This window comes from Saccharopolyspora sp. CA-218241, assembly GCF_050954615.1.
In the GTDB taxonomy this organism is placed as follows: Bacteria; Actinomycetota; Actinomycetes; order Mycobacteriales; family Pseudonocardiaceae; genus Saccharopolyspora; species Saccharopolyspora cebuensis.
The window spans coordinates 1,078,644-1,134,467 of the sequence record NZ_CP191860.1 but is presented as its reverse complement, the minus strand read 5'-3'; the positions used below and the strand labels follow the sequence as shown (position 1 = coordinate 1,134,467).

The following is a 55,824-nucleotide window of genomic DNA, read 5'->3' as shown; positions in this document are numbered from 1 at the left end:
GCCGCCGCGGCGACCCGGATGGTCTCGGCCGCCAACGGGCGCCGGATGATCGAGATGGGCTCGCGGCGCACCCAGGAGGAAGCGGCCGTGGCCTCGGCCCGGATCGCCTACCTGGCGGGTTTCGCCGCGACCTCGAACCTGGAGGCCGGGCGCCGCTACGGCATCCCGACCGGCGGCACCTCGGCGCACTCCTTCACCTTGCTGCACGACGACGAGCGGGCCGCCTTCCAGGCGCAGGTCGAGGCGCTGGGCACCGGCACCACGCTGCTGGTGGACACCTACGACATCACCCGGGGCATCGAGCTCGCCTTCGAGGTCGCCGGTACCGAGCTCGGCGCGGTGCGGATCGACTCCGGCGACGTCGGCGTGCTGGCCAGGCAGGCCCGGGAGCAGCTCGACTCGCTGGGCGCCACCGGCACCAAGATCGTGGTGTCCGGTGATCTCGACGAGTACGCGATCGCCGCGCTGCGGGCCGAACCGGTCGACGGCTACGGGGTGGGCACCGCGCTGGTCACCGGCTCCGGCGCGCCGACCGCCGAGATGGTCTACAAGCTCGTCGAGGTCGACGGCAAGCCGGTCGCCAAGCGCAGCTCGCACAAGGAGTCGCGCGGTGGCCGCAAGTCGGCGATCCGCAGGCACAAGGACACCGGGACCGCGGTCGAGGAGGTCGTCTACACGGTGTCCCCGGGGGCGTCCGAGCCGGTGCCCGGCCCGCACGACCGCTTCGTGCCGGTGCCGCTGGTGCGCGGCGGGACCCGGGTGCCGGGGTTGCCGACGCTGGCCGACAGCCGGGAGCGGTTGCGGCACGCGCTGGTGACGCTGCCGTGGGAGGGGCTGAAGCTGTCCCGGGGCGAACCGGCCATCCCGACGACTTTCCACCGGGCGTGATCAGGTCCACACTGGCCACCGGCGGCGGAACGCGGCACGGGGGGATGCGGGCATGGCCAAGGCGCTGATCATCGTCGACGTGCAGAACGACTTCTGCGAAGGCGGTGCGCTGGCGGTGACCGGTGGCGCCGGGATCGCCGCGACGCTGAGCCGGGAGCTGCCCGGCTACGACCACGACGTCGTGGTGGCCACCCGCGACCACCACGTCGACCCGGGCGACCACTTCAGCGAGACGCCGGACTTCGTCCGCTCCTGGCCGGTGCACTGCGTGGCGGGCACCCCGGGCGCCGAATTCCACCCCGACCTGGACGTCTCGCGGGTCGACGAGGTCTTCCGCAAGGGCCAGTACAGCTCCGGCTACTCGGGGTTCGAGGGCGTCGACGAGCGGGGGCTGGGGCTGGCGGACTGGCTGACCGGGCGCGGCGTCGACCACGTCGACGTGGTCGGGGTGGCCACGGACCACTGCGTGCGCGCCACCGCGCTGGACGCGGCCGACGCCGGGTTCACCACCACCGTGCTGCTGGACCGCACCGCCGGGGTGAGCCGCGAGACCGTCGCCACCGCGCTGGCCGACCTGCGCGCCGCCGGGGTCCGCCTGGTCGGCGAACCCCTCGTCGCGGGCTGAGCACCCCGTTCCACCCGAACCGCGCTCCGGCACGTCCACCAATAGAAACGATTGCGTAGCTACGTTTCCGTATCTATATTTCTCCGCACGGGATCCGCACACCTCGCGCGCCGCGCGGCCGGGTCCCGCCCGGAGGGGTGACCATGACCTACGCCGCACCACCACCCGACGTCGCCGTCCACGTCGACTGGGAGCAGGCGACCGCGACCTCGCGCACCGAGCTGACCACCTACCTGTGGGCGGCCCCGGTGCTGCGCCGCGGCGAGCCCGCGCACGATCGGGCCTTCGCCGCGCTGCGCGCCCTCGACGTCGACCACGCCCGCTTCCTGGCCTGGTGGTCGCACCCCAGGCTGTCGGTGCCCGCGCTGGAACCGCCGACCGCCGAGGCGACCTCCTGGGACTTCAGCGGCCTCGACCCGTTCGTCGACGACTTCCTCGACGCCACCGCCGGACGGCCCGTGATCGCCGACCTCGCGACCATCCCCGCCTGGATGTTCACCGGCGAGCAGCCCGCGGTCGCCGACGACCCGGCCGCCGCGCACTGGGACTACGAGCGCGGCCAGGAGTTCCGCGACCCGTCCCTGGCGGAGGTCGCCGACTACTTCGAGCGGCTCGCCCGGTGGTACGTCGCGGGCGGGTTCACCGACGAACTGGGCCGGTGGCACGAATCCGGACGGCGGCACCGCTTCGCGTACTGGGAGGTGCTGTGCGAACCGGACTTCGGCCACCAGCTCTCCCCCGCGACCTACACCCGGCTCTACGACGAGGTCGTGAAGCGGCTGCGTCCGCTGGACCCGGAGATGCGCTTCACCGGCCTCTCGCTCAGCCTCGTCACCCAGGACCCGGAGTACTTCTGGCACTTCCTCGACCCGGCCAACCACGAACCCGGCATCCCGCTGGACGCCTTCTCCTACCACTTCTACGCCTGCCCGGACGTGGTCAACCCGGTCGGCGCGGAGGGCAACGCGCCGTTCGACCAGTGGCCCGGGATCTTCTTCGCGCAGGCCGACGGCTTCGTCGCGCAGGCCGGGCTGATCGACTCCATCAAGCGCAGGCTCTCGCCGGGGACCAGGACGCACGTCAACGAGGTCGGCACCTTCACCCCGGACATGCTCAACCCGGACCCGGACGTCCCGCCGGACTACTGGGCCCTCAGCGGTGCGGTCGTGGCGTACCTGTGGTCGCACCTCGTCGAACTCGGCATCGAACTGGTCGGCGTCGCGGAGTTCGCCGGCTACCCGGGGATGGTGCCGGGCGTGACCCTGGTCGACTGGGAGACCGGCAGGCCCAACGCCCGGTACTGGTCGGCGAAGCTGCTGGCCGACCACTTCGGACCGGGCGACCGGCTGGTCACCACCACCGCGGGCGTCCCCGGGATGCCCGACGCGCGGGTGCACGCGCGCGGCTTCCTGGCCCCGGACGGCCGGAAGCTGCTGCTGGTCAACAAGGGTGCCGAACCGCTTCGGGTGGACCTCGGCGAGCAGACCGGGGCGGTGCGGGTGACGTCGGTGGACACCACGACCGCGGCCGAGCCGGTCCCGTCGGCGGCGCGCCGGTGGGTGGAGCTCGGACCGTTCGCCACCGCGGTCGCCGAGTGGTCCTAGACTCACCCGGTGCCCGCCACGCCGAGCGGTCCCCGGAACCGCCGCACCGAGTCCGAGCTGCTGCGCGACATCAGGACCGCGGTGCTCGACGAACTCGGTGCGGTCGGCTTCGGGCGGCTGACGATGGAGGGCATCGCCAAGCGCTCGGGGACGGCGAAGACCTCGCTGTACCGCAGGTGGGGCTCGCCGGCCGAGGTCGTGCTCGACGCGCTCGGGCACGACTACCCCGAGGAGGTCGTCTCGCCGGAGCTCGACGACCTGCGCGGCGACCTGCTCGGCGCGCTGCGGGCGATGACCGGGTGGTTGTCCCGGCCGACCGCGCGGGCCATCGCCTCGGTCCTCGGCGAGCGCACCCGGCACCCGGAGCTCGCCCGGGCCGTCTACGAGCGGATCTTCGACGCCCACGGCGGCCGGTTCACCCGCACCGTGCTGCTCCGCTACGCCGAGCGCGGCGAGATCGACCCCGCCCTGGTCACCCCGGTGGTCACGGACGTGGGCGAGGCCATGGTGCTCAAGCACGCGCTGGACAGCGAGTCGCTGCCCGGTGAGGACGTGCTCGCCGCCATCGTCGACCAGGTGATCCTGCCCGCCGTCGGGCGGGGCCCCGCGGGCGGAGCGATCGCCGAGGGGCGGGACCGCATCGGGTGAGGTGGGCGCCACCGGCCCCGGACGGGGGTGCGCGGTAGCGTCTCCTGCCGTGCCGACCTCCGTTCCGCGCTGGTCCGACCCGACCGGCTTCGACCTCGACGAGTCCGACGAGCTGCCGCCGGAGCTCGCGGCCGAGCTGGGGACCGGGGTGTTCGGCCAGGGCAAGCCACCGCACGAGGTGCCCGCGCTGCCGGAGCTGCTGCGGATCGCGGTGGGCTCGGTGGGCGGCGAACCACGCGAGGGCCAGGCCCGGATGGCCGACGCGGTGGCGCACTCGATCGACAGCGGCGAGCACCTGGCCGTGCAGGCCGGGACCGGCACCGGCAAGTCGCTGGCCTACCTGGTCCCGGCGATCCGGCACGCCGTCACCCGCGGCACCACGGTGGTCGTGTCGACCGCGACGATCGCGCTGCAACGCCAGCTCGTCGACCGCGACCTGCCCCGGCTGGCCGGCGCGCTGACCGAGGCGATCGGCAGGCGCCCGACGTTCGCGATCCTCAAGGGCAGGCGCAACTACCTGTGCCTGAACCGCCTCCAGGGCGGCACGCCCGAGGAACCCGACGAGGACGCGCTGTTCGACGCCTTCGCCGCCTCCGCGCTGGAACGCCAGGTGAACCGGCTGCGGGACTGGGCGGGCGACACCGAGACCGGCGACCGCGACGAGCTGGTCCCCGGGGTGAGCGACCAGGCGTGGCGGCAGGTGTCGGTCACCGCCAAGGAATGCCTCGGGGTGCACCGCTGCCCGGTCGGCACCGACTGCTTCGCCGAACGTGCCCGCGCCACCGCCGGGCGGGCCGACGTGGTGGTCACCAACCACGCCCTGCTGGCCATCGACGCCCTGGACGACCGCCCGGTGCTGCCCGAGCACGACGTGGTGCTGGTCGACGAGGCGCACGACCTGGTCGACCGGGTCACCTCGGCGGCCACCGGCGAGCTCGCCGCCGGAGCGGTGCGGCTGGCCGCCCGCCGCTGCGGCCGGGTCGTCCCCGAGGACGTCGCCGACCGGCTGGTCGAAGCCGCCGAAGGCCTGGAAGTCCTGCTCCGCGACGCACCGCCGGGCCGCCTCGACGAGCTCCCCGAAGCGGTGGGCGCGGCGGTCCGCGCCGTCCGGGACGCCGCGCGGGCCTGCGTGGACGCGCTGGGACCGGAGCGCAAGGAGGACGCCGACGGCAACGCCGCCCGGAAGATGGCCGCGGCGCTGACCCAGGAGGTGCACGACACCGCCGACCGGCTGCTGGACGCCTTCGACGAGGACGCCGGGCACGACGTGGTGTGGGTGGCCGCCGACCCGAACCGGCCGCCCGCGCTGCGGGTCGCCCCGCTGAGCATCGGCGGGCTGCTCCGGGAGCGGCTGTTCGGCCAGCGCACCGCGGTGCTCACCTCGGCGACGCTGGCCCTCGGCGGCTCGTTCGACGCGCTGGCCCGGCAGTGGGGGCTCCCGCCGCAGCAGCAGGCGCGGCCGGTCGCCGGGATGGCCACCGCCAAGGAGGCACCGTCCGATGCGGGCGGCCCGAACTGGACCGGGCTGGACGTCGGGTCGCCGTTCGAGCACGGGCGCAGCGGCATCCTCTACCTCGCCCGGCACCTGCCGCCGCCCGGCCGGGACGGCTTGCCGCCGCAGTACCTCGACGAGCTGACCGAGCTGGTGCGGGCCGCGGGCGGTCGGACGCTGGGGCTGTTCTCCTCGATGCGCGCCGCCCGGCAGGCCGGGGAGGAGCTGCGGGAACGGCTGGACACCCCGGTGCTGTGCCAGGGCGAGGACGCCACCGCCCAGCTCGTCGCCCGGTTCGCGGAGGACCCGGCGACCTCGCTGTTCGGCACCCTCTCGCTGTGGCAGGGGGTGGACGTGCCGGGCGAGTCGTTGCAACTGGTGGTGATGGACCGCATCCCGTTCCCGCGCCCGGACGACCCGCTGGCCTCGGCGCGGCAGAAGGCGATCTCCGAACGCGGCGGCAACGGCTTCATCACGGTGGCGGGCACCCACGCGGCGCTGCTGCTCGCGCAGGGCGCGGGACGGCTGCTCCGCTCCGCCGCCGACCGGGGCGTGATCGCGGTGCTCGACCCCCGGCTGTCCACCGCCCGCTACGGCGGGTTCCTGCGCGCGTCGCTGCCGCCGTTCTGGACCACGAGCGATCCGGAGGTGGTGCGCGGCGCGCTGCGGCGGCTCGACTCGGCGGCCCGCGATTTGTAGGTCGTCCACAACGAGGCGTTGAGCTTTCTGTACCGGCGCGGGGGCCGGGTAGGTTGTGCTCGCCGCCCCCGACCGCAGGGAGAGATCGTGTCCGGATCGCGTCCCACCACCTCCGCCGCCGCGCTGGCCACCACCGTGGTGTTCGCCGCGTTCATCGCGGTGCTGGGCATCTTCCCCGGCTTCTACCTCGGTGGTGCGGCGGTGCCGATCGTGCTGCAGAACATGGGTCCGCTGCTGGCGGGGAGCATTCTCGGCGCCCGGCGGGCGGGCGCGGCGGTGCTGCTGTTCCTGGCGCTGACCGCGCTCGGGCTGCCGCTGCTGTCCGGCGGGCGGGGCGGCATCGGACCGTTCCTCGGACCCAGCGGCGGGTTCCTGCTCGGCTGGCTGCTCGCTGCCGTGGTGGTCGGTCTGATCGTCCGGCGCAGCACCCGCCCGGGACTGCTCGTCCTGTTGATCGCCAACATCGCCGGAGTGCTCGCGGACTACCTGATCGGCATCCCGTACTGGGGTCTGATGATCGGCGACCTCGGTGCCGCGGCGGTGCAGTCGCTGGTGTTCGTGCCCGGTGACGCGGTCAAGCTCGCCGCCGTCTCGCTGGTGGCCGCCGCGGTCCACCGCGCGGTGCCCGCGCTGACCGGCCACCGCGCCGCGACGCAGGGATGACCGGCGTGCTGCCCGTCCTCGGCGGCCCGCTCACCGGGCGGGTGACCCACGGCCGCACCGCGCTGACCGCCGCGGAGCTGCTGCCCCTCGTGCACGGCGCCGCCGCCGCGCTGCCCACCGGCCGGGTCGCCCTGGACGGGGGCGGCGCGCTGGCCCGGCTCGTCTGGTTCCTGGCCGCCGACCTGCGCGGCTGTCCCGCGCTGCTGGTCGAGGAGTCCTGGACGCCGCGCGAGCGGGACGCGGTGCTCGCCGATGCGGCGGCCACCCCGGTCGACGCGAGCGCCGCGCCCACCGGTCCGGTGGGGGACCGCAGCACCGGCGGCGCCGACGAGCCGTTCTACCTGCCGACGACCTCGGGCAGCACCGGGCGCCCGCGCGTGCTGCAGCGGTCGCGGCGGTCCTGGCAGCGCAGCTTCGCGCTGTTCGACGTCCCGCTGGAACCCGCCGACGAGGTGCTGGTCCCCGGACCGCTGAGCTCCTCGCTGTTCCTGTTCGGCGCCCTGCACGGGTTGCGCGCGGGCGCCGGAGTGCGGCTGCTGGACCGCTGGTCGGCGGTGGCCGCCGCGCGGGAGGCCCGGACCGCGACGGTGGTGCACCTGGTGCCCGCGATGCTGGCCGCGCTGCTCGCGGTCCTGGAGCGCGACCCGGTGCTGCGCGCCGGCTGCGCGCTGCGCGCGGTGATCTGCGGCGGCGCCCGGGTCGACCCGGCGCTGGCCGACCGGCTGGCCGAGGTGCTGCCCGGCTGCGAGCTGGTCGAGTACTACGGCTCGGCGGAGCAGTCGCTGATCGCGCTCCGCCGGGGCGGCGGGGCGCTGCGCCCCGTGGTGCCGGTGGCGGTGGAACCGGCGGACGGCGAACCGGTGGCGGGCGCCGGGGAGCTGCACGTCCGCTCCGAGCTGGCCTTCGACGGCCACCTGGAGGACGGCGTCCTGGTCGAGGCGCGTCCCGGGTGGATGCCGGTCGGCGACCGGGCGATCCAGCACCCGGACGGTTCGCTGGAGGTGCTCGGCCGCGCCGCCACGACCATCAGCAGCGGCGCCCGGCTCGTCTCCGCCGAGGAGGTCGAGGCGGTGCTGCGCACCGGCGGCGGGGTGGCCGACGTGCTCGTCGCCCCGACCCCGCACCCCCGCTTCGGCGCCCTGGTCACCGCGCTCGTCGAGGTGGACCCGGGGCGCCCACCCGCGCTGGGCGAGCTGCGCGCCCTGGCCCGCCGCGAGCTCGCGCCGGGCAAGCGGCCGCGCCGCTGGCTGCTCACCACCGCGCTGCCGCGCACCCCGGCGGGCAAACCAGCCCGCGCGCTGGTCGCCGAGCGGTTGCGGGCGGGCACCCTCGACGCCTGGGAGCCGGCGTGACGGGCCCGGTGGTGATCGCGGCCCGCCGCAGCCCGATCGGCACCGCCGGGGGCGCGCTGCGGGACGTCCCGGTGGACCGGCTGGCGGCTCCGGTGCTGCGCGCCGCGGTCGACGACGCCGGGATCGACGCGGTCGACGACGTGCTGCTGGGCAACGTGCTCGGGCCGGGCGGCAATCCGGCGCGCAGCGCCGCCCTGCGGGCCGGGCTGGACGCCGCGGTGCCCGGGATGACGGTGGACCGCCAGTGCGCCAGCGGGCTCAGCGCCATCACCACCGCGGCGGCGCTGCTCGGCGCGGGCGGCGGGACGCACCTGCTGGCCGGTGGCGCGGAGAGCCCGTCCACCGCGCCGTGGCGGGCGTGGCGACCGCGCTCGGCGACCGAACCGCCGCGCTTCTACGACCGCGCCCCGTTCGCACCGCCCGAGATCGGCGACCCGGACATGGGTCCGGCGGCGGACCTGGTCGCCGCCGAAGCCGGGATCGGCCGCGAGCGGCAGGACGCGTTCGCCGCGCGCAGCCACGCCCGCGCGGTCGCCGCGCAGGACGCCGGGCGGTTCGCCGCCGAACTCGTCGAGGTTGTCGGGTGCGGCGCCGACGAGCGCCCCCGGCGCGGGTTCGACGAGCGGCGGCTGGCCCGGTTCCGCCCCGCCTTCACCGCGACCGGCACCGCCACCGCCGCCAACTCCTGCGGCATCAGCGACGGCGCCGCCGCGGTGCTGCTCACCACCGAGCAGCGCCGCCGGGAACTCGGCGTGCCGGGGTTGCGGTTGCTCGGCTGGCGCACCTCGGGCGTCGACCCGAACCGGCTGGGGCTCGGCGCGGTGCCCGCGATGCGGGCGCTGCTGGAGCGGTGGACCCCGGAGGTCGTCGAGTTCACCGAGGCCTTCGCCGGGCAGGCGCTGGCCTGCCTGGACGCCGCCGGGATCGACGAGGAGCGGGTCAGCCCGGACGGCGGCGCGATCGCGCTGGGCCACCCGTGGGGCGCGTCCGGGGCGGTGCTGGTGGTGCGGTTGTTCAGCCGCATGGTGCGGTCGGACGGGCCGCGCCTCGGGATGTCGGCGCTGTCGTCCGGCGGTGGGCTGGGCGTGGCCGCGATGTGGGAGCGAGTGGGTTGATCGAGTTCGAAGCGGTCGGGCACGACTACGGCGGGCACCCGGTGCTCGACCACGTGGACCTGCGGCTCGCCGAGCGGCGGGTGGCCTTCGTCGGGGCCAACGGGTCCGGCAAGTCGACCCTGGCCCGGATGATCAACGGTCTGGTGCACCCGACCCGGGGCCGGGTGCTGGTCGACGGCGTCGACCCGGTCCGCGACGGGCGCACCGTGCGCCGCCGCGTCGGGTTCGTCTTCACCCACCCGGACAGCCAGATCGTGATGCCCACCGCGGGCGAGGACGTGGCGTTCTCGCTGCGCAAGCAGGGCTTGACCAAGCGGGAGCGGCAGCGGCGGGCGGCGGAGGTGCTCGCCCGGCACGGCCTCGACGGCTACGCCGAGCACCCGGCGCACCAGCTCTCCGGCGGCCAGAAGCAGTTGCTGGCGCTGTGCTCGATGCTGGTGCTGGAACCGGACGTGCTGGTCTGCGACGAACCCACCACGCTGCTGGACCTGCGCAACAAGCGGCACTTCGTCGAGGTCCTCGAAGGACTGCCGCAGCAGGTCGTGCTGGTCACCCACGACCTCGACCTGCTGGACCGCTTCGACCGGGTGGTGGTGCTCGACGGCGGGAAGGTGGTCGCCGACGACGCGCCCGCCCCCGCGCTGGCCCACTACCGGGAGCTGATCGGATGAGCCCGCTCGGCCTCTACGAGCCCGGCACGGGTCCGCTGCACCGGCTCCCGGCGGGGCTGAAGTTCCCCGCGCTGCTGGTGCTGGCGATCACCACGTTCGTGCTGGGCAGCCCGGCGGCGCTGGCGGTGCCCGCCGGGCTGGTCGTCCTCGGGTACGCGGTCTCTGGACTGCCGCCGCGGCGGATCTGGCAGGCCGCGCGCCTGCTCGTCCCGCTGCTGGTCGTCGTCTTCCTGCTCCAGTGGTGGATGCTCGGCGCGCACACCGCCGCCGTCGTCGCGCTGCGGCTGTTCACCGCGCTCGCGGCGGCGAACCTGTTCACCCTCACCACCCGGGTCGACGACCTGGTCAGCGCGGTCGAACGAGGTCTGGGCCCCACCCGGCGGCTCGGCGTGCGGCCGGAGCGGATCGGGCTGCTCGTCGGGCTCACCCTCCAGGCGGTCGCGGCCCTGTCCACCCTCGCCGCGCAGACCCGCGAAGCCCAGCGGGCCCGGGGCGCCGAACGCTCGCTGAAGGCTTTCGCGATCCCCTTCCTCGTCCGCACCCTCCGCCACGCCGACCACCTGGGCGAAGCCCTGGCAGCCCGAGGAGCGGCGGACGACTGATCCACCCGCCTCCCGCCGGACGCCCACGTTCACCCGTTGGTTCGGCAGGTGAGGGGCCACCCTTGCCTGGAAGAACACCATCCGAACGGTGGGGCTTGCATCCGCTGGACCACGCACGCGCGATGGCAGCCGACCGGAGCCGCGGCTCAGCGCCACTGACCCAGCACCGTCACCGTTCCCGGCGCCACCTCGGTGAACCCCGCGTCGCGCACCGCCACCACCCCCGCTCCCGCCACGCCCGCTCCGGGTCGCCGGGGCACAGCCGCGCCCACTCCTGCTCGGTCGCCGTCCGCACCGCGCACGGGTATCCGGCCTCGCGCCACCGGGCCAGCTCCGCGTCGCGACCCGCCCCGTGCACGGCGGCGGCCAGCAGCATGGTGGCGTGGCCCGCCTGGGCCGCCGTCTTGCCCGCGCTCATCTCGGCGTCGGGGCTGAGCCGCAGCAGCGGTCGGTCCGCCGGCGGCTCGCCGGGGGTGTCGGGTTCCAGCTCGCTGCCGGAGATCTGCAACCGGGACAGCTCGCGGGGCATCTCGGCCACCCGCATCGGCAGCATCGCCCGGACCTCGGCGCCGCCGACCTCGACGGTCCGGCCGGGCAGTTCCTGCACCGCCGACCAGTGCGCGCCCCGCGCCCGGCGGGCCACCTTCCGGATGCGACCGGAGATCCAGCGGTGCATCGACTCGTGCCACTCGCCGCCGGGGGCGCAGCGGTCGTCGAGGCAGACCGCGAGCGCCGCCGCGGCGGCGGCTTCGAGCAGCGCGGTGCGCGCCGGCGGGTCGCGGCGTTCGATCCGCAGCACCATCGGCATGAGCACCACCTGGTCCGGGTCCTCGTCGGACACGTCGGCGGTGGCCGCGCCGGGCATCGCGAGCCAGGACGTGTAGCGCGCGATCAGGGGGTCGAGGACGGAGGCGACGTCGAGCACGGTGCTCATTGTCGCCCCGCCCCCGGCTCAGTCCTCCAGCGGTACCCGCCGCAGCACGCCGTCCTCGGCGTCGGCGGCCTCGATCTCGGCGCGGGTGACGCCGAGCACGAACAGCACCGTGTCCAGGAACGGGTACGACAGCGCGGTGTCGGCGACCTCGCGCAGCGCCGGCTTGGCGTTGAAGGCCACGCCGAGCCCGGCGGCGGCGAGCATATCGATGTCGTTGGCGCCGTCGCCCACCGCGACGCACTGGGCGCGCGGCACCCCGAAGGACTCGGCGAACCGCTGCAACGCCTTGGCCTTGCCGGGCCGGTCGACGATCTCCCCGAGCACCCGGCCGGTGAGCTTGCCGTCGACGACCTCCAGCTCGTTGGCGGCGCTGAAGTCCAGCCCCAGCTCGTCCACCAGCCGGTCGATGATCTGGGTGAAGCCGCCGGAGACGACCCCGGTGTGGAAGCCGAGCCGGCGCAGGGTGCGGATGGTGGTGCGGGCGCCGGGGGTGAGTTCGAGCTCGGCGGCGACCTCGTCGAGGACGGTGGCGGGCAGCCCGGCCAGCACCGCGCACCGCTGCCGCAGCGACTCGGCGAAGTCGAGCTCGCCGCGCATGGCGCGCTCGGTGACCTCCCGGACCTGGTCCTCGCAGCCCGCCCGGGCCGCCAGCATCTCGATCACCTCGCCCTGGATGAGCGTGGAGTCGACGTCGAAGACGACCAGCCGCTTGGCGCGGCGGAACAGCCCGGCGCGCTCCACCGCCACGTCGACGCCCGCCTCAGCGGTGACGTCGGCCATCGCGGTGGTGAGCCGGGCGTCGGTCTCGTCGCCGACCTCGGCGGCGCTGACCTCCAGCTCCAGGCCCGTGACGGGGTAGTCGGCGACCCGGCGGATGGAGTCGATGTTCACGTCGATCTCGGCGAGGCGGCGCGAGATGACCCCGAAGGCGCGGGCGGTGACCGGCTGACCGAGCACCACGACGACGTGCGTGGAGGCCAGCTCGGCGCTGGCGTCCTCGGCGCCGATCTCGACCTCCACCGCCATCCCGACGGTGGCCATCGCCTGCTCCACCGCTTCCTGGAGGTGCTCCGGGTCGCGGTCGGTGGCGACGAGCACGCCGAGCACCAGCCGGTGGCGGATCACCACCTGTTCGACGTCGACGATGTCCACGCCGTGCCGGGTGAGGGCGGCGAACAGCACGGAGGTGACGCCCGGCTTGTCCTCGCCGGTGACGGTGATCAGCACGGTGGTCGCGTTCGGCGTGCTCACGACAGGCTTGGTCCTTTCTGGCCGCGAATGACCACGAGCCCCGGCGAGGGATGCCCGCCGGGGCTCGTCGAGCTAGTCACACCCTGGCACAGCCGTGCCGGGTCGAACTAGAACGCAGGTCACTTCTCCGGTTCGGATTCCCCCTTGCCCTCGACGGGCGCGGCGTGCTTGTGGGTGAGGGTCTTGCCGGTGAAGGACAGGTGCCCCTCCAGCCGCATCTGCTCGGAGACGTGCGGGTAGTGCAGCTCGAACGCCGGGCGCTCGGAGCGGATCCGGGGCAGCTCGGTGAAGTTGTGCCGCGGCGGCGGGCACGAGGTCGCCCACTCCAGCGAGTTGCCGTAGCCCCACGGGTCGTCCACCGAGACGACCTCGCCGTAGCGGTAGCTCTTGAACACGTTGTAGAGGAACGGCAGCATCGACGCGCCGAGCAGGAACGCACCCGCCGTGGAGATCGTGTTCAGCAGGGTGAACCCGTCGGACTCCAGGTAGTCGGCGTAGCGCCGCGGCATCCCCTCGTTGCCCAGCCAGTGCTGCACCAGGAACGTGGCGTGGAAGCCGAAGAAGGTCAGCCAGAAGTGCAGCTTGCCGAGCCGCTCGTCCATCATCCGGCCGGTCATCTTCGGGAACCAGAAGTAGATCCCGGCGAAGGTCGCGAACACGATCGTGCCGTAGAGCACGTAGTGGAAGTGCGCCACCACGAAGTAGGTGTCCGACACGTGGAAGTCCACCGGCGGCATCGCCAGCAGCACGCCGGTCAGACCGCCGAAGAGGAAGGTGACCAGGAAGCCGATGCTGAAGATCATCGGCGTCTCGAAGGTCAGCTGGCCCTTCCACATGGTGCCGATCCAGTTGAAGAACTTCACACCGGTCGGGATCGCGATGAGGAACGTGGTGAACGCGAAGAACGGCAGCAGCACCGCGCCGGTCGCGTACATGTGGTGCGCCCAGACGACCACGGACAGGGCCGCGATGCCCAGCGTCGCGTAGACCAGACCGGTGTAGCCGAACAGCGGCTTGCGGCTGAACACCGGGAAGATCTCCGAGACGATGCCGAAGAACGGCAGCGCCACGATGTAGACCTCGGGGTGGCCGAAGAACCAGAACAGGTGCTGCCAGAGGATCACGCCGCCGTTGGCCGGGTCGAAGACGTGGGCACCGAGGTGGCGGTCGGCCAGCAGGCCGAGCAGCGCGGCGGTCAGGATCGGGAACGCCATCAGCACCAGGACGCTGGTGACCAGGATGTTCCAGGTGAAGATCGGCATCCGGAACATCGTCATGCCGGGAGCGCGCAGGCAGACCACGGTGGTCAGCATGTTGACGCCGCCGAGGATGGTGCCGAGACCGGAGACGACCAGACCGCTGATCCACATGTCGGCGCCGTGGCCGGGCGAGTGCAGCGCATCGGACAGCGGGGTGTAGGCGAACCAGCCGAAGTCGGCGGCACCACCGGGCAGCAGGAACCCGCTGACCACCATCAGCCCGCCGAACAGGTACAGCCAGTACGAGAAGGCGTTGAGCCGCGGGAACGCGACGTCCGGCGACCCGATCTGCAGCGGCAGGATGTAGTTCGCGAAGCCGAACAGGATCGGCGTCGCGTACAGCAGCAGCATGATCGTGCCGTGCATCGTGAAGAGCTGGTTGTACTGCTCCTGGGACAGGAACTGCATCCCGGGCACGGCCAGCTCGCCCCGGATCAGCATCGCCATCAAGCCGCCGACCAGGAAGAAGGCCATCGACGTGACGAGGTAGAGGATGCCGATTTGCTTGTGATCCGTGGTGCGGAGCATCCGCGCCAGGAAAGATCCCTTGACCGTTTTGCGCACCGGATAGGGGCGCGTGGCGATCGGCTGTGGCGCGACGGCCGTCACGGTGCCTCCTGCACTGATCCCTCGAGAATGCCTGCCGGGTCCGGCCAGCGAACCCGCCCGGCCCGGGTGGACCGGATGCCCGCCCGACCGGCGGTCCGCAGCGGAGCTGCAGAGCCGACCGGCCGCGTTGCGTGCCGTCTGCGGATACTAGACCGACCTCGCGACCGACCTTCCGGCGGGCCGTAGCCACCCTATTCATCACCGGCGGCGAGGTCACCAGGGGTGAGATCAACGCGACAGGGCGTGCGGCGGGCGTACTTCCGCCGCGTGGTTCGCCCGGACCTGTCCGATGTCGCTCGCAGGTTCCGGCGGCCGGGCGGTTAGCCTACTGGGCAAGAGGTCCGGCAGTTCTGCGATCAGCCCGATCCCGGGACCGCTCTGGGACGACGACCACCAGTGGAGGGGAAGCGCGTGCGGAGGAGCACGATCATCGGCGCGGTGCTGGCAGGCGGTCTCGCACTCGCGGGCTGCTCACCGAACGAGGTTGACAGCGAGATGCCCCCGGCCCCCGGGACTCCGCCGCCGTCGGCGGCCCAGCAGCTCCCGATCCCGGTCGAGTCGCCGGAGGAGTTCACCGCGACCGACCGCGAGTTCGCCCAGGACCTCCGCAACGTCCAGCAGCAGATGGTCGAGCTGTCGCTGCTGGCCGAGCGGAACGCCCAGAGCGCGGAGCTCAAGCAGGTCGCGGGCCGGACGCACCAGGCCGCGGGATCCCGCGTCTCCGCGCTCAACGCCTGGCTCACCACGGTCGCCAGCCAGCAGTCCGGCAGCGCCCCCGAGGAAGAGGGCACGCCGCCCGCCGGCACCGAGGGCGTGCTGCCGGAGCAGCAGGTCCAGCAGCTCCAGAGCACCAACGGCGCCGCCTTCGACCAGCAGTGGAAGCAGGCGATGCTGACCCTGCAGACGAACTCCTTCCAGCTCGCGCAGGCGGAGCTCGACGAAGGCACCTCCGACCAGATGCGCACCTTGGCGCAGGAGCTGGTGGGCCAGCAGCAAGGAACAATCGCAGACCTCAACGCTTTGCCTTGAGTTTTGTGTCCGCGCTCGCTCTGCGTAGCGGTGCGGGTGGCGGAACCTCAGCGGCCTTCTCGCTCCGGGCGCCCTTCTTGATGTATTCCGATACACGGCATCAGGGCGTCCTCGCGAGAAGGCCGCTGAGAACCCGCGGCGGTGCAAGTTGCGAGCGTGGGGTAAGGCGGAAGCGGCTGGCGCCGCTTGCCTGGCGGTGGCTGGGTTTAGCGCGTGCGCGTGGCACTTCGCCTTTGCTTTCGGGTGAGGTGCTTGCGCTGCTGCTTTGTGGTTGTGGTCAGGGTTTGCGGCCCACTCCTGCGTAGACCCCGGAGCGTTCCGCTTCCTCGTTCTGGGAGGGGTCCTCGTCCGGGCGCCACTGCGCGGTGAAGACCACGCCGGGGTCGAGGAGGTCGTACCCGGCGAAGAAGCGGGCGCACTCCGCCCGGTCGCGGACGATGAACCGGTTGGACACCCCGCGCGCGTAGTGCCGCACCAGCGCGGCGATGTCCGGCCGGTTGTCCAGGGTGCCGTGCGAAACGGCCAGGTAGGAACCGGGCGCGGTGGCGTCCCGGTAGCGCGCGACCAGCCCGTACGGGTCGTCCTCGTCGGGGACGAGGTGCAGCGCGGCGCAGAACAGCACGGCGATCGGCTCGTCGAAGTCCAGCACCGAGCGCACCTCGGGATGGCCGAGCACCTCGTCCGGGCGGGTGAAGTCGGCGCGCACCGCGACGACCCCGTCGACGTCGCCGACCAGCATCCGGGAGTGCTCCACCGCGACCGGCTCGTTGTCCACGTAGGCGACGCGGGCGCGCGGCGCGGTGCGGCGGGCGATCTCGTGCACGTGGCCCGCGGTGGGGATGCCGGAGCCGAGGTCGAGGAACTGCTCGCAGCCGAGCCCGGCCAGCTCCCGCACGGCGCGTTGCAGGAAGGCCCGGTTGCGCCGGGCCAGCTCCCGGGTCGCCGGGAACATCGCGATCGCCTTCTCCGCGAACCGCCGGTCGACCTGGAAGTTGTGCGCCCCGCCCAGGTAGTAGTCGTAGACCCGGGCGACGTTCGGGGTGTCCAGGTCGATACCGCTGCCGCAAGCCCAACCGCTCATGTTCCTGATCATCACCCATCCCGGTTCCCCGCGGAGATCGTTCCGGGAACTCTTCCGCAACGGCCCGGCACAACCTACTATCAGTAGCCTACTGCCGAGTAGGAACTGCCGAGGGAGTGCTCATGCCGAAGCTGGCCGGCAAGGTCGTCCTGATCACCGGAGCCGCGCGCGGGATCGGCGCGCAGACCGCCCGGGTGCTGGCCCGGCGCGGCGCCAAGCTCGCCCTGGTCGGCCTCGAACCGGCCGACCTGGCGGCGGTGGCCGCCGAACTCGGTGACGAGCACTTCTGGGCCGAGGCCGACGTCACCGACCCCGAGTCGATCCAGGCCGCGGTGGACCGCGCCGTCGAGCACTTCGGGCGGCTCGACGTGCTCATCGCCAACGCGGGGGTGGCGCCGCTGGGCACCGTGCGCAGCACCGATCCGCGCGCCTTCGTCAAGACCGTCGACGTCAACGTCAACGGCGTCTTCCACACCGCGCGCGCCGCGCTGCCGCACCTGATCGAGCGCCGGGGCTACGTCCTGGTGGTGTCGTCGCTGTCGGCCTTCGCCCCGATCGGCGGCATGGCCGCCTACACCGCGAGCAAGGCGGGGGCCGAAGCGCTGGCCAGCGCGCTGCACTCGGAGGTGATGCACCTCGGCGTCGCGGTCGGCAGCGCGCACCCGTCGTGGATCGACACGGACATGGTCCGCGACGTCGAGGCCGACCTGGGCAGCTTCGCCGCGATGCGCGAGCGGCTGCCGTGGCCGATGCGGGCCACCACCAGCGTCGGCGAGTGCGCCACCGCCTTCGCCGACGCCGTCGAACGGCGGTCCCGCCGGGTCTACGTGCCCAAGCCGATCGTCCTGATGCACTGGCTGCGCAACCTGCCCGCCTCGCGGCTGGTGGAGCGGCTGATGCTGCCGACGACCCGGCGGCTCGTCCCGCGGATGGAGCAGGAGGCCGCCGCGCTCGGGCGGTCGTTCAGCGAGCGCAACCAGAAGCTCCAGGGCTGAGCGGCCACGCTCAGGGTCGGTGCGCGGCGGCGGCGCGCTCCCGCTCCACCCGCTCGATCACCGCCCACGCGGTGTGCCGGTCGTCGCGCCGGGACGCCCCGTGGGCGGCGACCGCGGGCACCCGCCAGGGCGGGCGGACCAGGAGACCGCCGAGCGCGGCGCCCGCGGTGTTGAGCACCACGTCGTCCACCGAGGCCACCCGCCCGCTCACCGCGAGGAATTGCACGAGCTCGATCCCGCACGCGGCGACCAGTCCGCCGAAGGCGACCGAGGCGGCGCGGTCCGGCCAGCCCAGCCGCATCGGGACGAGCATTCCCAACGGCATCAGCAGCACGAGGTTGCCCGCCAATTGCAACCACGGCAGGGAATCACCCGATGGCGCCGCCAACGCCACCGAGAAGTCGGTACCGATCTCCGGCCGGAAACGTTCCGCGGACGGACGCTGCGGGGTGAACACGAGAAATCCGACAGCGAGGGCGGAAAAGCACAGGAGCGCGTCCAGCACCGCTTCCCGGGCCGCGGCCACCGACCCGGACCAGCGCCGCACCACCTGCGAGAACGCCCCGACCAGCAGAGCCACCACCAGCGGGACCACGATGGCCGGGACGAGGCCGTCGAAGGACGCGAAGATCTGCTCCATGTTCGCCGCACTTCCCCCGGCCGGCAGGCCGGCGTCGAGCGAACACCGGAAATGACACTCCGCTGTGGATTCCCGATGCGGTCACATCCGAACGTAACGAGTCACGCCGTCGAATCCCCCGCGCTGGCGGGAAAACGCCATTCGCACTCGAACGGTCTCACGAATTGCGAAGTTCCACGCAAAATCGCGATGAACGCGGATGAATTCCCCGCGAACGCCCACCGCCCACAGTGGACTTCCCGGGCGGGCGGAGCGGAGGCGGCGCGTCCGGCTCCGGCAGGGCGATGGCGCCCGTCATGCCCGCGTTCACCTCCGGTCGACCATCGGGGGATTCCGCCCCACGAGTACCCGCCCCCACGCCACCACCGACTATGACGATGATCACCGAGAACAACGATCCGGTCGCGCCGCCCCGCGGCACTGAACACCCGGCCCGGCCACCGCCAGGTCAGCGGCGAAGCCGCTTCCGCCCGGGCACGCACCACCAGCGACCACCGTCAGGCAAGCGGCGGGAGCCGCTTCCGCACTACCCCACCTAAGCCACCCGCACCGCCACGCAAAGCGACCCTCACCGGCGGAACAGCCAGCGCAGCGGGTCGTAGCGGCGGTCCGCCACCCGCTCCTTGAGCGGGATCAGGGCGTTGTCGGTGATCTGGATGTGCTCGGGGCAGACCTCGGTGCAGCACCGGGTGATGTTGCACTGGCCGAGGCCGTGGTCGCCGCGCGCCTGCTCGGGGCGGTCCTCGGCGGTGTCGAGCGGGTGCATCTCCAGTTCGGCGACGCGCATCAGGAAGCGGGGGCCGGAGAAGGACTCCTTGTTCGCCTCGTGGTCCCGGATGACGTGGCAGGTGTCCTGGCACAGGAAGCACTCGATGCACTTGCGGAACTCCTGCGAGCGCGCCACGTCGACCTGCTGCATCCGGTACTCGCCCGGGCCGAGGTCGGCGGGCGGCTGGAAGGCGGGCACCTCGCGGGCCTTGACGTAGTTGTAGGAGACGTCGCAGACCAGGTCCTTGAGCACCGGGAAGGTGCGCATCGGGGTGACGGTGATGGTCTCGTCCTCGGCGAAGGTGGACATCCGCGTCATGCACAGCAGCTTCGGCCGCCCGTTGACCTCGGCGGAGCACGACCCGCACTTGCCCGCCTTGCAGTTCCACCGCACCGCCAGGTCGGGGCACTGGGTGGCCTGGAGGCGGTGCAGGATGTCGAGCACCACCTCGCCCTCGTTGACCTCCGCGGTGAAGTCGCGCAGCTCGCCGCCCTCGGCCGAACCGCGCCACACCCGGAAGCGCGCCTGGTATCCCATCGGTCCTCCTGCGGTTTCAGCTCGCGGGCAGCTCGTCCTCGGCGAGGTACTTGCGGAGTTCCTCCAGCTCGAACAGCGCCAGCAGGTCGGCGCGGATCGGCTGCTGCTCCCGCTCGGTGACCTCGACGCCGCTCCCGGTGTCCCGGCACACCAGCAGGGAGCGGCGCCAGCGCGGTTCCATCGACGGGTGGTCGTCGCGGGTGTGCCCGCCCCGGCTCTCGGTGCGCAGCAGCGCCGCGCGGGCCACGCACTCGCTGACCAGCAGCATGTTGCGCAGGTCCAGGGCGAGGTGCCAGCCCGGGTTGAACTGGCGGTTGCCCTCCACCGACAGCCGTTCGGCGCGCCGCCCGAGGTCGCCGAGCCGGTCCAGCGCGTCGTCCATCTCGTCGGCCTTGCGGATGATGCCGACCAGGTCGTTCATCACCTGCTGGAGCTCGGCGTGCAGGCCGTAGGGGTTGGCGCCGCCCTCGATGCCGAACGGCGCCTCGGCGCGGCGCGCGGCGGCGGTCACCTCGGCGTCGTCGACCTCCGGCCGGGCGGCCAGCCCGCCGAGGTAGTCGGCCGCGCCGAGCCCGGCCCGGCGGCCGAAGACCAGCAGGTCCGACAGGGAGTTGCCGCCGAGCCGGTTGGACCCGTGCATCCCGCCCGCGACCTCCCCGGCGGCGAACAGGCCGGGCACCGAGGCCGCGGCGGTGTCCGGGTCGACCTCCACCCCGCCCATCACGTAGTGGCAGGTCGGCCCGACCTCCATCGGTTCGGCGGTGATGTCGACGTCGGCCAGCTCGCGGAACTGGTGGTGCATCGAGGGCAGCCGCCGGGTGATCTCGTCCGCGGAGAGCCGGCTCGACACGTCGAGGAACACCCCGCCGTGCTCACCGCCGCGGCCTTCCTTGACCTCGTTGTTGATCGCGCGGGCGACCTCGTCGCGGGGCAGCAGCTCCGGCGGTCTGCGGTTGGCGTCCGGGTCGGCGTACCAGCGGTCGGCCTCGGCCTCGTCGTCGGCGTAGTTGTCCTTGAACACCTCGGGGATGTAGTCGAACATGAACCGGCTGCCCTCGGCGTTGCGCAGCACCCCGCCGTCGCCGCGCACCGACTCGGTGACCAGGATGCCCTTCACGCTCGGCGGCCAGACCATCCCGGTCGGGTGGAACTGGACGAACTCCATGTTGATCAGCGACGCCCCGGCCCGCAGCGCCAGCGCGTGCCCGTCCCCGGTGTACTCCCAGGAGTTCGAGGTGACCTTGAACGACTTGCCGATGCCGCCGGTGGCCAGCACCACCACCGGGGCGCGGAACAGCACGAACCGCCCGCTCTCCCGCCAGTAGCCGAACGCCCCGGAGATGGCCCCGTCGCTGGTCATCAGCTCGGTGACGGTGCACTCCTGGAACACCCGCAGCCCGGACTCGGGGTCGCCGGTGCGCGCCTGGTCGTCCTGCTGGAGGGCGACCACCTGCTGCTGGAGGGTGCGGATGAGCTCCAGCCCGGTGCGGTCGCCGACGTGCGCGAGCCTCGGGTACTCGTGGCCGCCGAAGTTGCGCTGGCTGATCCGCCCGTCGGGGGTCCGGTCGAACAGCGCCCCGTAGGTCTCCAGCTCCCACACCCGCAGCGGCGCCTCCTTGGCGTGCAGCTCGGCCATCCGCCAGTTGTTCAGGAACTTCCCGCCGCGCATGGTGTCCCGGAAGTGGACCTGCCAGTCGTCCCGCGAGTTCACGTTGCCCATCGAGGCCGCGATGCCGCCCTCGGCCATCACCGTGTGCGCCTTGCCGAACAGCGATTTGCACACCACGGCGGTGCGCAGCCCGCGCGACCGGGTCTCGATGGCGGCGCGCAGCCCCGCGCCGCCGGCTCCGATCACCACGACGTCGTAGTCGTGCCGCTCGATGTCCACGCTCACTCCTCGCTAGCGGTCTTGCGGGTGGCCGCGCCGCTCAATTGATCAGCCTCGGGTCCGGGAAGGCTCCGCTGGCCACCAGCAACACGTAGAGGTCCACCAGGGCCACCGAGATCAGCGACGCCCAGGCCAGCTGGGCGTGCCTGCCGTTGAGCCAGGTCGCCTTCGTCCACAGCCAGTACCGCACCGGGTGCCGGGAGAAGTGGTTGATCCGGCCGCCGACGAGGTGGCGGCACGAGTGGCAGGACAGCGTGTAGGCCCACAGCAGCGCGGCGTTGACGACCAGCAGCACCGTGCCCAGCCCGATGCCGAACCCGCCGTCGGCGCCGCGGAACGCGATCACCGCGTCGTAGGTGAGCACCGCGGCGACCGGCAGCGCCGCGTAGAAGAAGTAGCGGTGGGAGTTCTGCAGCAGCAGCGGGAAGCGCGTCTCGCCGGTGTAGCGGCGGCGCGGCTCGGGCACCGCGCAGGCCGGCGGCGACGCCCAGAACGACCGGTAGTAGGCCTTCCGGTAGTAGTAGCAGGTCAGCCGGAAGCCCAGCACGAACGGCAGCACGAACGTCGGCGGCGGGATCCACGGACCGAGGTCCGGGAACGGCTGGCCCCAGTGGCTCGATCCCGGCACGCAGGCCGCGCTCAGGCACGGCGAGAAGAACGGGGCGAGGTAGTGGTGCTCGGGCACCCAGTACCACTGGTTGAGGAAGACGCGGACCACGCCGTAGACGACGAACGCGGTCAGCGCGAGGAAGGTGGCCAGCGGCGGCAGCCACCAGCGATCGGTGCGCAAGGTGCGCGCGACGACGCGCGCTCGGCCGGCGGGAGGTGCGGACATTCAAGACCTCGATGTCGTGCGGTGTCCTGTTCACCTGCGCTGCCCATTGTGGAACGGCGGCACGGCCCGCAGGTAGCCCACCAACCGGGTCAAACCCGCCGCGCCGTTGCGCCGAACGAGTTGCCGAGTTCCCCGGAACGCGCTATTGCCTCCGGCCGCCGATGCCTTCGTCGTCGGCGTCGCGCCACAGCTCCGGGTCGTACGGGGTGTCGGGCACGAGCACGACGTCCTCGGCGGCGGCCTCGGCGCTGCGCCGGGGCACCGGCATCGCGGCGGACAGGTCGGCGAGGTCGATGTCGAACCGGTCCAGGTCGTTGCTGAGCCGCCGCACGCCGGGGACGTCGCCGTAGCGGGTCCGCAGCGCGCCGACGCCGCTGCGGAGCTGGTTCAGGGTCCGGCGCAGTTCGGCCAGGTCCTGCGTCGAAGGCATGGGCACCACCTCTCACCCGGGACGCGAGCCGGTTCCGCCCGCCCCCTCGACTGTGCCGCCCGCACCGCGATGTGACAAGGGTCACTGGAACGATCGTGAGCGCGATTCGCCCGTTCGGCGGTCGCCGCCCGGCGGCACCGGACCCACCCGAGCAGCGGCGTCCGGCCGCGGCGACGTGCTCGCGCGCGCACCACCGGACGGTCCACAGTGGTCCCGTCGCGTCCCGGTCGGCGCGTTCTCCGCGCCGTGCCGCGGATCGCCCCGCTGCCGGGCCGAGAAGCGTTGCACCCGGCGAGTCCGCTGCCCTAGTCTCCGCTCCGGGAAGCCGCGCGACCGCCTTCCCCGACGGCGCCCGCCTCCGACGCGAGGGCAGCGTCCGGGACGTCCACCGCGCACCGGCCGGTCGGCCGCACCGAGGAGGAAAATGGTGTCGCTGCGAGAAGTCCTGACATCCGGCGAGCCGACCATCGGGGGCTGGTGCTCGCTGCCGAGCGCGTTCAGCGCCGAGCTGATGGGCCGGTCCGGCTTCGACTGGGTCTGCGTCGACACCCAGCACGGGTTGATCGGCTACGACCAGCTCGTGCCGATGCTCCAGGCCCTCGCCGCCACCGGCACGCCCGCGCTGGTCCGGGTGCCGTGGAACCAGCCGGACCACATCATGAAGGCCCTCGACGCGGGCGCCCAGGGCATCATCGTGCCGATGGTCAACGACGCCGAGGACGCCCGGCGGGCCGTGCGCGCGGCGAAGTACCCGCCGCTGGGCACCCGGAGCTGGGGCCCGATCCGCGCCGCCCTCGACGTGCCGGACTACAGCCCCGCCCGCGGCGACGAGCGCACCGTGCTGGCCGCCATGATCGAGACCCCGGACGGCGTGGCCAACCGCGACGCCATCCTGGCCACCCCCGGGATCGACGCCTGCTACGTCGGACCGTCGGACCTGGCGCTGGGGCACGGGATGACCCCGACCCTGGACGTGGTCGACGGCGCGCACGCCGAGCTCGTCGGCGCGATCCTGGAGAGCTGCCGCGAGCACGGCGTGCTCCCGGGCATCCACTGCGACGGCGTCGAGGGCGCGCGGCGCTGGCGGGAGGCGGGGTTCCGGATGACCACGCTGGCCTCGGACGCCGCGCTGGTGCGGCGGACGGCGACCGAGTGGGTCGACCGGTTGCGCGGCGGCCGGGAGGAGGCGGTGGGCCCGGACTCCTACGCCTGACGGACCGGACGGATCCGCCGGTGGCCGCGAGGACCCGGCCACCTTTACTCGGCCGCGCTTCCCGCGTAAGAACTAGATCGAGGGAAGCCGATCAATCGCCCACCGATACTGCGTTGACTGCGAGGAAGCATTGAGCATTCTCGGCACACGGGTCGAACGACGCGAAGACCCGCGCCTTCTCACCGTCGGCGGCATCTACGGTGACGACCTGCGGGAACCGGCGCTGGACGGCGCCCTGCACGTCACCTTCGTCCGCAGCCCGATGGCCCACGCCCGGATCACCGCCATCGACACCGAGCAGGCCGCCGCGGCACCGGGCGTGGTCGCCGTCGTCACCGGTGCCGACGTGGACCTGCCGCCGTTCGCCCCGGACGCCGGGATCAGCGGGATGCCCCCGGCCGCGATGGGCCGTCCGCACCTGGCCACCGACGTGGTCCGCTACGTCGGCGAGGCGGTCGCCGCGGTGCTGACCGAGACCCCCGCCCAGGGCGAGGACGCGGCCGAACTGGTCGAGGTGGACTACGACCCGCTGGACGCGGTGGTCGACGTGGGCGAGGCGCTGCGCGACGAGAACCTGGTCTTCCCCGACGCGGGCACCAACCTGGTCGGCGCCACCGAGGAAGCGGGCGACGCGCTGTTCGAGGGCTGCGAGGTCGTGGTCCGCCGCGAGATCGAGAACCAGCGGGTCGCCCCGGTGCCGCTGGAAGGCCGCGCCGCCGCCTGCGCCTGGGACGGCGACAAGGCGACCTTCTGGCTGTCCAACCAGAACGCGCAGGCCTGCCGGGACGCCCTGATGGCGAACATGGGCCTGTCCCAGGAGCAGGTCCGGGTGATCACGCCCGACGTCGGTGGCGGGTTCGGCGCCAAGATCGGCGTGGAGTCCGAGGCGGCGCTGCTGGCGTGGCTGGCCAAGCGGGTCGGCCGTCCGACGCGCTGGTCGGAGAACCGCGGCGAGAACCTGATCGGCATGACCCACGGCCGCGCCCAGCGGCAGGTCGTCACCATCGGCGGCGGGCGGGACGGCACCATCCAGGCGTACCGGCTGGAGATCGTCCAGGACGTCGGCGCCTACCCGAGGATGGGCGCGTTCCTGCCCTTCTTCACCAAGATGATGGCCAGCGGCGTCTACGACATCCCGGCGGTGGAGTGCAGCGCGAAGGCCGTGGTCACCAACACCACGCCGATCGGCGCCTACCGGGGCGCGGGACGACCGGAGGCCACCGCGGCGATCGAGCGCGCCGTGGACCTGTTCGCCGCCGAGATCGGCGCCGACCCGGCCGAGGTCCGCCGCGCGAACCTGATCAAGCCGGAGCAGTTCCCGTACCGCACGCCGGGCGGGCTGGTCTACGACACCGGCGAGTACATCGCGGCGCTGGACGCGGTGCTGGACTCCGCCGACTACCGCGCGCTGCGCGCCGAGCAGGCCGCCCGCCGGGAATCCGGCGCGGTCAAGCAGCTCGGGCTCGGGCTGGCCTGCTACGTCGAGATCACCGCGCCGAACAACACCGAGGGCGAGACCGGGCACGTCGAGATCCGGCCGGACGGCAGCGCGCTGGTGCTCACCGGCAGCTCCCCGCACGGCCAGGGGCACTGGACCTCCTACGCGATGCTGGTGTCCGAGCGGCTCGGCATCGACCTGGACCGCATCGAGGTGGTGCACGGCGACACCGACCGCATCCCGGACGGCGTCGGCACGATGGGGTCGCGCTCGTTGCAGCTCGGCGGGTCGGCGGTGCACCGCGCCGCGCAGGACGTGTGGGAGAAGGGCCGCAAGCTGGCCGCCGAGATGATCGAGATCGACGAGGCCGACCTGGAGATCAGCGACGGCCGTTGGGCGGTGCGCGGCACCCCGGGCGTGTCGGTGTCCTGGGCGGAGCTGGCCGAGCGCGCCGGCGCCGAGGGGCTGGCCGCCGACGTCCACTTCACCGAGGACAGCCCGTCGTTCCCGTTCGGCACCCACCTCGCGGTGGTGGAGGTCGACGTCGAGACCGGCAAGGTCGACTACCTGCGGCACATCACCGTCGACGACGCCGGGCGCATCCTCAACCCGGTGCTCACCGAGGGGCAGCGGCACGGCGGCATCGCGCAGGGCGCCGCGCAGGCCCTGCTGGAGGAAGCGGGCTACGACGCCGACGGCAACCCGCTCAACGCCAACCTCGCCGACTACGCGATCATCACCGCGGCGGAGCTGCCGTCCTTCGAGCTGCTCACCATGGAAACACCCACCGACCTCAACCCCTTGGGCGCCAAGGGGATCGGCGAGGCGGGCACGATCGGGTCGACGCCCGCGGTGCAGAACGCGGTCGTGGACGCGCTGTCCCACCTCGGAATCCGGCACGTCGACATGCCCACCACGCCCCAGCGGGTGTGGGCCGCGATCAACCAGGCTTGAGGAGCGTTGCAGTGCACGTCAAGATCAACGTCAACGGCGAGCAGCAGAGCCACGAGGTCGAGGACCGCACCCTGCTCGTGCACTACGTCCGGGAGAACTGCGGCCTCACCGGCACCAACGTCGGCTGCGACACCACCTCGTGCGGCGCCTGCACGGTGCTGCTCGACGGCGAGTCGGTGAAGTCCTGCACGGTGCTGGCCGCGCAGGCCGACGGCCGCTCGGTCACCACCATCGAGGGCCTGGCCGACGGCGAGGAGCTGCACCCGATGCAGCGCGCCTTCCAGCAGCACCACGGCCTGCAGTGCGGGTTCTGCACGCCGGGCATGGTGCTGGCCTCGGTGTCGCTGGTGGCGGAGAACCCCACCCCGACCGAGGCCGAGATCCGGTCCGGCCTGGAGGGCAACCTCTGCCGCTGCACCGGTTACCACAACATCGTCGAAGCCGTGCGCGCCGCGGCCGAGGAGAAGTCCGGAGCCGTCGAATGATCCCCGCCGCGTTCACCTACCGCAAGGCCGCGACCGTCGAGGAGGCGCTCGGCCTGCTCGCCGAGCACGGCGACGACGCCAAGCTGCTGGCGGGCGGGCATTCCCTGCTGCCGCTGATGAAGCTGCGGCTGGCCGTGCCCGAGGTGCTCGTCGACGTCGGCGGCATCACCGCGCTGTCGCACATCACCGACGACGGCGAGCGGGTCCGGATCGGGGCGCTGGCCCGGCACCACGACGTGGCGACCTCCGAGCTGCTGACCGCCGAGATCCCGCTGCTCGCGCACGCCGCGGGCACCATCGGCGACCCGCAGATCCGGCACCGGGGCACCGTCGGCGGTTCGGTCGCGCACGGCGACCCGGCCTCGGACCTGCCCGCCGTGCTGCTCGCCCTGGACGCGGTGTTCGTCCTGCAGGGCCCCTCGGGCACCCGCGAGGTGGCGGCGACGGAGTTCTTCACCGACTTCTTCGAGACCGCGCTCGGCGAGGACGAGCTGCTGATCGAGATCGCGGTGACCAAGACCCGGGGCCAGGGCTGGGACTTCCAGAAGTTCACCCGGCGGGCGATCGACTGGGCGATGGTCGGCGTGGCGGTCGCGGGCGACCGGGTGGCGCTGATCAACATGGCGTCGACACCGGTGCGGGCGCGCGGCGTCGAGGAGGCCCTGGCCGGTGGCGCGTCCGCCGCCGAGGCCGCCGAGCGCGCCGCCGACGGCACCTCCCCGCCGGACGAGCCGGGCGCCAGCGCCGAGTACCGCCGCCACCTGGCGAAGGTCCTCACCCGCCGGGCCCTGGAAGCGGCCACCACCCGAGCCACCTGACCCGTCCGGCGCCCTACCCGTCCGGGTGATCGGCACCCAGGTGAGGGGCACCCTTGTCCCAGTTACTCGGTCAAGGGTGCCCCTCACTCACCGGGGACGGAGGGCGCGGGCCACTGCGAGGTGGAGGAGGCCGCCGAGGAGCCAGATCGGGCCCCACAGCCAGACGTAGTGGACGTGGTTCGGCCCGGCCTCGACGCCCGGGAGCGCGCCCGCCACCACCAAGGCGTTGCCGACCGTCTCGTAGAGCCCGTACAGGGTGAGCACGACCCCGACGCCGAGGGCGATGCCGCGCGCGGCCGGGCGCGGGCCGGGAACGCGCCGCACCGCGACGAGCGCGACCACGCCGAGCACCACCTTGATCGCGGCGGCGGCGAGGTTCACCGGACCGATGCCCATCGCGTCCTCCACCGGGTGCAACCCGGTCCGGCCGCCGAGGGCCCAGAACACGTTCAGCCCGGCGAACCCGAACGCCCACACCGCCGTCGCCCAGCCCGGCCACCTCCGCACCACGTTCCGCTCCCTCCGCCGCTCCCGACCGATGGTGCCAGCGCGGCGCCGGATCAGCCCTGCACCGGATCAGCTCAGCACCGGATCAGGCCTGCGCCGGATCAGGCCAGGGCGGCGGTGAGCAGCTCCTCGCCCAGCTCCGGGGTGGCCGCGACGACGCCGGACCACCGCCGGTGCAGGTCCGGGTCGATCTCCAGCGCCCGGCCGTGCAGGTCCAGCACCACCCCGCCCGAGGCGGGCAGCATGACCAGCGCGGCGGCGAGGTCCACGATCCGGTGGGTGTCGGAACCGGCGTCGAGGAACGCGTCGGTGGAGCCCTCCGCGACCAGCGCCGCCTCCAGGCAGCTCGTGGACAGGATGCGGATCCGGCCCGCCCGGCGGCTGATCCGCCACCACGGCTCGGCGTTGCGCTCGTGCGGGCGCAGCAGGCTCACCGCCGCGCCGTCGAGCTCGCGGCGCCCGGTGGTGCGGTAGCCGGTCGGCCGACCCGCCACCGCGTGCCAGCAGCGCCCGGTGTCCAGCCAGCAGGTCAGGGCTTCGACCGGGACGCCGTCGACGGCCAGCGTCCCGGCGAAGGCCGACAGCGGCACCCCGGCGGCGGCGTTGGCGGTGCCGTCCACCGGATCGGCCACCAGCGTCGTGGCCGAACCCCGGTCGACGAAGCCGATCTCCTCGCTGAGCAGGTTCACCCGGTGCTCCTCGGCGACCTCCGCGATGGCGGCCTCGACCAGCAGGTCCAGCCGCATCGAGGCGGTGCCGTCGGCGCCGGTGCGCCCGGTCTCGGCGAGCCGGGCGCGGGTGAACTCCGCGCGCGCCCGCCGGAACGCCGCCGAGGCGGCCTTCGCCGCCCCGGCCAGCACCGGGTGCGCCTCGCTCGGCACCACCGGGTCGGGGGTGGGCCAGCCGATCAGGCTCATCGGTTCCCCCCGTTCAGCACGGAGCGCACCACCGGCCAGTCCGGACCCGGCTCGACCAGGGCGAGGTCGGCGCGCAGCCCCTCGGCCAGGCGACCCCGGTCGGTGAGCCCGGCGACCTCGGCGGGTCCGGTGGTGACCAGGCCCAGCGCCGCGGGCAGCCCGACGTCCCCGGCCAGCGCGAACGCGGCGGCCAGCAGCCCGGAGGGCAGGTAGTCCGAGGCCAGCGCGGTGACCAGGCCGCGGGCGACCAGCTCGCGGGCCGAGACGTTGCCGGAGTGCGAGCTGCCGCGCAGCGCGTTCGGCGCCCCGGCCACCACCGGCAGCCCGTGCTCCCGCGCGGCCTCGGCGGCGGCGACCGTGGTCGGGAACTCCGCGACCGCACCGCCCCGGGTGCACAGCGCCGCGACCTCCTCGGCCGACTCCGGGTCGTGCCCGAGCAACCGGATCCGCCCGGCGCGGGCCAGCCCGCCGAGCCAGCCGAGGTTGGCCTCCCGCACGTCGAGGCGGCTCGCCCGCTCGGCGGTGAGGTCGGTGACGTGCTGCCGGGCCTGCTCCGGCGACATGCCGTCGGCGCCGATCAGGTACTCCGCCATCTTCTCCGGGTCGGCGTACTGGCCGATGCCCGGCGTGTGGTCCTCGTGCGAGACCAGCGCGACGCCGTCGGCCCCGTCGAGCTCGGCGGCCAGCGCCTCCGCCCCCGCGTCGGACCGGACGTCCAGCCGGTACAGCACCCGGTGGTCCACGACGGAGCCGTCCCGCTGCCCCACCGCCGCGCACAGGTCGTGGGCGTTGCGCACCGACCGGTCACCGACGCCGCGGGCGTTGCCGTTCTGGAACGACGCGCCGTGGAAGGTGGTGGTGACCGCCGCCGCCCGCAGCTTGCCCTCCAGCGACAGCAGCGCGAAGTCCCACGGCAGCTCCGCCGACGGGCGCGGGGCGCGTTCCCGCTCCAGCGCGTCGCTGTGCACGTCGACCAGCCCGGGCAGGCAGAGCAGGCCGCCACCGTCCACATCGCACCCGGTGGCCGCCGGGTGCGGGCCGATCTCTGCGATCCGCCCGCCGCGCACCACGATCCGCGCGTCGTCGAGCAGCCGGTCGGGCAGCACCGCCCGGACGTGCCCGAGCACGTAGTCCCGCGGCGTGGCGGCCAGCGACCAGCCGGTGACCTGTTCCGTCGCGCTGCTCATGCCGCCGCCCCCAGCACCTCGGCGGGCGATCCCGCCCGCACGATCCGTCCCCCGGACATCTCGACGACCCGGGTCGCCAGCCGCCGCATGGCGTCGAGGTCGTGGAACACCGCCAGCACCGCGACGCCCTGCCCGCGCAGCGAGCCGATCAGCTCCAGGGCGCGTTCCCGGTTGGCCGGGTCCAGCGCCGAGACCGGTTCGTCGAGCAGCAGCAGGCGCGGCGGCCGGACGGTGCCCGCGGCGAGGTTCACCCGCTGCCGCTCCCCGCCGGAGAGCACGCCGCAGTCCACGTCCCACAGCGCCTCGTCGAGCCCGAGGCGGTGCAGCGCGTCGCCGGCGGCCTCGCGGGCCTCGGCGCGGTCCAGCCCGCGGCGGCGGGCCGCGGTGGCCACCACCTCCAGCGGACCGGTGCGCGGCGGGGCGGCGAGGAACTGCGAGACGTAGCCGAGCGCCCGCCCGCGCAGCCGGGCCAGCGCCCGGTCCGGCAGCGCGGTGAGCTCCACCGGGCCGCCGTCGGCGTGCAGCACCACGCTGCCCGCGTCCGGCAGGTAGCTGCGCTGGACGCAGCGCAGCAGGCTGGACTTGCCCGCCCCGCTGGGGCCGGCGACGGCGACGTGCTCGCCCGCCGCCACGTCGAGGTCCACGCCGTGCAGCGAGACCGAGGTCCGGCCGTCGATGGTGTGCAGCGTGAAGGACTTGCGCAGACCGCGCACGGTCAGCACCGGGTCGTCGGGGATCACCGGGTTCACCTCCGGGCCGCGGCCACGAGCCGCTGGGTGTAGGGGTGGTGCGGGTCGGCGAAGAGCTGGTCGGTCAGCCCCTGCTCGACGACCCGGCCGAGCTGCATGACGAGGCTGCGGTCGGTCAGCGCCTCGATCACCGCGAAATCGTGGCTGACCACCACCGCGGCGATGTCGCGTTCGGCGAGCAGCCCGCGCAGCAGGTCCAGCACCCCGGCGGCGACGGAGGCGTCGAGGCCGGTGGTGGGCTCGTCGAGCAGCAGCACCGGCGGTTCGGTGGCCAGCGCCTTGGCGATCTGCACCCGCTGGCGCATCCCGCCGGAGAAGGTGGCGACCGGATCGTCCATCCTGGACAGCGGGACCTCGACCCGGTCGAGCAGTTCGGCGGCGCGCTCCCGGATCGCCCGGAACCCGCGCCAGCCCGCGGCGGTGAGCCGCTCGGCGACGTTGCCGCCCGCGGTGACCCGCAGGTCCAGCCCGGCCGAGGGGTCCTGGTAGACGACCGACATGGTGTCCACCCGCAGCTTGCGCCGCCGCGCCCGGTCCAGGCCGAGCACGTCGGTGCCCCCGCCGTCGACCGCCGCCAGCCGGACCGCGCCGCCGGTCGGGGCGTCGTCGCCGATGACGCAGCGCAGCACCGTGGACTTGCCGGAACCGGACTCGCCGATCAGGCCGAGGGCCTCCCCGGGCGCGACGTCGAAGGACACGTCCCAGGCGGCGACCACCGCGCCGGTGCCGGGACTGACCGCGGTGCCGTGCTCGGGTCCGGTGCCGGGCACCGCCGCCGCTCCGCCGGGCCCGTGCACCTTGCCGATGCCGTCCACCCGCAGCGTCCACTCCGGACCGTCCGGGTCGTGCGGCGGCGGGGCGGTGACCGGTCGCTCCCGCACCGCCACCGGGCCGGGGCGCGGGGCGCGGGCCGCGTGCGCCTCGACGTCGGCGTCCCCGGCGGTCACCCGGGTGCACCAGTCGGAGTCGCTGCACACATAGCCGCCGTCGCCGCCCTCGACCAGGAAGCTGTGCTCGCCGCCGCAGTAGGAGCACCGGGCGCCCGGCACCCGCTCCACCTCGAACGGCACGTCGTCGAAGGTCAGCGGCACCACGTCGGTGTGCGGCGGGATCGCGTAGAGGCGCTTCTCCCGGCCCGCGCCGTAGAGGTTGAGGTGCGCGCACCGGTCCAGCTTCGGCACGTCCCAGCGCGGCACCGGGCTGGTCGCCACCACGTAGCGCCCGTCGACCAGCACCGGGTAGCCGGTGGACTTGGTGATGACGCCGTTGCGGACCAGGTCCTCGTAGAGGCTCACCCACATCGCCGAGTAGTCGCCCTCGGCGTGCATCCGGTCGCACTCGGCGACCGACTTCTGCACGCCGCGCAGCGGTTCGGGCACCGGTACCTGGTAGACCAGCACCTGCCCGGGTCCGAGCGGTTCCTCCGGGATGCGGTGGCGGGTCTGGATCACGGTGGCGTTGCGGGTGTCGGTGTCGGCACCGCAGCCGGTGGTGCCGGCGATCATCCGCCGCAGGTTGACCGCGTTGACGCCGCCGTCGTCGCCCTGGTCGATCACCTTCACCACGTCCTGCTCGCCGATCACCGCGAGGGTGACCTGGAGTCCGCCGGAACCCCAGCCGCGGGCCACCGGCATCTCCCGGGAACCGAACGGCACCTGGTAGCCGGGCACGCAGACGGCGGTCAGCGCGGCGCGCCGGATCTCGCGCTTGGCGCCCTCGTCGAGCAGGCCGCCGTCCAGCGCGGTCTCGCCGGCGAGTTCCCGGACCGCGAGCGCGTCGGATGTCGTGGTCATCGGCATTCCTCTCCGAACGGTTCCGGTGCCCGCTCGGCCGCGTCTGCGGCCTGCCGGGTCGCGGTCTTGCGGTCCACCATCGACCGGAACGTCACGTAGTGCGGCAGCTTGAGGTGTTCGAGGAAGCCACCGGAATCGAGGCCGTCGGTGGTCAGCAGCAGGAGCTGCTCCAGCGCGCTGCCGGACCCGGTGCGCCGCCAGGCGATGTCCAGGTTGGCCATCGCGATGGCCTTGCGCTCGTTGTGCCCGAAGCACAGGCCGTAGCCGACGTCGAACTTGGTGCGGTCCTCGTCGGCGCCGTCGAGGTCCTCGATGCCCTCGGCCTCGGTCACCCGGATCCGCCCGATCTCCACCGGCCGTCCGGTGTGCGGGTGGGTGATGGACAGCCCGATCCGGCCGTGCCGGGTGTCGCCGAGGGTGATCTCGTGGACGTCGCCGTCGGGCCCGAGGATCGACCGGTACCAGAGCCCGACCAGGGCGCCGGTCTCGGCGCGCGCCATGCTGGCCAGGATCGCCGAGCGCGGCGCCGGGGTCCGGGGCGCCCGGCGGGTGATGTCGAACGGCTCCGGGTCGTCCTGCCCCGAACCGTCGGGATCCGGGTGCTGCACGACCAGGTCGAGCTCGGCCAGCAGCCGGTAGAAGCGGCGCGGGTGGCGCTGCTCGTCGGTGCGCGGCTGCGGCTGCCCGGCCTCGGCGGGCACCGGCGCCGGGCGCTCCCGGGGGCGCTCCAGCAGCCGACCGGTGTAGTCGGTGGTGCGGCCGAGCAGCTGCGGACCGCCCGGGGTGCGGTGGGCCGGGACGATCCGGCGCAGCACCACCATCCGGTCCGGGTCGACGGGTTCGGTCACGGCCAGCTTGGGCAGCGTGGAGCGGTGCGCGCGGACCAGGTGCGCGGCCTCCAGCACGTCGCCCTCGGCCTGCCGGAACGCGTCGGCGGCGATGCCTTCGTCGTAGAGCCCGGCCTCGCCCATGATGCGGTCGACGGCGAGCCGGAAGCGCTGCGCGATCTGCTCGGTCCCGGCCCACTCCACCGGCGCGTCGTCGCGGCGGCGGCGGACCAGCCGTTCGGCGGCGAGGATGGCGTCCATCCCGCCTCGGACACCGGAATACCCCATCAGGCACCTCCTTCGATCCGGGTCGAGCGCGGCAATCCGAGCACCGCGCCCGACCGGGTCACCAGCAGCAGGTCGCGTCCGGCCGGGAAGTCGGCCGCCGCGCGCCGCCGCTCGGCGAAGTCCGCGGGCAGCCCGGCGATCCGGACCTCCCGCGACCCGTCGACCCCGGGGCCGCTCAGCCGCAGCGCCGGGCCGTCGTCGAACCCGTCCGCGGCCAGGGCGACCAGCGCCCCCCGCTCCGGCGCGGCGGCGGATCCGACCGGCAACCCGGACAGGTCCGGCTCGTCCAGCGCCGCCAGCGCGGCCCGCTCACGCTCGACCAGCGGGGCCCCGGTGACCGCGCGCACCGGGTCGGCCCACTCCGACCGCGCCACGTGCACCGGGGTCTCCAGGCCGGACAGCGCCAGCACCGGCAGCAGCACCGCCGGGAAGGGCGTCTCGGGCAGCCGGGTCACCTCGCCGGGCCGGGACAGCGCGTCCAGCACGGCGCGGAAGACGAGCTGGTTCTGCCGTGGCGCCAGCGCCACGACCGGGCTCGCGGTCATCACAGCTCCTCGAATTCGACGATCGTGGGGGCCAGTTCGGCCCACTCCGCCTCCTCGGCGGCGCGGTGCCGGTCCGCCACCCGCAGGCACAGCTCCTCGACCTCGGCGGCCAGCGCGGCATCGGCCTCGGCGGCGGCGTCGAGGAGCGCGGCGGCCAGCGTCGCGGGCCGGTCGTCGCCCAGCCGCATCGCCCACCCCCGCGCGCCGCGCAGCTCGACCTCGGCGCGGCAGGCGAGCACGTCGCCGAGCAGGAACCGCTCCCGCACCACCGGCTCCCTGACCTGCACCGACACGCAGCCGACCTCGGGGGCGCGCAGCACCGAGGGCGGTTCGGCGCCGGCGAGGCACCGGTCCGCGAGGTCGATGACCTCGTCGGGTTCGGCGACTGCGAGCAACGCGGTGCGCTCTTCCCTGTTCACGTGACCTCCGGGGAGAAGTAGGGCCCGTCCATCTCGACGACGATCCGGGCGGAATCGGGACGCGACCAGGAGTGGCTGGACAGCAGCGGGACACCGGAATCGACGTCCCGGCTGAGGCTCTCGACGAGCCACACCGGTCGGCAGGACTCGGTGCCCAGGCCCGCGGCGACCGCCGCGTCGGGCAACGCGTAGCTGACCCGGCACCAGGCGCGCACCGGCCGGACCCCGCTCATCTGGCGCAGGATCGAGTCGACCGACTCCACGGCGTGCACCGCGAGGTCCACGTCGGCGAGCACGTCGGCCGGGATCCACTCGTTGGACCACCCGCTGAGCAGCTCGTCGATGTAGTACTGGCGGACCAGCAGCGTCGCGGGGCTGCCGGGCGGGCGTTCCAGCCGTTCGGCCGCGTCATCGGGCAGCGGGGCCCGCCGCACGTCGCGGACCAGCGACCTCGGCTCGGCGCCCGCCTCGCGCACCGTCTGGTGCCAGGAGGGCGCGCGGCGTTGCGAGATCGCGTAATCGATGCGGCGGTTGACGAAGGTGCCCGCGCCGCGCACCCGCCGCACCAGCAGCCGGCTCTCCAGCTCCTGCACCGCGGCGCGGGCCGCCGCCCGGCCGACGCCGAAGCGCTCGGCGATCTCGTGCTCGCTGGCGATGCGGGTGCCCGCGGGCAGGGCCGCGAGCTCGGTCGCGAGCTCGTCGGCTATCTCCAGGTACCGGCTTCTGACCACGTACGACAGCGTGGCCCGGAGCCTTGTCCGGACAACTTCAGCCGGACCAACGCCCCGGGCCCCGGAGGTGAACAGCGCAGCAGCTTGTCACCGGTTCGACACCCGCACCGCTGCGCCAGGTGAGTCAGGCACCCCCCTCAGCCGCCGGTGCACTGCTCGTCCCTGGTGACCGCGCAGACGTCGCGGACGCTGTTGAAGGTCGCGTCGTCGACGGGCGTGAAGCCCCAGTAGCCGCTGATCTGGCACTCGCCCTCGCAGTAGCCGTGCTGCCGCAGGTAGTCGGCGTTGGCGTCCCGGAACCCGTCGGTGAGGGCCTGCTTCACCGCCGGGTCGAGGTCGTCGGAGATCGCCGCGGGCGAGCCCGGGATCATCTCCGACTTCCACACCACGCGCAGGTCACCGGGCTTGATGGCGCCCTTGGCGGGCAGCAGTTCGTTGATCATGGTGTCGGTGGCGAACCCGGCGTCGCACTGGCCGCTGGCCACCCCGAGCGCGGAGGCGTCGTGCCCACCGGCCATCACGGCCTGCACGTCGCGGTCCGCGTTCACCCCCGCTTCGGCCAGCCCGGCCTTCGGGTAGAGGTAGCCGGAGGTGGAGTTCGGGTCGACGAAGCACACCGTCCCGCCCTTGAGGTCCGCGAGGCTCCGGATCGGCGAGTCCTCGGGCACCACCCCGAAGGACTGGTAGCCCGGTGGCTTGCCCTTGCCCTCGGTCTGGGCGCCGACCGGGGTGATCGACACCCCGTTGTTGCGCGCCACCACGTAGGACAGCGGTCCGTACATCGCGATGTCGATCTTGCCGCTGCGCTGGCCCTCGATGACCGCCGCGTAGTCGGTCGCCTTCTCCATCCGGATCTGCTTGCCGGTCCGGTCCTCCAGCATCCGGATCAGCGGCTCGAAGTCCTGCTCCAGGCTCGTGGACTCCTCGGACGGGATGGAGGCGAACACCAGTTCACCCGAATCGCCCGCGCCACCCTGGGTCGCGGCACTGGGGCCGCACCCGGTCAGCAGCGCCAGCGGCAGCACGGCACCGGCGAGCAGTCGGGCTCGCCGTGGAACGTCGAACATGCCTGGTCCTCCCTTGGGTGTCGGCGCCAGCCTGAACACCGCAGGTGAGAGGGCACCCCGATCGAGGTTGCCGGAGCCCGAACACCGGACGACGGTCCGGCGAAGCTGACCCGACAGGTAGCGACGGCGGGAGAACGGGTACGTGCAGGTTCGTGGAGCACATGCGAATCGGCACCTCGGGCTGGGTCTACGCGCCGTGGCACGGCGACTTCTACCCGCCCGACCTGCGACGCGGCGGCGAGCTGGCGCACCTGTCGGGCCGGATGAACTCGGCCGAGATCAACGCGTCGTTCTACTCGCTGCAACGGCCCCGGCACTTCCGCGCGTGGGCGGCGGCGACCCCGGCGGACTTCGTGTTCGCGGTGAAGGGCAGCCGCTACATCACGCACCTGAAGAAGCTGCGCGGGGTGGAGACGGCGCTGGCGAACTTCCTGGCCTCCGGGGTGCTGGCGCTGGGCCCCAAGCTCGGACCCCTGCTGTGGCAGCTCCCGCCCTCGCTGCGCTTCGACGCCGACCGGATGGCGGAGTTCTTCGCGCTGCTGCCGCGCACCACCGGCCGCGCCGCCGACCTCGCCGCCCGGCACGACGAGCGGGTGACCGAGCACGCGCTGCCCCGGGGCGGCCGGAGCAGACCCGTGCGGCACGCCGTCGAGGTGCGCCACCCCAGCTTCGCCACCCCGGAAGCCGTCGCGCTGTTCCGGGAGCACGGCATCGCGCTGGTGGTGGCCGACACCGCGGGCCACTGGCCGTACCTGGAGGACATCACCGCCGAGCACGTCTACGTCCGGCTGCACGGCGACGAGGAGCTCTACACCAGCGGTTACACCGCCGAAGCGCTGGACAGGTGGGCGTGGCTGATCGACGCGTGGCGACGCGGCGAGAGCCCGCGCACCGAGCGCACCGCCGCCGAGCCCGCACCGCCGTCCGGCCCGCGCGAGGTGTTCGTCTACTTCGACAACACCGCCGCCGGACGCGCCCCGCACGACGCGATGGCGCTGGCGCGGCGGCTTCAGGCGCTCTCGGCGCCGTAGCGGTCGCGGACCTTGGTGGCCAGCTCGTGCTGCCCGTTGTCCTCCAGCACCCGCGCGACCTGGCCGCCCAGCCGGGCCCGCTCCGCGTCTTCCGGCGAGGTGACTTCGATGAACGAGAACACCTGCTGCTCGATGTCACCGCCGCCGTTGGTGCCGGGCTCCACGGACATCTCGTGCTGGAAGGCGCGGAACAGCGTCGGCTGCTGGGCGCCGTCGGCGTCGCGGAGGTCGCCGAGGTGGGCGGGGTTGATGAAACTCCACCGCGCGGCCGGCTCCTCCGGCGGCCGGGTGTCGTGCGCGGCGGCGGTGAGCTTGCGCAGGTCGTCGATGCTGCCGACGACCTCGGGCATCCGGTCCTCGTTGCGCGCCAGCCACCACACCACCGCGCTGCCCGGGTTCTTCAGCACGTCCTCGCCCAGGTAGGCGCGCTTCTTGCGCTCGTAGTCGCGCTCGCGCTCCCACACCTCCTGCTCCTTGCGGACCTCGGCGAGCCGGTGCAGCCGGTCGGCGTCGGCGGTCGGCAGCGACAACCGCACGTCCACCGCCCAGGTCTCCACCCGCCCCGACGGGTCGGCGCGCACCACCCCGAGGGCGGCGGCGAGCCGGTGCCGGGCCAGCTCGGTGTCCCCGGCGACCGCGGTGGCGGCGATCTTGCCCGCCTGCTCCAGCAGCACGTCGGCGGCCAGGCCGGCCGGGTGGGCGTGCGGCAGCCCCGGCGCGTCCGGCAGCGGGCGCCAGTGCACGGTGGCCGAGAACAGGAAGGAGTAGTCCGGCTCGGCCGAGCGCAGCCGGATCCCGGTCACCGCGTGCTGCTCCGGCTCGGGCGCCGGCTCCGGGCGCACCGGTTCCGGCGGCACGATCGGGACCTCCTTGCTGGTGCGCAGCCGCAGCAGCGCGAACGGCAGCACCACCGACGGCCCGATCAGCGTCACCACGCCCAGCGGCAGCCACACCCACAGCGGCCACCCGTAGCGCACCCCGACCACGGCCCACAGCGCGGCGCCGAACGCCGACGCCACCCGCATCGCGGTCACCTGATCCCGATTCATCCGGCTGGCTCCCGTCCGATTCCCGGTATTCGCCCCACTCCTGTACCGCGAAGGCGGGGCCCGGGGAGGTATGAGCGCCCAAATCCCCACGATCAGAGCAAGCGCCGGTCGCGCGGGTGACTAAGCGGTGAACCGGACCAGAGCGGCGGTGAGATCGTCGTGGCGCTTGCCCGGGCGGTGCGGATCGGCGTCCTCGGCCGCCCGCACCCGCCGCCGCAGCAGCTCCGACCCTCCCCCGTCGAGCAGGTCCAGCAGCGCGGTCCAGTCCCCGAGCCCGAACCGGTCGACCCAGCGGGCGGCACCGTCGCTGAGCACCGCGGCCCGGCGCAGCTCGGCGACCGGGACGGCACCGGTCAGGGCGTGCCGGGCGGCCTCCGGATCGGTGCCCGCCACCCAGAACCCGCCCTCGCGGTTGCGCCAGTGCTCCACGGCCGCGATCGTGCGCTCCGGCAGCCGGTCCACCCGGTCGTCGAGGACCACCTCGACCTCCCCGGCGGTCTCCAGCACCACAGGGCTGTCCGCCAGCACCAGGTACTCGACGGACCCGCCGCGCCTGCGCAGCAGCGAGGCGGTGCTCGACGGGCTCCACGAGTTGGTCAGGTCGCATTCCGGGTGCGCGCGCCGCGCGGCCTCGATGGCCTCGGCGAGCAGGTCGTCGAGCGGCGCGTCCGACCGGGTCAGGCCCGCGGCCAGCGCCGCCGCGAGCTGTCGCACCAGCCACGGCACGTCGTGCGCGCAGCCGGTCTCGACGCCGGGCTGCTCGGTCGCGCCGTCGAGCACCACCACCCAGTCCGGCCCGGCCAGCGCGCAGTCCTCGTTCACCGCCCCGGGCGCCGCCCAGCTCCCCAGCTCAACCCGCACCCCCGCAGCCTGCCACGAGCCCCGCACCCCCGCCGCGAGCGGTGACCGGACCGACCACCCGACCCGTCGCCCACCGACGCCGCGCGCGACCACGGACCTCGTGGGCTTGAGTGAGGGGCACCTTCATCCGACTATGCCGGATGAAGGTGCCCCTCACTCAGCTCGAAGGGCGGTGCGCCAGCCGGTGCAGTTCCCGGACGCCGTCGGCGAGGGTGCGGGAGCCGAGCGCGTCGAGCACCGCGCGCTCGGCTTCGGCGGTGAGGTCGGCGAAGAACTCGGTGGTGTGCGCGGTGACCAGGCAGACGTGCTCGCCCTCCGGCCGGCACGCCCACAGCGGTTTGTCGCCGACCGCGCAGCGGTAGACCTCGGCGAGCGTGATCTCCTCGGCGGGCCGCGCGAGCCGGGTGCCGCCGCCGCGGCCCTTGGTGGTCTCGACCAGCCCGTCCCGCACGAGCGGGGCCAGCAGCTTGCGGACCAGGCTGGGGTTCGTGTTCAGCCCCTCGGCGAGCTGGGCCGAGCTGTGCACCCGCTGTTCCTCGGTCGCCAAGAGCAGCATCACCTGCAGGGCGCTGGAGAACCTGATGTCCAGCACGGCGGCGCACCTCCTCCCGGGTCGGCTCCGCAGCGTACCCGCACCGCGCGGTTGCACTCCCGGAGAGAAAATGTATCTTGAACAAGTACATTTCCTCCGGCGCACGTCAGGAGCAGCATGTCCACTCGCGCGGCCCAGGCCCTCGCCCGCCCCTTCACGTTGGGCTCCGCCGAACTGCCGAACCGGATCGTCATGGCCCCGATGACCCGCGGCCACTCCCCCGGCGGCATCCCCGGTGCGGACGTCGCCGCCTACTACGCCCGGCGCGCGGCGGCGGGCACCGGCTTGATCATCACCGAAGGCACCTACGTCGACCACCCCTCCGCCGGGGACATGGCGAGCGTGCCGCGCTTCCACGGGGAGCAGCAGCTCGCCGGGTGGGAGCGGGTGGTCTCGGCCGTGCACGCCGAGGGCGGCCGGATCATGCCGCAGCTGTGGCACGTCGGCATCCAGCGCGCGGCCGGGAGCCCGCCGTTCCCGGACGCGCCCTCGGTCGGACCGTCGGGCATCGCGCTGGACGGCACGGCGGGCGCCGGTGCCCCGCTCACCCTCGCCGACGTCGAGGCGATCATCCGCGCTTTCGCCGACGCGGCGCGGGAAGCCGAGCGGATCGGGTTCGACGGCGTGGAGCTGCACGGCGCGCACGGCTACCTGATCGATCAGTTCCTGTGGGAGCGCACCAACCGCCGCACCGACGACTACGGGGCGGAGCGCACCCGGTTCGCCGCCGACGTCATCGCCGCCGTCCGCGAGCAGGTCGCGGCCGACTTCCCCGTCGTGCTGCGCTTCTCGCAGTGGAAGGCGGAGAACTACGGCGCCAAGCTCGCCACCGGACCCGACGAGCTGGCCGCCGTGCTCACCCCGCTGGCCGACGCCGGGGTGACCGCCTTCCACGCCTCCGGCCGCCGCTACTGGGAACCCGAGTTCCCCGAGTCCGGCTCCGACCTGAACGTGGCCGGCTGGACCAAGAAGCTCACCGGCAAGCCGGTCATCACGGTGGGTTCCGTCGGCCTGGACGCCGTCTTCGACCCCGCCGCCCTCACCGCCGATGCGCGGGTGGACAGCGTCGAACGGCTGCTGGAACGCCTGGACCGCGACGAGTTCGACCTCGTCGCGGTCGGCAGGGCGCTGCTGGCCGATCCGGAATGGGCGCGGAAGGTCTTCGAGGGCAAGGAGAACGAGCTCATCCCCTACAGCAAGGAAGCCGTCGCGACCCTGCACTGACACCCGCACTCAGGTGCGGACCGCTTTCGCCGAGGGCCTGCGGAGCGGTGCGGGTGCCGTGCGTGGGGCAAGGCGGAAGCGGCGGGCGCCGCTCGCCCGACGGTGGTGCCGATCGCGCGAACGGTGAGCTCCTCGTTTTCGAGGTGAGGGGCACCCTTGTCCAAGTTACTTGGGCAAGGGTGCCCCTCACTCACGACTCGTCCGGGTGAGGGCCGGAGGGCGGGTTCAGAAGCGGCAGTACATGACGTGCAGCCCGACGCGACCCAGCTCCGGGTGGTCGAACGCCTCCGGGACGGTGCCGATCACCTCGAAGCCGTACCGCTCGTACAGCCGCACCGCGCCGGTGTTGGACTCCACGACGGCGTTGAACTGCATCCCGGCGAACCCGCGCGCCCGCGCCCACGCCAGCGCGTGCCGGACCAGCGCGTCGCCGATGCCGCGCCCGCGCGCCTCGGCGGCCACCATGAAGCTCGCCGTGGAGACGTGGGCGCCCGGCCCCTCGCGGTTCGGCCCCATCTTCGCGGTGCCGAGCACCCGGTCGTCCTCGACCGCGACGACGGTGACCGCGGGCGGCACCTCGATCCACCCCCGCGCCGCGGCCTCGTCCATCCCCGGGTCGTAGGCGAACGTGTCGGCCGCCCGCACCACCTCCCGGACGATCCGCCACACCCCGGGCCAGTCCTGTTCCTCGAACTCCCTGATCAGCACGTGCTGCACTCCACCACCGCACCCGGATCGTTGCCAAGTCCGGCCGCCTCCGCCACGATCGACCGGTGAGCCCGCACCCGCAGCACGACGATCCCGCACCGCCGCGTCGCGGAGCGGGCACCCGGACGCTGGGGCTGATCGTGTCGGCGGCGGGCGGGGCGGAGCGGATCCGCTCGGCCCTGGTGGTCCCGGCGATCGAGCGCGGCTGGCGGGTGGCGGTGACGCTGACCCCGACGGCGGGGAGCTGGCTGGCCGACAGCGGCGAGATCGAGGCGATCGCGGCGGTCACCGGGTTGCCGTGCCGGGTCGCGCCCCGGATGCCGACGCAGCAGCCGCCGCACCCGCCGATCGACTGCTTCCTGGTCTGCCCGGCCTCGGCGAACACGATCAGCAAGCTCGCGCTGGGCATCGGCGACAGCCAGGCGCTGACCACCGCGTGCGAGGCGATCGGGGCCCGCACCGCGCCGGTCGTGGTGTTCCCCAAGGTCAACGCCGCGCACGTCGGCCACCCGGCCTGGCAGTCGCACCTCGCCGCGCTGCGCCGGGCGGGCGTGCGCCTGCTGCTCGGCGACGAGTTCTGGCCGCTGCACCCGCCGCGCAGCGCCCCGGTGCGCGACCTGCCGTGGCGCAAGATCCTCGGCGTGCTGGACGACCTCGTCCCGGCCCGCTGATCAGCTCCGGAGCAGCAGCACGGCGTACTCGTCACCGGGCCGGGCGTCCTGCCGGACCAGTCCGGCGCGCTCGGCGACCCGGATCGCCGCGGTGTTGCCCGGCCGGGTCTCCACCAGCACCGGCCAGCCGGGGCGGGCCTCGGCCCCGGCGGCGATCGCCTCCCGCGCGACCTCGGTGGCGATCCCGCGGCCCCACCACCCCGGATCGACCCGGTAGTACAGGTTCCAGCAGCGCTGCCCGCGCCACTCCTTCGGCTGCACCCCGCCGAAGCCGACGACCTGGTCATCGCGCTCGACGGCCCAGTAGCCCAGCGGGCCGTCGGCCCACGCCCGGACGAACGCGTCGAGGAACCGGGCGGACTCGTCCCGGTCCGGAGCGGCCCGCGGCGGCGCTTCCCGGGCCCGCAGCGCGGTCTCCAACCCGACGAACGCGTCGAGGTCCGCTCCCCGCACCGGTCGCAGCCGCAGCCGCCCGGTGGTCCGCTCGATCGACACCATCCGCCGACGGTACCGGCTCGGCGAACGCCCGCTGCGGGCGTTCGCCGAGCCGCCCCGCGCGGAGCACCTCCGCGCGGGGCGGGTCGGTCACTCGAAGGCGCCGAGGGCGACCTCCGCCGCCCGCGCGATGAGCGCGTCGTCGTAGGCGGCGTCCTCCGCGTCGCGGTCGGACAGCACCGAGATCATGATCGGCGCCCGGTCCGGCGGCCGGACCACGGCGATGTCGTTGCGGGTGCCGTAGCTGGCGGCCCCGGACTTGTCACCGACCTGCCAGCCCTCGGGCGCGCCCGCCTTGATCAGCGCATCGCCGGTGGTGTTGGTGCGCAGCAGCTCGTTGAGCAGGGCGCGCTGCGGCTCGGGCAGGGCGTCGCCGACGGTGAGTGCGCGCAGGCTGGTGGCCAGGGCGCGCGGCGTGCTGGTGTCCCGCGGGTCGCCGGGCGAGGTCTCGTTGAGCTCGGTCTCGATCCGGTCGGACCGGGTCGTGGTGTCGCCGAGGGCGCGCAGCGCCGCGGTGAAGCCCTCGGGCCCGCCCAGCTCGCCGAAGATCAGGTTCGCCGCGGTGTTGTCGCTGTAGCGGACCGCGGCGTCGAGCACCGCGCGCAGCGTCATCCCGGTGTCGACGTGCTGCTCGGTGATCGGCGAGTAGCTCACCAGGTCGTCGCGGTCGTAGTGGATCACCCGCTCCAGCCCGGCCATGTCGGTGCGCTGCAGGACCGCACCCGCCGACAGCGCCTTGTGCGTGGAGGCGAAGGCGAAGCGCTCGTCGGGCCGGTACGCGATCTCCTCGCCGGTCGCGGTGTCCACGGCGTAGACGCCCAGCCGGGCGTCGAACTCGCGCTCCAGCGCGCGGAAGTCGGCGTGCGGGGCGCGGGTGGCCGGTTCCGGGGCGTCCGGGGCCGCTCCGGCGCTGCCGCAGCCGACGAGCGCGAGGAAGGCCACGGGTGCCACGAGTACCCGCAGGATGCGCGGTGCGTGCACGGATTTTCCCTTCGTCATCGATCAGCCCGGGGAATCCGGGCGATCGTCCGACGTATATCACCGCACCACCGGGCGAACCGGCGGAGGCCGGGGGAAGGTGACCGGAACCACCGGCGGCTCACGCGCGCGCGACCACGAGGGCGTAGCCGATCGCGGACAGGTCGTTGAGCTGCTCGGTCACCGCGGCGATGGTGTCGACCGCCGCGGTCCCCAGGTCGCCGAACTCCGCCGCCTTCGCCCGCAGCGCGGGCAGGAACGCCTCGACGAAGGCGTCGTCGGCGCGGATGGTGTTGGCCGAGATGTCGGCGACCTCGACGGGGGCGAGCCCCGCCCGGCGGACCAGGTCCGAGTACTCGGTGAGCGGGCAGAACCCGCCGAGGTGGAACGAGGCCATCACCTCGGTCGCGGCGCCGCGCTCGTGCTCGGTCATCGGGGCGAGCTGGACGAAGTCGGTCAGCGCGACCAGCCCGCCCGGTCGGACCACCCGCGCCACCTCGCGCAGCACCCGCACCCGGTCGGGCAGGTGCGGCGGCGATTCGAACAGCCACGCGGCGTCGAACGAGTCCGCCGGGAACGGCAGCGCGGCGGCGTCGGCGAGCAGGAAGGACAGCCGGTCGCCGAGCCCGCGCTCGCGGCCCAGCCGGGTCGCGGCGGCCACCTGCTCCGCGCTCACGGTGATGCCGACGACCTCGACGCCGCGGTCCTCGGCCAGGCGGACCGCGGGCTGCCCGGTGCCGCAGCCCACGTCGAGCACCCGCTGCCCCGGGCCGACCTCGATCCGGTCGATCATGATGGCGGTGAGCCGTTCGGAGGCCGCGGCCATCGCGTCGACGCCCGGCACGGCGTCCTCGTCCCAGTAGCCGAGGTGGATGCTGCCGCCCAGCACCTCGGCGAAGAAGTCGCTGAGCTGGTCGTAGACGTCGGCGACGTCGCTGAACGGCGGGTTCTGCTGGGGCACGGGCTGCTCCTCCTGGTCGGTGCGTCAGCGGATCCGGGTGACCCGCATCCGGTCGCCCAGCCGCCGCCACTGGGCGACCGTCCTCGGGTGGCGGCGGGGCGCGCGTTCCGGCCGGACCGACCACCGCGCGACGATGGTGGCCAGCCCCAGCACGACCTCGGAGAGGGCGAACTGGTCCCCGATGCACTTGCGGGCCCCGCCGCCGAACGGCAGGAAGGCCTCCCGCGGCGGCTGCGGGCGCGACGCGCGGTCCCAGCGGTCCGGGTCGAAGCGGGCCGGGTCCTGGTACAGGTCGCCGCGGTGGTGGATGAGGCAGGAGCTGTAGACGATCGTCGTGCCCGCCCGGATCCGATGGCCGCCGAGCTCGGTGTCCCGGGTGGTGGTCCGGGTGAACATCTCGCCGGCGGGCGGGAACAGGCGCAGCACCTCGGTCACCACCCGCCGGGTGAACTCCAGCTCGGACAGGTGGCCGAACGCGGCGGGGCCACCGGCGAGCACGGCGTCGGCCTCGGCGCGCACCCGCCGCTCCGCGTCCGGGTGGAAGGCGAGCAACCGCAGCGCCCACACCAGCGCCAGCGCGGTGGTCTCCAGCCCCGAGGCGAAGAAGGTCAGGACCTGGTCGCCGATCTCGGCGTCGGACAAGCCCCGGCCGTCCCCGTCGAGGTCGCGGGCGGCCAGCAGCGCGGAGAGCAGGTCGCCCCGGTCCGCGCCGGAGGCCCGGCGCTCGGCGACGATGGTGGTGACGATGCCGCGCAGCCGCGCGCGTGCCCGGCGCAGGCGGCGGTTGCCCGGCAGCGGCAGCTCGGCCACCACCGCCGGTGCCGAGGCCCGCAGGTACAGCCCGCGCACCACGGCGGTGACGTCGTCGACCGCCTGCCGCAGCGCGTCCGGCGGCAGCGCGTCCCGGAACATGGTCTCCACCGCGATCCGCGCGCTCAGCGCGCCCATCTCCGCCGGCATGTCGAGCACTTGGCCGTCCGCCCAGCCGCGGGTGACCTCGTCGATGCCCGCGGTCATGGTCTCGCCGTAGCCGGGCATCCGGGTGTGGTGGAACGCGGGCTGGATGAGCCGCCGCTGCCGCCGGTGCCGGTGGTGGGCGCAGGTGCCGAGGCCGTCGCCGAGCCACTCGCGGATCCGGTCGAACAGCGCACCGCCCTTGTCGAAGACCTTGTCGTCGCGCAGCACCCGCTGGGTCAGCTCCGGGGTGCAGACGACGACGGCCCGGTCCGGCCCGAGCCTGATCCGCACCAGGTCGCCGTGCGCGGGCAGCGAGGTCAGGAACGCGTGCGAGTCGCGCAGCAGCGCCGGGGTGTGCCCGATCCCGGGCAGGCCGCCGGGCGCCATCGGGATGTCCGCCGGGCGGGATCGCGCGGTCACCACGTGACCGGTAGTTCGACCAGGCCGCCCGTCTGGGTGTTGCGGTGGACCCGCAGCTCCTCGACGTCCACCGCCAGCCGCATCCGGGGGAAGCGGTCGACGAGCTTGCGGAAGACCGTCTCCAACTCGACCTTGGCCAGCGGGGCGCCGATGCAGTAGTGCGGGCCGTGCCCGAACGACAGGTGCGCGTCCGCCCGGCGGCCGATGTCGAACCGGTCGGGTTCGGGGAAGGCGCCCGGATCGTGGTTGGCCGCGCCGTTGTCCAGCAGCACCAGGTCGCCCTCGCGGATGGAGACCGCGTCGAGCTGGAAGTCCTTCCGGGCGTAGCGCGGGATGTCGCCGCCCGCCGGGCCCGGGGTCGCGCGGATCAGCTCGTCGACGGCGTTCGGGATGATGTCCGGGTCCGCCACGATGATCCGCCACTGGTCCGGGTTGAGCAGGAACAGCAGCATCCCGTACCCGATGTGGACGGAGGTCGTCTCGAAACCCGCGAACAGCAGGACCATCGTGTAGTACGCGGTCTCGGCGTCGTCCACGCCGTCGGTCGCGCACAGCCGCGAGGTGATGTCGTCACCGGGATCGGCGTGCTTGCGGGCCACGAGGTCCTGGCAGTACCGGTACAGCGCCTCCACCGCGCGCTCGGAGCCCTCCCGGTCGGTGACGTCGGCGGCGGCGTGGATCCAGGCGCGGAACTCGGTGCGTTCGGCGTAGGGGACGCCGAGCAGCTCGCACACCACCAGGACCGGCAGCGGCAGCGCGAGCGCCTCGACGAGGTCGACCGGCCGCTCCCGGGCGGCGAGCGCGTCGACGAGCTCGGTGGTCAGCACGTCCACCCGGTCGCGGAGCTCCCGGATCCGCTTCGGGGAGAAGTGCGGTTGCAGCAGGGCGCGGGTCCGCGCGCTGTCCTGCGGCTCGGTGGCGTAGTTGCCGAGCGGACCGCTCACCAGCACCGATTCGCCGATGCGGGCGGCGCGGTCCGGATCGGGGTGGGAGCGCCCCAGCACGTCGCCCGCGAGCAGCCGCTTGACCTCGGCGTAGTCGGTGACCAGCCACGCCGGGTCGCCCACCGGCGTCCGGACCGGGTGCACCGGCCCCCGGGATTGCAGTTCGCGCAGCAGGGGCGGCACGCGGAGCGGGTGGGTGCGTTCGAAGGGCAGGGTGGTGGTGTCCATGTCGTTCCCGTCTGGTCGGCTAGCGGCCGGTTGCTGTTCCGCCGGTCCTCGCCGCGGCGGAGCCGCGAGGCGGGTTCGGCGGCACGAGCTCACTGGTCCCGGTCGATGGCGGCCTGGGCGAACCCGCGCAGCCGGTCGCGGCTGGGCGTCGGCGGCAGCACCCGCAGCGCGGCGATCGCGTTCTCCGAGTATTCCCGGGCCATGGCGGCGGCGGTGGTGATCGCCCCGGTGCGCTCCAGCACCGCGACCAGGACCTCGCGCCGCACGGCGGGGTCGTCGTCGCCGACGAGCACCTCGGCGATGGCGATCCGGTCCTGCGGGGAGGAAGCCCGGTGCGCCAGCAGCACCGGCAGCGTCAGCCGCCCGTTGCGGATGTCGCTGGTGTCGGGCTTGCCCATCGCGCCGGTGTCGCGGGTGTAGGACATCAGGTCGTCGTGGAGCTGGAAGGCACAGCCCAGGTTCTCGGCGTAGACGCCCAGCGCCCGCACCAGGTCCTCGCCCCCGCCGGCCAGCAGCGCGCCGCACTCGCAGGCGCCCCGGAACAGCGCGGCCGTCTTCAGCCGGACCATCGTCAGGTAGGCGTCGAGGTCGAAGTCCCGCCGCGCGCACAGTTCGGCTTCGAGGCTCTGGCCGCGGCACAGGTCGATCCCGCACCGCGCCACCACGTCGAGGGCCGCGACGATCCGATCGGCCTCCGCTCCGGTGGCGCGGCACTCGGCCAGCGCGGCGAACAGGTCGAAGATCAGCGCGTCCCCGGCCACGATGGCGTTGTCGGCGCCGAACCGGTACTGCACCGAGGGTTTCCCGCGCCGCAGCTCGTCGTCATCGATGATGTCGTCGTGGACCAGGCTGGCCACGTGCCCCGATTCCGCGCCGACCGCGGCGGGCAGCACCACGTCGGCGTCCCCGCCGACGGCGAGCGCGGATTCCAGCAGGAGCACCGGCCGGAACAGCTTGCCCGCGGGCACCAGCGCGTGCGCGCACATCGCCCCGAGCATGCTGGTCTCGGCCTGCCAGCGGTCCGCGAGCCCCGCGCCCACCTTCTCGGCGAGCAACGCCGGTCCCGGGTCGCCCGGGGTCCGGTCCTGCGGGTCGGCACCGCCGAACGACGGGTCCATCGTCACACGACCAGCCATCGCTATCCCTCCGTGGTTCGCGGAAGCCCACCGCCGGGTCACCGGCCTGCGAGCGGGTCACCGTCGGGCGAGCTGCCGTTCGAGGCGGCCCATGTAGTAGATGATTTCCTCGTGGTTGGTGGACGGCAGGAACCGGTCGGCGCCGACCTTGTAGTAGAGGGAGCTCACCGTCTCGGTGAGCAGGTGCTCGTAGGGTTCGTCCCGCCGCAGCGCCAGGGTCACCGCGGGCACGTCGAAGCCCTTCCAGACGTCGCGCCACACGTAGTAGTCCTCCCCGTCGACCTGCACCCGGGGCAGCGTCTCGTTGGCGTAGCGCGGGGACGGTGCCCGACCGGGCACGGTGTAGGCGGGCAGCGTGCGGAGGTCGAACTCGAAGACGGTGTCCAGCAACGGGTGCGACTCCTGCGGCACGCGCGGCAGCACCGATTCGCGCCACCAGCGCCGCAGCATCTCCTTGGCCTCGTCGTCGCCGTAGAGCAGGGTCAGCACCGGGGCGAGCACGTCGGAGTCGGTGAACGAGTTGACCATGCCGCTGCGGAACGGCTCGGTGGCCGGGTTCGGGTCGTGGTCGAACCAGTCCATCAGCGACCGGATCAGCTCGGACTGGGTGATGCCGCCCAGCGCGCGCAGCGGCCCCCAGAGGTAGCGGAACACCGGGTTCTCGGCGACCAGCCGGGACACGAAGATGAACCGGTGCATGTACCGGTTGTCCCGGGGCGACATGGTGTCGTGCGACAGCAGGTACTCGAAGTCGTCGGTGTTGCCCCGGACGGTGACCAGGCCGAAGCGGTCCCGGTCGGTGTGGTAGGTGGTGTTCGGCAGGATCAGCATCGGGTACACCGCCACCCGGGAGACGTGGCCGGCGAGCCGGTCGTAGCCCTTCATGAAGGACTCGATGGTCTCCCCCGGCGCACCCCAGATGAGCTCGGCGTAGCAGTCCAGGCCCTCCTTGCCCAGCCACTCCGCCAGGCCCTCCCAGTCGTTGACTTTCATGTTGCGCCGGTTCATCAGGTCCAGCGTGGTGTCGTCGAGGGTCTGCAGGGCGAGGGTGAAGGAGCTGTGCAGGCCGGCTTCCTTCATCACCTTGACGATCTTGTAGAACACCGCGGACTTGTTCTTGGCCCACGAGGTCTCGATGCTCTTGGGGTAGCCGTACTCGCGCCGCACCGCGATGACGTCCTCGACGAATTCGAGGTCGATCGGCATCATCCCGAAGTTGGCGTCGCACAGCACCAGCGTGTGCACCCCGTGCCGGGCGAACAGCTCGATCTCCTGGCGCAGCCGCTCCCGGGAGAACGCGCGCACCCGCTGGCCCACGGCCCCGCCCCAATAGCAGAACGAGCACTTGTACGGGCAGCCGCGGTTGGTCTCCAGCAGTGCGACGTCGTAGGGGAACTCGCCGTTGTCGTCGGTCAGCGGGATGGCGCCGGTGAGGAACGGCGAGGCGATCGAGTCGAGGTCGTCGATCCGGGGCCGGTCGGCGGTGGTGACGACCTGCCCGGCGGGGTCCTGGAACGAGACCCCCTCGACGTGGTGCAGCTCCCGCGCCGAGGCCCCGTCCAGCCGGGCGCGCAGCAGGTCGCGGAAGGTGAACTCGCCCTCGCCGTTGACCACGACGTCGACGAACGGGTGCATGCCGAACACCCGGGTCGCCTGCTGGGACACGTGGTTGCCGCCGAAGACCGCCCAGCCGTCCGGGTTGAGCTGCTTGAAGGTCTCGGCCAGCGCGGCGAACTCCTGGTAGTTCCAGCCCAGCACGGAGAACGCCAGCACGTCCGGGACGCCGTGCTGGAACAGCTCGTTGGCCATGCCGAAGAGGGTTCCGCCGCCGTCGAAGTTGCGGATCCGGATGTCCGCACCGGCCGCGATGCGCTCGTCCTGCAACGCGGTCGCCTTCAGGTAACCGGAGGCCAACGGCATCGACTCCAGCGACATGGCCCAGACGCCCTGCTGCACCAGCCATACCTGCAGCGGTCGATCCTCCATGGGAAGTCCCCCTTGCGCTCGTCCCTGTTCGTCGGGGTGGCCTGTTGGTCGGGTGGCCTGTCGTCGGGATGGGCCGGCCGTCGGGTGCGGCGGCTCGCCGGGCGGTTCGGTCGTGGGGCCGGTTCACCAGGTCGCGGGCACGCGTTCCGGGCCGGTGTCGATCGGGTGGTCGGTCCACGGGAGCTCCTCGGGCGGCGTGCTCAGCGCGAGGCCGGGGAGCTGGTCGGCCAGCGCGCGGACCGCGGCCACGAGTTCCATCCGGGCCACGGCCGCGCCGATGCACCGGTGCGGGCCGTAGCCGAACCGCACGTGCGGGCGGGGCCTCCGGGTCGGGTCGAACCGGTCCGGTTCGTCGAACACCGCCGGGTCGCGGTTGGCCGCCTCCAGCCGGACGAGCACCATGTCACCCGCGGCGATGCGCAGCCCGGCCAGCTCGACGTCCGCGCGCGCCCAGCGGGGGATCGCCTCGCCGCTGAGCCCGGCCTGGTGGCGCAGCACCTCCTCGACGGCCCGCTCCGCCGCCGCCTCGTCGCCGAGCCCGCCCAGCCCGCCGTGCGCCAGCAGCTTGACCAACCCGATGGACAGGGAGTTGATCGTGGTCAGGTAGCCCCCGGAGAGCAGCGCCGCCGCGGCCAGCACCAGTTCGCGGTCGTTGAGCCTGCCGTCGTCGCGGATCGCGACCAGTTCGCTGAGCAGGTCCGCACCGGGATCGGCGCGCTTGTCCGCGATGAGCCCGCCGAGGTGGTCGATCAGCTCCAGCCAGACCTCCACCCCGCCGTCCAGGTCGTCGACGATGGCCACCGACACCGACTCGGCCCACGCGTCGAACCGGGACCGGGCGTCCGCTGGTACCCCGAGCACCTCGGCGATCACCGCCCGGGTCAGCGGCCGGGACAGCCCGGCCACCAGGTCGCCGGGCGCGCCGCCCGCGCGCAGGTCGGCGACGAGCCCGTGGGCCAGTCCGTCCACCCGCGGCCGCAGGCGGTCCAGCGTCCGCGGGCTCAGGCCCCGGGACAGGGCACCGCGCAGCCGGGCGTGCGGCTCGCCGTCGCACAGCAGCGACTCGGTGTCGACCTCGACGCCCTCCCGCGTGATGGCGAACCTGCGGTCGGCGAGCACCCGCTGCGCCTCCGCCGCGCCGAGCACCAGCCAGGCCGGGGTGCCCGCGCCGGTGGTGGTGCGCACGACCGGGGAGTCGCGGCGCAGCGCGGCGTACTCCGGCGGGGGCGCGAACGGCGAGGGCCGCTGGAAGGGCAGCGCGAACGACTGGGTGTCCATGATCCCCCCGTCAGGTCCGGCCGGTCAGGGCGTCGAGGAACCGCCGCACCGAGGCGTTGAACCGGTCGGGGCGCTCCATGTTGACCATGTGGCCCGCCCCGGCGACGACGTCGAGCTCCGCGCCCGGGACGGTGGCGGTGATCCGTTCGAGCATCTCCCGCACGTCGACGACGTCGAGCTCGCCGAGGATGCCCAGCAGCGGCGCGGACACCTCGGGCAACCGGTCCCAGGTGTCGGCCGCCTTGCCCGGCAGCACCGGGTCCGGGCGGGCGTGCCGGGTGGCGGTGTGCATCGCCATCGCGCGGCAGTCCGCCCGGATCGCCGGGTCGACCTCGTGCGGATCGCGGTGCGGGCCGTCGACCCACAGGTCCAGGAACCGCTCGACGTAGCCCTCGGTGTCCCGCTCGGCGACGCACCGCGCCTGGCGCTCGAGCAGGCCCACCACGAACTCGCCGCGCCAGTGCTGCTCGGAGGTCCCGCACCCGCTGATCACCAGGCCGTCGACGCGCTCCGGGTGGTCCAGCGCCACGTCCAGGGCGCTGGTGCCGCCCATCGACTGCCCGACCAGGAAGGCCGAGTCCAGCCCGAGGTGGTCCAGCAGCGCCGTGACGTCGTCGCCGCGCCGGTACTCGGTCGTCGGCGTCGAGGACTCGCCGTGGCTGCGGGCGTCGAGGTTGAGCAGGCGGTAGCCGTCGAACGCGGCGAGCTGCCGCCGCCACACCCGGCGGTCGAGGGTGCCGTCGTGCAGCAGCACGACCGGTGGGCCGTCGCCGAGGTCGTCGTAGGCGAGGTGGCCGTCCGCGCAGGGCGCCCGGTTCATCGGCGGCCTCCCGGGGCGTCCAGCAGTCCCAGCAGCGCCGCCTTCACCTGCGGGCGGCTGGCCACCACGAGGGTGAACAGCGACTCGCGCGCGAGCCGCTGCGCCGGGTGGTCGCGCAGCAGGCCGCCGCCGCCCGCGGCGACCACGCAGGCGCCGCCGGCCCGCAGCGCCAGCTCCGAGCACTCGGCGCGCAGGCCGGGCAGGCTCTCCGGTTCGCCCAGCGCCGCGTCGAACCGGGCGCGCAGCACCCCGGCCTCGGCGCGCAACCGGTCGGCCACCTCCGGCCGGCCCGCGGTCTCCACCGCCGAAGCCGCCCGCTGCACCAGGCCCAGCGGCAGCGCGCCGTCGACGCGCACGCCCAGCGCCAGGCCGTCGAGGAACGCGGCGCGGTCGACGACCGAGGTCACCCGCTCGTCGGGCAGCACCAGGCCGTCGAAGACCAGCCGCACGGTGCTGCTGGCCTGCGCCGCCACCAGGTCGAGCTCGTGGACGGCGCCGACTCCGGGGCCGCGTTCGGCGGCGACGAGCCCGTTGACCACCTCCCCGGTCTCCTCGTGCAGCGCCGACACGTGCAGCACGTCGACCAGCCCCCAGCCGCTGACCAGGGGGACCTCGCCGGTGAGCGACCAGCCGCCGTCGGCTCGGGCCGCCCGCAGCCGGGGCGGCACCGGCAGGACGCCGGAGAACGCCCCGCCACCGCGCAGCTCCCCGCCGGCGGCGCGGGCCAGGAACCGGTCGCGCAGCGCGGTGTTCGGCGTCGTCGCCAGGCCCATCACCACGCCGTGGTGCTGGAGCCAGGTGAAGGTGGTGGTCAGGCAGGCGCTCGCCAGCGTCTCGATCACCTGGAGGAACTCGGTGAACTCCACCCCGGGGCCGCCGAACTCGGGCGGGGCCACCAGGCCGTAGAAGCCGTCCTCGGCGAGCCGCCGGAAGTGGCCGTCCGGGATCGTCCCGGTGCGGTCCACCTCGTCGGCGGCGGGCAGCAGCACCTCGTCGGCGATCTTGGCCGCTCGCCGGAGCATCTCGGTCATGCCGCGCGGCCCCCGTTCGCGGTCGGGGCCAGCTCCAGCAGGTGCAGGTGCCACTCGGCGAACCCGTCGGCCCCGCCGCCGATCAGCTCGCCGGGGAACGCCTCGGCGAGCGCGTCGGGGATCTCCGACATCCGCACCTCCGTGAGAACGCCCAGCGCGTAGCCGAATTCGGCGGCCAGGTCCGCGATCAGCGTCGGATTCCCCATCGCCTCGCCGAACCACAGGTAGACCCGGCCGCCGGGGTGCAGCAGCTCCCGGCCCTCGGCCAGGAACCGGCGCAGCTTCGCGTAATCCGGGTCGAACATCGTCTCGTCCCACAGCGACGAGTCGACGACCTCGGCCGGGGCGTTGAGGAACGGCGGGTTCCAGTAGATGCCGTCGAACCGCTCCCCCGGCCGGACGGCCGAGTACAGATCGCTCTCCCGCGCGGTGACCCGGTCGGCGACGCCGTGCCGCGCGGCGTTGAGCTCGGTGTTGCGCACCGCCGCCGGGTTGAGGTCCAGGCCGAGCACGTGCTCGGTGCCCGCCAAGGCGGCGAGCACGGACATGATGCCCGTCCCGCAACCCATTTCCAGGAATGCCGACATCCGGGCGAAAGGAATCCGGTCGGCGTACAACTCCCCGCCCGGCGAATAGGCGGGCGGCCACACCCCGTCGAGCAGATCCCACTTCCGGCCGAGCAGCTCGAACACATCCGGGCGATCGTCGTCCGAATGGTAGCGATCGATGATGTTCCGGCCGATCAGGAGCTCGAAATCCCGTGCTTCCATGCTGTCCCATCTTCACGTCGGAAGTTTCCGGCGGCAGTCGGCCACCGGGAAAAGGAAAGGAAGAACAACCCCAGCTCGAGCGATTCCCATTCAAACAGCGGCCGGAAAAGGGCGCAACGAAACGCGGACGAACGCGTCACCGGACGGGCGGCGGGGACCACCGCACCATGGCGTCCATGGAACGCCGGGACACCGCCTCGGGGAGGAAGCCGCCCACCCACACCCCGGCGTTGCGCGCCGCCACCGCCACCGGGGACGACAGCTCGGCGAACCGGCCCATCCAGCGCGACAGCGCGCCGAGCCGGGACGTCCGGGCCCGGCGGCTCCCGTCGTAGACCGCGAGCCCCGCCCGCAGCCGCTCCCAGGACCCGGCCCGGCCGATCGCGTGCGCGAGCTCGACGGCGTCCTCCAGCGCCAGGTTCGCCGAGCCCACGTTCGGCGTCATCGGGTGCGCCGCGTCGCCGACCAGGACCGCGCGGCCGTCGGCGAACCCCTCGACCGGGACGGCGATCTCCTCGATCTCGTCGAAGAACAGCGGTTCCGCCGCGGCGCGCGCCAGGAGCTGCGGGATCGGGTCGTGCCAGTGCCCGAACAGCGGTCCGGGTCCGGCGCCGGTGCGCACCGGGCGGCGCCCGCCGGTGGTCCTGGCCAGCGCCGAGAAGTGCACCCGCCCGTCCGGCAGCGGCAGGATCGACAGCCGCAGCCCCGGGCCCCAGGTCTCGGCGGCGACCGGCGCGAGCCCGTCGGCGGGGACCACGCAGCGCCAGCTCACCGAGCCGGTGGCGCGGAGGCCGGGGTGCCGCGGGTGCATCGCGCGGCGGGCCGCGGAGCGGATGCCGTCGGCCGCGACGACCAGGTCCGATTCCAGCAGCGCCCCGTCGACCCGGATCGCGGCCGGCCGGTCCGCGCCGCCGGGATCCACCGGTTCGGCGCCGGAGCCGTAGCGGATCGCGCCGGGCCCCACCGCCTCGGCCAGCGCGCGGACCAGCTCCAGGCGGGGCAGCGCGCGGATCGACTCGCCGTAGCGGCGCTCGACGAATCCCAGCTCGCTGCGGGCGATCCACCGCCCGCCGGGCGCCCGCACCCCGCCCTCGCGCTGGACCACGGCGCGGGCGCGCACCGCGTCGCCG

53 protein-coding genes and 1 pseudogene (2 of these 54 running past the window's edge) are annotated in these 55,824 nt (G+C 73.8%); 19 read left to right on the top strand and 35 right to left on the bottom strand.

Annotation, left to right across the window (positions count from 1 at the left end):
- The 10 genes from ACQP0T_RS05635 to ACQP0T_RS05590 form a co-directional block, all read left to right on the top strand.
- On the top strand, positions 1-888 hold the 3' portion of the coding sequence (locus ACQP0T_RS05635) for a nicotinate phosphoribosyltransferase (RefSeq protein ID WP_433871620.1). Its footprint begins 420 nt before the window's first position; the window shows 888 of its 1,308 coding nt (coding positions 421-1,308); the start codon falls outside the window, past its left edge; the stop codon is at positions 886-888.
- A gap of 52 nt (positions 889-940) precedes the next feature.
- Complete coding sequence (locus ACQP0T_RS05630) at positions 941-1,513, top strand: isochorismatase family protein (RefSeq protein WP_433871619.1); 573 nt, start codon at positions 941-943, stop codon at positions 1,511-1,513.
- A 143-nt stretch (positions 1,514-1,656) separates the two neighbouring features.
- A complete protein-coding gene (locus tag ACQP0T_RS05625; RefSeq protein ID WP_433871618.1) occupies positions 1,657-3,117 on the top strand; it encodes a hypothetical protein in 1,461 nt (486 codons plus the stop codon).
- 9 nt (positions 3,118-3,126) lie between these two features.
- On the top strand, positions 3,127-3,765 hold the full coding sequence (locus ACQP0T_RS05620) for a TetR/AcrR family transcriptional regulator (protein WP_433871617.1): 639 nt from the start codon (positions 3,127-3,129) through the stop codon (positions 3,763-3,765).
- A 49-nt stretch (positions 3,766-3,814) separates the two neighbouring features.
- Complete coding sequence (locus ACQP0T_RS05615) at positions 3,815-5,956, top strand: ATP-dependent DNA helicase (RefSeq protein ID WP_433871616.1); 2,142 nt, start codon at positions 3,815-3,817, stop codon at positions 5,954-5,956.
- Between the two features lie 87 nt (positions 5,957-6,043).
- Complete coding sequence (locus ACQP0T_RS05610) at positions 6,044-6,619, top strand: biotin transporter BioY (RefSeq protein WP_433871615.1); 576 nt, start codon at positions 6,044-6,046, stop codon at positions 6,617-6,619.
- Complete coding sequence (locus ACQP0T_RS05605; protein ID WP_433871614.1) at positions 6,616-7,971, top strand: class I adenylate-forming enzyme family protein; 1,356 nt, start codon at positions 6,616-6,618, stop codon at positions 7,969-7,971. Before ACQP0T_RS05610 ends, ACQP0T_RS05605 begins: the two co-directional genes overlap by 4 nt.
- A complete protein-coding gene (locus ACQP0T_RS05600; protein ID WP_433871613.1) occupies positions 7,968-9,086 on the top strand; it encodes a thiolase family protein in 1,119 nt (372 codons plus the stop codon). The genes ACQP0T_RS05605 and ACQP0T_RS05600 overlap by 4 nt, the downstream gene beginning before the upstream one ends.
- Positions 9,083-9,757: an energy-coupling factor ABC transporter ATP-binding protein gene (locus ACQP0T_RS05595; RefSeq protein WP_433871612.1), complete on the top strand. Its 675-nt coding sequence runs from the start codon at positions 9,083-9,085 to the stop codon at positions 9,755-9,757. The genes ACQP0T_RS05600 and ACQP0T_RS05595 overlap by 4 nt, the downstream gene beginning before the upstream one ends.
- Positions 9,754-10,359, top strand: a complete 606-nt coding sequence (locus ACQP0T_RS05590; protein ID WP_345362804.1) for an energy-coupling factor transporter transmembrane component T family protein — start codon at positions 9,754-9,756, stop codon at positions 10,357-10,359. The genes ACQP0T_RS05595 and ACQP0T_RS05590 overlap by 4 nt, the downstream gene beginning before the upstream one ends.
- Positions 10,360-10,505: 146 nt before the next feature.
- On the opposite strand, the pseudogene ACQP0T_RS05585 reads toward ACQP0T_RS05590, so the two are convergent.
- From ACQP0T_RS05585 to ctaD, 3 genes and pseudogenes are all read right to left on the bottom strand, one after another.
- A pseudogene (locus ACQP0T_RS05585) lies at positions 10,506-11,293 on the bottom strand (peptidyl-tRNA hydrolase).
- An 18-nt stretch (positions 11,294-11,311) separates the two neighbouring features.
- A complete protein-coding gene (gene serB, locus ACQP0T_RS05580) occupies positions 11,312-12,544 on the bottom strand; it encodes a phosphoserine phosphatase SerB (protein ID WP_433871611.1) in 1,233 nt (410 codons plus the stop codon).
- A 119-nt stretch (positions 12,545-12,663) separates the two neighbouring features.
- Entirely contained in the window at positions 12,664-14,412 is a 1,749-nt protein-coding gene (gene ctaD, locus ACQP0T_RS05575) for an aa3-type cytochrome oxidase subunit I (protein ID WP_433871610.1), read from the bottom strand.
- Positions 14,413-14,907: 495 nt separating this feature from the next.
- Here ctaD and ACQP0T_RS05570 point away from each other — a divergent pair, with 495 nt between their 5' ends.
- On the top strand, positions 14,908-15,441 hold the full coding sequence (locus tag ACQP0T_RS05570) for a DUF305 domain-containing protein (protein WP_433871609.1): 534 nt from the start codon (positions 14,908-14,910) through the stop codon (positions 15,439-15,441).
- Positions 15,442-15,718: 277 nt separating this feature from the next.
- Here ACQP0T_RS05570 and ACQP0T_RS05565 read toward each other — a convergent pair whose 3' ends face one another.
- Positions 15,719-16,522 carry an SAM-dependent methyltransferase gene (locus ACQP0T_RS05565; RefSeq protein WP_433871608.1) on the bottom strand — a complete coding sequence of 268 codons (804 nt, stop codon included), beginning with the start codon at positions 16,520-16,522 and terminating at the stop codon, positions 15,719-15,721.
- Positions 16,523-16,644: 122 nt separating this feature from the next.
- Here ACQP0T_RS05565 and ACQP0T_RS05560 point away from each other — a divergent pair, with 122 nt between their 5' ends.
- Entirely contained in the window at positions 16,645-17,517 is an 873-nt protein-coding gene (locus ACQP0T_RS05560; RefSeq protein WP_433871607.1) for an SDR family oxidoreductase, read from the top strand.
- Between the two features lie 10 nt (positions 17,518-17,527).
- Here ACQP0T_RS05560 and ACQP0T_RS05555 read toward each other — a convergent pair whose 3' ends face one another.
- From ACQP0T_RS05555 to ACQP0T_RS05535, 5 genes are all read right to left on the bottom strand, one after another.
- Positions 17,528-18,157 carry a VanZ family protein gene (locus ACQP0T_RS05555; RefSeq protein WP_433871606.1) on the bottom strand — a complete coding sequence of 210 codons (630 nt, stop codon included), beginning with the start codon at positions 18,155-18,157 and terminating at the stop codon, positions 17,528-17,530.
- 568 nt (positions 18,158-18,725) lie between these two features.
- Complete coding sequence (locus ACQP0T_RS05550; RefSeq protein WP_433871605.1) at positions 18,726-19,463, bottom strand: succinate dehydrogenase/fumarate reductase iron-sulfur subunit; 738 nt, start codon at positions 19,461-19,463, stop codon at positions 18,726-18,728.
- A 16-nt stretch (positions 19,464-19,479) separates the two neighbouring features.
- Positions 19,480-21,357, bottom strand: a complete 1,878-nt coding sequence (locus ACQP0T_RS05545) for a fumarate reductase/succinate dehydrogenase flavoprotein subunit (protein WP_433871604.1) — start codon at positions 21,355-21,357, stop codon at positions 19,480-19,482.
- 34 nt (positions 21,358-21,391) lie between these two features.
- Entirely contained in the window at positions 21,392-22,186 is a 795-nt protein-coding gene (locus tag ACQP0T_RS05540) for a hypothetical protein (RefSeq protein ID WP_433871603.1), read from the bottom strand.
- A 142-nt stretch (positions 22,187-22,328) separates the two neighbouring features.
- Positions 22,329-22,616 (bottom strand): hypothetical protein, encoded by a 288-nt coding sequence (locus ACQP0T_RS05535; protein ID WP_433871602.1) that lies wholly within the window; start codon positions 22,614-22,616, stop codon positions 22,329-22,331.
- A gap of 424 nt (positions 22,617-23,040) precedes the next feature.
- On the opposite strand from ACQP0T_RS05535, the gene ACQP0T_RS05530 reads away from it, so the two are divergent.
- The 4 genes from ACQP0T_RS05530 to ACQP0T_RS05515 all read left to right on the top strand — a co-directional run bounded on the left by ACQP0T_RS05530 (position 23,041) and on the right by ACQP0T_RS05515 (position 27,524).
- Positions 23,041-23,829: an HpcH/HpaI aldolase family protein gene (locus ACQP0T_RS05530; protein ID WP_433871601.1), complete on the top strand. Its 789-nt coding sequence runs from the start codon at positions 23,041-23,043 to the stop codon at positions 23,827-23,829.
- Positions 23,830-23,959: 130 nt separating this feature from the next.
- Positions 23,960-26,221, top strand: a complete 2,262-nt coding sequence (locus tag ACQP0T_RS05525) for a xanthine dehydrogenase family protein molybdopterin-binding subunit (RefSeq protein ID WP_433871600.1) — start codon at positions 23,960-23,962, stop codon at positions 26,219-26,221.
- Positions 26,222-26,232: 11 nt separating this feature from the next.
- Positions 26,233-26,706: a (2Fe-2S)-binding protein gene (locus ACQP0T_RS05520; RefSeq protein ID WP_433871599.1), complete on the top strand. Its 474-nt coding sequence runs from the start codon at positions 26,233-26,235 to the stop codon at positions 26,704-26,706.
- Positions 26,703-27,524, top strand: coding sequence for an FAD binding domain-containing protein (locus ACQP0T_RS05515; protein WP_433871598.1), 822 nt, complete (start codon positions 26,703-26,705; stop codon positions 27,522-27,524). Before ACQP0T_RS05520 ends, ACQP0T_RS05515 begins: the two co-directional genes overlap by 4 nt.
- Before the next feature lie 87 nt (positions 27,525-27,611).
- Here the strand turns inward: ACQP0T_RS05515 and ACQP0T_RS05510 are convergent, their stop codons facing one another.
- The 10 genes from ACQP0T_RS05510 to ACQP0T_RS05465 all read right to left on the bottom strand — a co-directional run bounded on the left by ACQP0T_RS05510 (position 27,612) and on the right by ACQP0T_RS05465 (position 36,554).
- Positions 27,612-28,034 (bottom strand): DUF3995 domain-containing protein, encoded by a 423-nt coding sequence (locus ACQP0T_RS05510; RefSeq protein WP_433871597.1) that lies wholly within the window; start codon positions 28,032-28,034, stop codon positions 27,612-27,614.
- 98 nt (positions 28,035-28,132) lie between these two features.
- Entirely contained in the window at positions 28,133-28,948 is an 816-nt protein-coding gene (locus ACQP0T_RS05505; RefSeq protein ID WP_433871596.1) for an inositol monophosphatase family protein, read from the bottom strand.
- Positions 28,945-30,135 carry an alpha-D-ribose 1-methylphosphonate 5-triphosphate diphosphatase gene (locus ACQP0T_RS05500; protein WP_433871595.1) on the bottom strand — a complete coding sequence of 397 codons (1,191 nt, stop codon included), beginning with the start codon at positions 30,133-30,135 and terminating at the stop codon, positions 28,945-28,947. Before ACQP0T_RS05500 ends, ACQP0T_RS05505 begins: the two co-directional genes overlap by 4 nt.
- Positions 30,132-30,875 (bottom strand): phosphonate C-P lyase system protein PhnL, encoded by a 744-nt coding sequence (locus tag ACQP0T_RS05495; RefSeq protein WP_433871594.1) that lies wholly within the window; start codon positions 30,873-30,875, stop codon positions 30,132-30,134. Before ACQP0T_RS05495 ends, ACQP0T_RS05500 begins: the two co-directional genes overlap by 4 nt.
- Positions 30,876-30,880: 5 nt before the next feature.
- On the bottom strand, positions 30,881-32,677 hold the full coding sequence (locus ACQP0T_RS05490; protein ID WP_433871593.1) for an alpha-D-ribose 1-methylphosphonate 5-phosphate C-P-lyase PhnJ: 1,797 nt from the start codon (positions 32,675-32,677) through the stop codon (positions 30,881-30,883).
- Positions 32,674-33,792, bottom strand: coding sequence for a carbon-phosphorus lyase complex subunit PhnI (locus tag ACQP0T_RS05485; RefSeq protein ID WP_433871592.1), 1,119 nt, complete (start codon positions 33,790-33,792; stop codon positions 32,674-32,676). The genes ACQP0T_RS05490 and ACQP0T_RS05485 overlap by 4 nt, the downstream gene beginning before the upstream one ends.
- Entirely contained in the window at positions 33,792-34,337 is a 546-nt protein-coding gene (gene phnH / locus ACQP0T_RS05480) for a phosphonate C-P lyase system protein PhnH (RefSeq protein ID WP_433871591.1), read from the bottom strand. Before phnH ends, ACQP0T_RS05485 begins: the two co-directional genes overlap by 1 nt.
- The gene (locus tag ACQP0T_RS05475; RefSeq protein ID WP_433871590.1) at positions 34,337-34,756 is read right to left on the bottom strand and encodes a phosphonate C-P lyase system protein PhnG; all 420 of its coding nucleotides are present in this window, start codon (positions 34,754-34,756) and stop codon (positions 34,337-34,339) included. Before ACQP0T_RS05475 ends, phnH begins: the two co-directional genes overlap by 1 nt.
- Complete coding sequence (locus tag ACQP0T_RS05470) at positions 34,753-35,487, bottom strand: GntR family transcriptional regulator (protein ID WP_433871589.1); 735 nt, start codon at positions 35,485-35,487, stop codon at positions 34,753-34,755. The genes ACQP0T_RS05475 and ACQP0T_RS05470 overlap by 4 nt, the downstream gene beginning before the upstream one ends.
- 137 nt (positions 35,488-35,624) lie before the next feature.
- Positions 35,625-36,554 (bottom strand): phosphate/phosphite/phosphonate ABC transporter substrate-binding protein, encoded by a 930-nt coding sequence (locus ACQP0T_RS05465; RefSeq protein WP_433871588.1) that lies wholly within the window; start codon positions 36,552-36,554, stop codon positions 35,625-35,627.
- 161 nt (positions 36,555-36,715) lie between these two features.
- On the opposite strand from ACQP0T_RS05465, the gene ACQP0T_RS05460 reads away from it, so the two are divergent.
- Positions 36,716-37,585, top strand: a complete 870-nt coding sequence (locus ACQP0T_RS05460; RefSeq protein ID WP_433871587.1) for a DUF72 domain-containing protein — start codon at positions 36,716-36,718, stop codon at positions 37,583-37,585.
- On the opposite strand, the gene ACQP0T_RS05455 is transcribed toward ACQP0T_RS05460, so the two are convergent.
- The 3 genes from ACQP0T_RS05455 to ACQP0T_RS05445 all read right to left on the bottom strand — a co-directional run bounded on the left by ACQP0T_RS05455 (position 37,564) and on the right by ACQP0T_RS05445 (position 40,087).
- The gene (locus ACQP0T_RS05455) at positions 37,564-38,634 is read right to left on the bottom strand and encodes a hypothetical protein (RefSeq protein WP_345362718.1); all 1,071 of its coding nucleotides are present in this window, start codon (positions 38,632-38,634) and stop codon (positions 37,564-37,566) included. The two genes, ACQP0T_RS05460 and ACQP0T_RS05455, sit on opposite strands and share 22 nt — an antisense overlap.
- 120 nt (positions 38,635-38,754) lie before the next feature.
- Entirely contained in the window at positions 38,755-39,495 is a 741-nt protein-coding gene (locus ACQP0T_RS05450) for a protein phosphatase 2C domain-containing protein (protein WP_433871586.1), read from the bottom strand.
- A gap of 157 nt (positions 39,496-39,652) precedes the next feature.
- Positions 39,653-40,087: an RrF2 family transcriptional regulator gene (locus ACQP0T_RS05445; RefSeq protein ID WP_433871585.1), complete on the bottom strand. Its 435-nt coding sequence runs from the start codon at positions 40,085-40,087 to the stop codon at positions 39,653-39,655.
- A gap of 117 nt (positions 40,088-40,204) precedes the next feature.
- Here ACQP0T_RS05445 and ACQP0T_RS05440 point away from each other — a divergent pair, with 117 nt between their 5' ends.
- A complete protein-coding gene (locus tag ACQP0T_RS05440; RefSeq protein ID WP_433871584.1) occupies positions 40,205-41,311 on the top strand; it encodes an NADH:flavin oxidoreductase in 1,107 nt (368 codons plus the stop codon).
- Between the two features lie 225 nt (positions 41,312-41,536).
- On the opposite strand, the gene ACQP0T_RS05435 is transcribed toward ACQP0T_RS05440, so the two are convergent.
- Positions 41,537-42,019, bottom strand: a complete 483-nt coding sequence (locus tag ACQP0T_RS05435) for an N-acetyltransferase family protein (protein WP_433871583.1) — start codon at positions 42,017-42,019, stop codon at positions 41,537-41,539.
- 65 nt (positions 42,020-42,084) lie between these two features.
- Here ACQP0T_RS05435 and ACQP0T_RS05430 point away from each other — a divergent pair, with 65 nt between their 5' ends.
- Entirely contained in the window at positions 42,085-42,690 is a 606-nt protein-coding gene (locus ACQP0T_RS05430; protein WP_433871582.1) for a flavoprotein, read from the top strand.
- Here the strand turns inward: ACQP0T_RS05430 and ACQP0T_RS05425 are convergent, their stop codons facing one another.
- The 12 genes from ACQP0T_RS05425 to ACQP0T_RS05370 all read right to left on the bottom strand — a co-directional run.
- A complete protein-coding gene (locus ACQP0T_RS05425; RefSeq protein WP_433871581.1) occupies positions 42,691-43,188 on the bottom strand; it encodes a GNAT family N-acetyltransferase in 498 nt (165 codons plus the stop codon). It lies immediately after the preceding gene.
- 87 nt (positions 43,189-43,275) lie between these two features.
- The gene (gene bla / locus ACQP0T_RS05420) at positions 43,276-44,184 is read right to left on the bottom strand and encodes a class A beta-lactamase (protein WP_433871580.1); all 909 of its coding nucleotides are present in this window, start codon (positions 44,182-44,184) and stop codon (positions 43,276-43,278) included.
- A 100-nt stretch (positions 44,185-44,284) separates the two neighbouring features.
- Positions 44,285-45,124 (bottom strand): SAM-dependent methyltransferase, encoded by an 840-nt coding sequence (locus tag ACQP0T_RS05415; RefSeq protein WP_433871579.1) that lies wholly within the window; start codon positions 45,122-45,124, stop codon positions 44,285-44,287.
- 24 nt (positions 45,125-45,148) lie between these two features.
- Entirely contained in the window at positions 45,149-46,501 is a 1,353-nt protein-coding gene (locus ACQP0T_RS05410) for a cytochrome P450 (protein WP_433871578.1), read from the bottom strand.
- On the bottom strand, positions 46,498-47,673 hold the full coding sequence (locus ACQP0T_RS05405; RefSeq protein WP_433871577.1) for a cytochrome P450: 1,176 nt from the start codon (positions 47,671-47,673) through the stop codon (positions 46,498-46,500). Before ACQP0T_RS05405 ends, ACQP0T_RS05410 begins: the two co-directional genes overlap by 4 nt.
- Positions 47,674-47,762: 89 nt before the next feature.
- Positions 47,763-48,809 (bottom strand): polyprenyl synthetase family protein, encoded by a 1,047-nt coding sequence (locus tag ACQP0T_RS05400; protein ID WP_433871576.1) that lies wholly within the window; start codon positions 48,807-48,809, stop codon positions 47,763-47,765.
- Between the two features lie 57 nt (positions 48,810-48,866).
- Positions 48,867-50,795 (bottom strand): KedN5 family methylcobalamin-dependent radical SAM C-methyltransferase, encoded by a 1,929-nt coding sequence (locus ACQP0T_RS05395; RefSeq protein ID WP_433871575.1) that lies wholly within the window; start codon positions 50,793-50,795, stop codon positions 48,867-48,869.
- A gap of 123 nt (positions 50,796-50,918) precedes the next feature.
- The gene (locus tag ACQP0T_RS05390) at positions 50,919-52,073 is read right to left on the bottom strand and encodes a cytochrome P450 (RefSeq protein WP_433871574.1); all 1,155 of its coding nucleotides are present in this window, start codon (positions 52,071-52,073) and stop codon (positions 50,919-50,921) included.
- 10 nt (positions 52,074-52,083) lie between these two features.
- Entirely contained in the window at positions 52,084-52,893 is an 810-nt protein-coding gene (locus tag ACQP0T_RS05385) for an alpha/beta fold hydrolase (protein ID WP_433871573.1), read from the bottom strand.
- Complete coding sequence (locus ACQP0T_RS05380; RefSeq protein ID WP_433871572.1) at positions 52,890-53,924, bottom strand: acyl-CoA dehydrogenase family protein; 1,035 nt, start codon at positions 53,922-53,924, stop codon at positions 52,890-52,892. Before ACQP0T_RS05380 ends, ACQP0T_RS05385 begins: the two co-directional genes overlap by 4 nt.
- A complete protein-coding gene (locus ACQP0T_RS05375; protein ID WP_433871571.1) occupies positions 53,921-54,694 on the bottom strand; it encodes a methyltransferase in 774 nt (257 codons plus the stop codon). The genes ACQP0T_RS05380 and ACQP0T_RS05375 overlap by 4 nt, the downstream gene beginning before the upstream one ends.
- Before the next feature lie 136 nt (positions 54,695-54,830).
- Positions 54,831-55,824, bottom strand: the 3' portion of a protein-coding gene (locus tag ACQP0T_RS05370; RefSeq protein WP_433871570.1) for an FAD-dependent oxidoreductase. The gene runs 176 nt beyond the window's last position; only the last 994 of its 1,170 coding nucleotides appear in the window; the start codon falls outside the window, past its right edge; the stop codon is at positions 54,831-54,833.

Excerpts from the sequence above, each read along its gene's own strand:
- ACQP0T_RS05630 (WP_433871619.1), top strand. The coding sequence starts at position 941 with ATGGCCAAGGCGCTGATCATCGTCGACGTGCAGAACGACTTCTGCGAA.
- ACQP0T_RS05625 (WP_433871618.1), top strand. The coding sequence starts at position 1,657 with ATGACCTACGCCGCACCACCACCCGACGTCGCCGTCCACGTCGACTGG.
- ACQP0T_RS05605 (WP_433871614.1), top strand. The coding sequence starts at position 6,616 with ATGACCGGCGTGCTGCCCGTCCTCGGCGGCCCGCTCACCGGGCGGGTG.
- ACQP0T_RS05590 (WP_345362804.1), top strand. The coding sequence starts at position 9,754 with ATGAGCCCGCTCGGCCTCTACGAGCCCGGCACGGGTCCGCTGCACCGG.
- ACQP0T_RS05570 (WP_433871609.1), top strand. The coding sequence starts at position 14,908 with ATGCCCCCGGCCCCCGGGACTCCGCCGCCGTCGGCGGCCCAGCAGCTC.
- ACQP0T_RS05565 (WP_433871608.1), bottom strand. The coding sequence starts at position 16,522 with ATGAGCGGTTGGGCTTGCGGCAGCGGTATCGACCTGGACACCCCGAAC.
- ACQP0T_RS05560 (WP_433871607.1), top strand. The coding sequence starts at position 16,645 with ATGCCGAAGCTGGCCGGCAAGGTCGTCCTGATCACCGGAGCCGCGCGC.
- ACQP0T_RS05555 (WP_433871606.1), bottom strand. The coding sequence starts at position 18,157 with ATGGAGCAGATCTTCGCGTCCTTCGACGGCCTCGTCCCGGCCATCGTG.
- ACQP0T_RS05550 (WP_433871605.1), bottom strand. The coding sequence starts at position 19,463 with ATGGGATACCAGGCGCGCTTCCGGGTGTGGCGCGGTTCGGCCGAGGGC.
- ACQP0T_RS05540 (WP_433871603.1), bottom strand. The coding sequence starts at position 22,186 with ATGTCCGCACCTCCCGCCGGCCGAGCGCGCGTCGTCGCGCGCACCTTG.
- ACQP0T_RS05535 (WP_433871602.1), bottom strand. The coding sequence starts at position 22,616 with ATGCCTTCGACGCAGGACCTGGCCGAACTGCGCCGGACCCTGAACCAG.
- ACQP0T_RS05530 (WP_433871601.1), top strand. The coding sequence starts at position 23,041 with ATGGTGTCGCTGCGAGAAGTCCTGACATCCGGCGAGCCGACCATCGGG.
- ACQP0T_RS05515 (WP_433871598.1), top strand. The coding sequence starts at position 26,703 with ATGATCCCCGCCGCGTTCACCTACCGCAAGGCCGCGACCGTCGAGGAG.
- ACQP0T_RS05505 (WP_433871596.1), bottom strand. The coding sequence starts at position 28,948 with ATGAGCCTGATCGGCTGGCCCACCCCCGACCCGGTGGTGCCGAGCGAG.
- ACQP0T_RS05500 (WP_433871595.1), bottom strand. The coding sequence starts at position 30,135 with ATGAGCAGCGCGACGGAACAGGTCACCGGCTGGTCGCTGGCCGCCACG.
- ACQP0T_RS05490 (WP_433871593.1), bottom strand. The coding sequence starts at position 32,677 with ATGACCACGACATCCGACGCGCTCGCGGTCCGGGAACTCGCCGGCGAG.
- ACQP0T_RS05485 (WP_433871592.1), bottom strand. The coding sequence starts at position 33,792 with ATGGGGTATTCCGGTGTCCGAGGCGGGATGGACGCCATCCTCGCCGCC.
- phnH (WP_433871591.1), bottom strand. The coding sequence starts at position 34,337 with ATGACCGCGAGCCCGGTCGTGGCGCTGGCGCCACGGCAGAACCAGCTC.
- ACQP0T_RS05465 (WP_433871588.1), bottom strand. The coding sequence starts at position 36,554 with ATGTTCGACGTTCCACGGCGAGCCCGACTGCTCGCCGGTGCCGTGCTG.
- ACQP0T_RS05460 (WP_433871587.1), top strand. The coding sequence starts at position 36,716 with ATGCGAATCGGCACCTCGGGCTGGGTCTACGCGCCGTGGCACGGCGAC.
- ACQP0T_RS05455 (WP_345362718.1), bottom strand. The coding sequence starts at position 38,634 with ATGAATCGGGATCAGGTGACCGCGATGCGGGTGGCGTCGGCGTTCGGC.
- ACQP0T_RS05440 (WP_433871584.1), top strand. The coding sequence starts at position 40,205 with ATGTCCACTCGCGCGGCCCAGGCCCTCGCCCGCCCCTTCACGTTGGGC.
- ACQP0T_RS05425 (WP_433871581.1), bottom strand. The coding sequence starts at position 43,188 with ATGGTGTCGATCGAGCGGACCACCGGGCGGCTGCGGCTGCGACCGGTG.
- bla (WP_433871580.1), bottom strand. The coding sequence starts at position 44,184 with ATGACGAAGGGAAAATCCGTGCACGCACCGCGCATCCTGCGGGTACTC.
- ACQP0T_RS05405 (WP_433871577.1), bottom strand. The coding sequence starts at position 47,673 with ATGGACACCACCACCCTGCCCTTCGAACGCACCCACCCGCTCCGCGTG.
- ACQP0T_RS05400 (WP_433871576.1), bottom strand. The coding sequence starts at position 48,809 with ATGGCTGGTCGTGTGACGATGGACCCGTCGTTCGGCGGTGCCGACCCG.
- ACQP0T_RS05395 (WP_433871575.1), bottom strand. The coding sequence starts at position 50,795 with ATGGAGGATCGACCGCTGCAGGTATGGCTGGTGCAGCAGGGCGTCTGG.
- ACQP0T_RS05390 (WP_433871574.1), bottom strand. The coding sequence starts at position 52,073 with ATGGACACCCAGTCGTTCGCGCTGCCCTTCCAGCGGCCCTCGCCGTTC.
- ACQP0T_RS05385 (WP_433871573.1), bottom strand. The coding sequence starts at position 52,893 with ATGAACCGGGCGCCCTGCGCGGACGGCCACCTCGCCTACGACGACCTC.
- ACQP0T_RS05380 (WP_433871572.1), bottom strand. The coding sequence starts at position 53,924 with ATGACCGAGATGCTCCGGCGAGCGGCCAAGATCGCCGACGAGGTGCTG.
- ACQP0T_RS05375 (WP_433871571.1), bottom strand. The coding sequence starts at position 54,694 with ATGGAAGCACGGGATTTCGAGCTCCTGATCGGCCGGAACATCATCGAT.